This is a genomic window from Neobacillus sedimentimangrovi, from assembly GCF_010614825.1.
Lineage (GTDB): Bacteria > Bacillota > Bacilli > Bacillales > Cytobacillaceae > Neobacillus > Neobacillus thermocopriae.
In genome coordinates this window covers 1-57,671 of sequence record NZ_JAAFZF010000014.1, presented here as the reverse complement: position 1 = coordinate 57,671, position 57,671 = coordinate 1, and the positions used below count along the sequence as shown (strand labels likewise).

Below are 57,671 nucleotides of genomic sequence, written 5' to 3'. Positions count from 1 at the left end.
AATAGTGGTTCCGAAGCGACTGAGACGGCTATGAAAATGGCTATTCAGTATTGGCAGGAAAAAGGAATCCACACAAAAAAGAAAGTGTTATCCCGATGGGTCAGTTATCATGGAATTACAATGGGAGCGCTTTCGATGTCAGGGCACTCGAGTAGAAGAGCAAGGTTTGTTCCTCTTCTTGAGGATTTTCCTGTTATTCATCCTCCATATTGTTATCGTTGCCCTTATAATCTTAAAGCACCATCTTGCAGTTTCCTATGCGCAAAGGAGCTTGAAACGGTTATTCAGCGAATTGGTCCAGAACACATCGCGGCTTTTATCGCTGAACCGATTATTGGAGCAGCTGGAGGAGCAATTTCTCCACCTGAAGGCTATTTTCAAATTATCCGACAAATATGTGATAAATATGAAATACTCTTTATTGCCGATGAAGTCATGACAGGGTCAGGACGAACAGGACGAATGCTTACTTGTGAACATTGGGGAGTAATACCTGACATTGTTACTTTAGGAAAAGGATTGGGGGCAGGATATGCTCCGATTGCGGTTGCTGTTGCCTCGGAAAAGGTAATGGAGCCAATACTCAATGGTTCGAAATCGATTATGAGTGGACATACTCTTAGTGCAAATCCACAGTCTTGTGCCATCTCACTAGCTGTACTTGAATATCTTGAAAAAAATAAGATTATGAGACAAGTAGAAGAGAAGGGAAATTATTTAAAACAACAATTAGAAGAAATGAAAGATTCATTTTCGTTTATTGGTGATGTTCGAGGCAAGGGGTTATTGTTAGGAATTGAATTTGTGGAAGATCAGCATACAAAAAAACCTTTTCCTCGAGAAGCATTTGTTACTCAAAAAATGGTGGAACTGGCTAAGGAAATTGGGCTCATCGTATATCCATCTGGTTCAGGTATTGATGGGGTAAATGGTGACTCAATTATTATTTCACCACCATTAACCATTAATGAGCAGGAATTAATGGAGTTGATCCAATTAATAAAAGATACATTTTCAGCCTTTTCGAAGTCTATGAACCAATCAGGAAAGGCTGGTGACTATGAATGAATAACAAATTTGGCAAAATCACAACATTGGAGAAGGTAATGGAATACTTCCATGATGGCATGACCATCATGTTCGGAGGGTTTGGAGGAGTTGGCTCCCCCCCTACACTCATTGAAGGAATCCTAAAAAAAGGAATTCGGAAATTGACACTCATTGGGAATGACACTGGTTTCCCACATATTGGGATAGGAAAATTGGTTAGCCAAGAACGAGCAGCAAAGGTAATTGCTTCACATATTGGTTCAAATCCGTTTGCGGGTAAGTTTATGCAAGAAGGAAAGCTGGAGGTAGAGTTTTCACCCCAGGGGATATTGATGGAGAGGATCCGGGCTGGTGGGGTTGGAATTCCAGCAATACTTTCAGATATTGGGGTAGATAATGAAATCGTTGCGAAAAACAAACCGGTATATACATTAAATGGAAAGAAATATTTGGTGGAATCGGCCCTGACTGCAGAAGTTTCGATTGTATATGCAAAAAAGGCGGATGAATATGGAAACTTAATTTATGATAAAAGTGCTCGAAATACAAACCCTCTTGTAGCAATGGCAGGAGATATTACCATTGCAGAAGTTGGGGAAATTGTTCCACTTGGAAGATTGAATCCAGAAGAAATTGTTACCCCAGGGGTTTTCGTTGATCACGTAATACTGTCAAAGGGGGTAGACTGGAAATGGGCATGGGAGTAGAAATTCGAAACAAACTCGCACGTAGGGCTGCAGAAGAAATAAGGAATGGCATGGTTGTTAATCTTGGAATTGGTATTCCATCACTTGTCCCCAATTATCTTTCTGATGATATTAATGTCATGTTCCATGCAGAGAACGGTATCACAGGTATGGGACCAAGCCCGCAAAAAGGGGAAGAAGATGAAAATCTTTGTAATGCCGGGGGATTCCCTGTCACATTAAAACCAGGAGGATCCTATTGTGATAGTTCCATAGCTTTTGGAATGATCCGTAGGGGACGGGTGGATATGACGATTTTAGGTTCCCTTCAAGTAAGTGAAAAAGGAGACCTTGCCAACTGGATCGTACCCGGAAAAAGGGTTCCAGGAATGGGTGGTGCAATGGAGCTGGCACAAAAAGCAAAGAAAGTGATTGTCCTCATGAATCATTGCGATAAACAGGGGAACCCAAAGATTGTTAAACAATGTACGTTTCCGTTAACATCATCAGCTTGTGTGGACATGATTGTAACGGAACTTGCTGTTTTTCAAGTTACGGAACAGAACTTGGTTATGACAGAAATATTTCCCCCTTACAATATTGAAATCGTAGTTAAAAACACGGGGTGTGATTTTAAAATAAGCGATAATTTGAGGTACATCTCATATTAATCGATGCATTTATCCAAAAGGAGTGATGCAACGTGAAAAATCATGAAATAAGAATTAGAAAGTGGTTAAAAGAGAATAGGATAAAATGTGCAAGGCTGCTACAAAGATTGGTTCAAGAAAACAGTACGCGTGGAAATGAAAGTAGTGCTCAAGCTGTAATAATAGAAAAGTGCCGTCAATTAGGGATGAAACTGGATATTTGGGAAATTGGTGGAGATGAGTTGAGAAATCACCCTGCTTTTTGCTGTGACCGGAAAGATTTTGAAGGTAATCCCAATCTAGTTGCGGTACTTAAAGGGACCGGGGGAGGTAAGTCGATGATCCTCAATGGTCATATTGATGTAGTACCGGTAGGGGATAGGAATAGATGGGAACACGATCCATTTAGTGGACATATTGAATCCGGAAGACTCTACGGCAGAGGTGCGACAGATATGAAGGGTGGTACGGTTGCGCTCCTTATGGCTATTGAGTCCATTATTGAAACTGGGACAAAATTAAAGGGGGATGTCATATTTCAAAGCGTAATTGAAGAAGAAAGTGGAGGAGCCGGTACATTGGCTGCAGTACTTAGAGGTTATCGAGCTGATGGAGCAATCATCCCAGAACCAACAAATATGAAAATTTTCCCAAAACAACAAGGCTCTATGTGGTTTAGAATTACTGTAAGAGGTAAGGCAGCTCATGGAGGAACAAGGTACGAAGGAGTCAATGCCATCGAAAAATTAGTAAATGTTATACAGAGATTACAACAGTTAGAGAAAGATAGAAATGCCAAAATAACAGATTCCCTATATGAAAATGTCCCTATTCCTATTCCGATTAATATTGGAAAAATTACGAGTGGAGAGTGGCCTTCCTCAGTACCTGATACCGCAGTGATTGAAGGGAGAATGGGGGTTGCACCGCAGGAAACCATTCAAGAGGCTCAACGTCAAATGCACGCATGTCTGGAAGAATTGAATGAACAAGATGAGTGGTTTAAACAACACCCGATAAAAATTGAATGGTTTGGCGCCATGTGGCTACCGGGCAATTTAGAAAGTGATCACCCTTTAATTGAAGAACTTTCCAGAAGCTTTAAAACAGTGAAAGGAAATGAACCTATTATTGAAGCGAGTCCATGGGGAACAGATGGGGGGATTCTTTCTAATATTGGTGGGACGCCAGTCGTTGTGTTTGGACCAGGAATTACGGAATTAGCCCACGATGCGAATGAACATATTATTTTAGAAGAAATGTTTGCTGCCAGTGAAATCATTGCATTAACACTATTAAAGTGGTGCGGGGTTAACGAATAGTCCTTTTCATGATAGACTAAGAGGTAAATTGGAAATAAATTGATGTCCGGCTGTTTGATGGCCGGACATTATACTAATTGGGTTCAAAGGATGTTTCAACAAAGAAGGGGGAAAGTATGAATCAATTAGCTGATACATTAAGAATTAAAGAAGATAATTATTATTTGGAGGTTTATATTGATCCATTTAATAAAAGAATTCGAGTTGATGATTACCGAGGGAATCTCAAACAAATTCTTTACAAAGCAGAGGATCTTGTCAAACAATACCAAGCGGAAAAATTGATCATTAAAGGAAGAAAAGAAGATACTATTGGGCTTTTTGAATGGGGGCTTCAGCCGGAGGCAATGGTTGACCATTATTTTCTCGGATCTGATGCCTATTTTTATTCGAAATTTTATACGGCAGATCGCAAGAAAAATGATCATTGGATTACGGAAGACGGAATTATAAAGAGCATCTATCAGTTAAATAAAACAGAAACAAAGACGTTACCACCTAAAGAATACGAATTAATTAGATTGGATGAATCTCATGCCCCAATGCTTTCTGGCCTTTATCGCCAGGTATTTCAAATTTATCCGACTCCATTGAATGATCCGGATTATATTATTAAGACGATGCAGGATGGGACAATCTATTATGCCTATTTTCATCAAGGGGAAATTGTAAGCGCTGCTTCGGCAGAAATCAATGATTTTTACAAAAATGCGGAATTGACAGACTGTGCGACACTACCAGAGCATAGAAAATACGGCCTTATGAAAATGATTCTACAAGAACTTGAAGTTGAGTTGAAGAGAAGAGGGGTATTCTGTGTCTATTCTATTGCTAGATCACTTTCCTTTGGAATGAATGCTGTTCTTTATCAGCTTGGCTATGCGTATCGGGGCAGATTGATGAATAATGTCTATATTTATGACAAGCTTGAAAACATGAATATGTGGGTGAAAAATTTATCAAGTTGCTAAAAAGTTGGCAGTTAATGCCAATTTTTTGGCGCTATTGAATAAAAGGCAAGGGCAGGTGAAAATTTGGATCCATTAACCTCGTTGACCCGGGAAGTTCTTGCTGCCATTTTAAAAAGTATTGATGAAGGAATCCATGTGGTTAATACTGAAGGAAAAACGATTTTTTATAATGAAGTGGCAGCGAGGCACGATGGTATGGAAATAAATGAAGTACTCGGCAAACATCTGCTCGAGGCATTTCCTTCACTAACAGAGGAATCAAGTACATTGTTAAGGGTAATAAAAACAGCAAAGCCAATCTATAATCAGACACAAGTTTATGACAATTTGCATGGCAGAAGAATTGATACCATTAATACTACTCTGCCTATTCTCGTGGACGGAGAAATTATTGGCGCTGTTGAAATTGCGAAAGACTACTCTCGTATGAAGCTGTTATCTGAAAGACTGTTGGATTTGCAAAAAGGCTTAAACAAAGGGAGAAAGAAGAAAACAACAAAAAAGGTTAAATATACATTTGATGACTTGAAAACTACAAGTGCCGCCTTTAAAAGAATGAAAGATGAAGCGATCAAACTATCAAAATCCGATTCTCCTATTCTTGTCTATGGAGAAAGTGGTACTGGAAAAGAATTATTTGTTCAAGGTATTCATTATGAATCACTCCGCTCTAACGGACCATTTATTGCACAAAACTGTGCAGCTATTCCTGAAACGCTTCTTGAAAGTATTTTATTTGGTACGGCAAAAGGAAGTTATACTGGTGCGGTAGAACGAAAAGGTTTGTTTGAACTGGCAGATGGGGGAACACTTTTCTTAGATGAGCTTCATACAATGCCAATTGAACTACAGGCTAAACTTTTGAGAGTTTTAGAGGATGGGATGATTAGAAGGGTTGGGAGCTCTGAAAATATTACGGTCGATGTCCGTATCATCGCTGCTGTAAATATCCATCCCAATCAGGCCCTCCAAGAACAGCGTCTTCGATCTGATCTTTATTATCGTTTAAATGTATTCACTTTTTCCCTACCCCCATTAAGGGAAAGAAAAGAGGACATTTTATTTTTGGTGGAATTTTTTATTCATGATTATAACAAAAGGTTAAATAAGAAGATAAAAGGCTTAACCAAAGACTTGGAGGTACTTTTCTTAGAATATCATTGGCCAGGAAATGTCCGTGAATTAAAACATACGATTGAATATATGGTAAATATTTGCGAAGGTGATTTACTAAGTACTGATGATTTGCCAATTATGTTAAAACACCTTTTAGACAATAATCAAAAACAAAGGAATAAGGCTGAAACTCTATCATTAAGGAAAAACTTAGAAGAGCTAGAAAAGAGGTTAATCTCAATAGCGATGGAGAGAAGTCAAGGAAATGTCAAGCAAGCTGCTGAACTATTAGAAATCCCAAGACAGACTTTACAATATAAATTGAAAAAACAGAAAAAAGTGCCGTAATTTCGGCACTTTTTTTATTTTGAAGTTTATTTTCGAATTGGACAAATAACATGCGCAAGTGAATTAGTGGTGTTTGGCCTTTGCCCTTACTTTGCTTTTAGTCAACGTCTAATTTCTTTTGATTTATCAAGTTTTCATGATTTCAGTTGATAGAATCTCGATCGCATAAGCATTGTACGACCAAAGTGGTCGATTTGGAGGGGGTTATAGACTTTGCTGACTATGGCATCTGCGCATTGCTTTTACCAAGTTGATTCATTCTGTTTGGATTAAAAGGCAAGAAGAATCCTTGAAACTGTAATTTAACAGGCAATTGGCATGAATCTTGCATATTATCTTAATAAAGCCAGATAGGGAGGAATGGAATATGAAATCGTTTGTTTATAAACCGAAAAGGCATTGGAAAGATATTGAATTATGGAAAGATGTAACAGAAGAACAGTGGAATGACTGGCTTTGGCAATTAACCAATACCATTCGTACATTGGATGACTTAAAAAAGGTGATTAACCTTACCCCAGATGAAGAAGAAGGGGTAAGAATTTCTACAAAAACCATCCCCTTAAATATAACACCCTATTATGCTTCTTTAATGAATCCTGATGATCCACGATGTCCTATAAGAATGCAATCTGTTCCAATCTCAAAAGAATTGAATAAAACGAAATACGATTTGGAAGACCCTTTATATGAAGATGAAGATTCTCCTGTACTAGGATTAACTCATCGATATCCGGACCGAGTACTTTTTCTTGTCACGAATCAGTGCTCTATGTACTGCCGCTATTGCACACGAAGACGATTTTCCGGACAAATCGGTATGGGTGTACCGAAAAAACAACTCGATGCTGCTATTTCTTATATTAGGCAGACCCCTCAAGTAAGAGATGTATTGATTTCAGGTGGGGATGGCCTTTTAATCAATGACAATATTCTCGAATATATTTTAAAGAACTTGCGTGAAATCGATCATGTGGAAATCATCCGTATAGGTACAAGGGCACCTGTTGTGTTTCCGCAGCGGATTACTGAAAATCTCTGTAATATATTAAAAAAATATCATCCAATATGGTTAAATACTCATTTCAATACATCCATTGAAATTACGGAAGAATCGAAAAGAGCATGTGAAATGCTAGCCAATGCTGGTGTGCCGGTCGGAAACCAGTCTGTTATTCTTGCAGGTATTAATGACAGTGTTCCTATTATGAAAAAACTGATGCATGACCTAGTAAAAATTCGAGTTCGGCCATATTACATTTATCAGTGCGACCTTTCAGAAGGAATCGGCCACTTCAGGGCACCTGTTTCGAAAGGGCTGGAGATTATTGAAGGATTGCGTGGTCATACAAGCGGTTATGCTGTACCAACCTTTGTTGTCGATGCACCAGGCGGGGGTGGAAAAATTGCACTTCAACCAAATTATTTAATTTCCCAAAGTCCAGAGAAGGTTGTTCTTAGAAACTTTGAAGGCGTAATTACTTCTTATCCTGAACCGGAAAATTACATTCCTGGAAAGGCAGAAGAGTATTTTAAAGAAATCTATCCGGATATGGATGAGAAAAAATCATTAAACGGAATTGCCGGCATCATGAACGATCAGCACTTTAATCTTATTCCAGAGGGCTTGTCACGCCTGAATCGACGTGTTGCTTATAGTCAAGATCCAAATCATGCTTCATTAAAGGATAAACGTGTTAAACGGGATGAATTAAAAGAAAAGAAATATCAGGCTTTAATGCAAAAAGAAAAAAAGACAGATGCCAATTCCAACATCGGAATAGAGCCTGAGTCAAAAAATGCTTAAGGAGGGGTCATCTTGCTTTGTGATTGGTGTGGAAATACAAATGCACAAAACCATTCATGTTCCGTTTATTGGGAACTTCCAGATGGCACAAGGGCTATTGAAATAACTGAAACACCATCTATATCATGTCCGGACTGTTCGATGGTTTATCAAAAGGAAGAATTGGTAAAGGAAATTGAGGATCAACTCTTCTTAATTGATTGCAAAAGCATTGAGAAGGTAATCTCTTTTCAAGAATTAATGAACAAACCTAGGTTATTGAAACGAAATTATTTCGATTTTTCCACAGAGTAAGGAGATGAGGAGGAGACACGTACACCCATAATGCTAGACGTCACTTTTACAATTCGCTATAGTAAGATTAAGATTGCAAAAAAGTGATAATGAAGAAAGGCGACACAAGATGAGTAAATCCTTCTATCATTTCCTAATGAAATATCGGCACCCAGCTCCTAAGGATCCAATAAGCAAATTTGCTAATCATGCCTATTTAGATCATGATTTTCCTAAACATTCAACTGATTATCATGAGCTCACTTCATATCTAGAGTTAAATGGATATTACTTAGAGTCTATGTCTGTTTTTGATGATGCTTGGAATCAATACCTACTTGTACAAAAAAATTAACTGATGAAATTTAATCGTCTTCATTTTGGAGGCGATTTTTTCATTTTATGTATGCTATGCGCTTTTAAAAATTTTCTCGCATATACTATTGTAATCAATACTTACGACTATTTTAAAAAGGGGGGGAGGAAATGGCAAAAAGAAAAAAACCAAAGTATCAAATTGGAGATACAGTCGTGATTACTATTTACGGGACAGTAGGCAGAGTTACCGATGTCAAATGGCTGGACGGGGATTATTTATATGAAGTAAATAGGAGCCATGGGCTTTTTATTGAATCAGCACTACAGCTTTTTTCGGAGTATGATGGGAAAATAATGGAACATGAACATATCGACATTGAATATAAATTCTTTATCGGTGATTTGGTTCAAGTAAGCGGTTATGGTGCAGACTTATTTAAGGTGATTGGTTTTCGGACAGAGATTTGGCGTTATAAAGAAGATGCTTGGGAGGATGTAATATATGAATTGTCAAGAATTAGTGATGGACAATGGCTGGAAGTAGGAGAAGAAGAGATGACACTTGTAGCAGATGCGGAGAGTGCTGACACGTTTATACAGAAACTAGGTCTTTTATACTTAGTGGATCAAGAAAAATCTACGAAAACCCCCGCGTTACAAAATAAGGTAAGGAAAGCAGAGTATGAGGAGATTAATCGAAAAAAAGAAAAAAAGGAACTAATCGATCATCTATTAGATATTTATAACGATTACCGAATTCTTTATGAATTATTTTCAGATCAGGAATATTATCATGTAATGCGTGTGGTATTGAAAAAGTTAAAAAGTCTGGTCAGTAACGATGGTAAAAGCAGCCATGTATAGCTACCATCTGAATATTTCTATTAGCAAATAAAGTAGGAAAGGAATTCCAGACCATTTGATAAGGAGAAACATCTTGTCTAAAATTTTCTCAATGATACGGAGAAACTTGCTATTTTCTTGATTGACGTCCATAATAAATTCCTCGAAATCCCATTTTAAAATTTTCATATGATCACCTCAAAATTTTTTATTATATCCTATGCTTGTCCATGGGAAACATAACTAAAAAATTGGGGCAATCCGAAACATATTTTCCATTTCGTTCGTTGGTTTCTAAGAAAGTAGCATGAAACAGCCAATGAACTCATACATTCTGTAAAAAGGGGGCGATAACTTGAAAGAAATTGAAGTATTTATTGATACGGAAGAAATTGCTGAATTTTTCTTTCATGAGCTTGTTAAAAGGGGATACGTTCCTAGCGAAGAAGAATTAGACGAAATCGCTGATATTACGTTTGAATATTTAATTGAAAAAAATATTATAGATGAAGAAATGCAAAATGAATAAGGAAGGAAATCTATCTTTTTTGATAAGAAATGACTAGAAAGTCGAGCAGCACATGCTCGCTTTTTTATTAGATAAAAATTATATATTCAATAATTGAGAAATGCCTTGCGCCAGGGGTCCTAGTAGCGAATCGCCTTTCAATCTTTCGTGTTTCCTGTGTGTAATCGAAGTGATTTGTTGCTTTATAAAGTGTTTGCCCTTTTTAATTTGGTATTTTTAAAAAAATTGAAATATGTAATAGAAAACGAAACTTAATAGTTGATACATTCGTATAAATGATAGGAAAGAAAAATAGGTTTTATTATAGTAAGCCAAACACATTATAAGAAGGTTGCGGCATGTGTATGTGCTTATGCTAATTGCTTCTGAGAAAGAACAGAGTTAGAAAATTTTTATCAAAAAAAATGGAGGAAAAAATATGTCATTTTTTAACAAGGTATTTGCTAGTATAGGGATCGGATCAGCAACAGTTGATACAAAGGTGGAAAAAGATACGTATATGCCTGGTGAGACAGTAAAAGGTGTTGTTGAAATAAAAGGTGGTAAGGTAGAACAGAGGGTAGATGAAATTTATCTCACCTTAAATAGCACCTATTTAAAAGAATCTGATGATAAAAAATATACAGTTACTGCAGCTATCGAACGTATTAAACTCACAACACCATTTACAATAGGTGTAAATGAACGAAAAGAAATTCCGTTTTCGTTCCAACTTCCATATGATACTCCACTTTCAATTGGCAGAACAAAAGTATGGGTTTCTACCGGTCTGGATATTAAAGGAGGAGTGGATCCTAGCGACAAGGACTTCATAAAGATTGTTCCAAATCCATTAATGGCAGCTGTGTTTAATGCAGTAGAAAACCTAGGTTTTAGGATTAGAGAAGCTGATTGTGAAGAAGCACCACGAACATTCCGTGGTCGCCTACCATTTGTACAAGAATTTGAGTTTGTTCCTTTTTCTGGACCATTTCGTGGCCGTTTAGATGAGTTAGAAGTGGTATTTTTCCCATCTGGCAACGGCAGCTTAGACATTATGCTGCAGGTAGACCGACGTGCTAGAGGATTAGCAGGGCTGTTTTCAGAAGCATTAGGTACCGATGAAACATATGTCCGATTTAATGTTTCAAATGCAGATATTCCATCTATTCAAAAGCAAATTCAAAATATAATCGAGCGTTATTCTTAAAAGGGCTGCTATATAAGTATTTATTAAGTTAAGGAAAAACCCGAACTATCATGTAAACTCTAAGTTTGAGTTTCACAATAGTTCGGGTTTTTTATTGAATATTTTGATTTTTCGACAAAACAAGCAAAAATTCCGCGAAGGATTCGACACAACTAATATCTAATATTTGACTTAATCGAAAAATGGGAGGGGTACGATGATCAAATTGTTAACAAGACGAAGTACTATACCATATGATGTGACGATCTTTCAGACTCCAAAATTTCGTGAAAGAAAAGGGCATAAACAAGTATATCGAACAATAATCGAGGCTAATAGCCGAGAGAATTGCTTAGAAGAAATCTTTAGTCAATTTAACGTAACGGATCGAATTCCTGCAGATTATAAAGGCAGATTTTTATCTACATGGGATATTATATTAATTGATGAAGGAAGAGGGGGGCAATATTATTATCAACTTCAACCCGGAGGTTGGTTTTCAATCAATCGAATTTTACTGCTTTAATCGCAAATTAGAAAAAACCTAAGGAAATCCTTAGGTTTTCTAATGCTTTCTACCGCCAGCGGCACTATCTTCCTTGGCATGGGCATTATGTTCTGCAATAATGGCTTCTGGAGGAACATGATTATTTTTTTTCTTACCTTGTATTCGATTGCGATGTTTTTTTCCCATCTCAAATCCCCCTGTTACATACTTCTTTTGACATCAATGGTGTCTACCTATAGTCTCCCACAAATAAACGAAATCATGCCATTTTCATTTTTTGTTTTTCCTTATAAAACGTTTATGATATAGTGTTTTTGGTATAGATTAAAATTGTACTATCAAATATTTTGGAGGATTGAATGATATGAGTATACATATTGGTGCAAAAGAAAATGAGATAGCTGAAACAGTACTCCTTCCTGGGGATCCACTTCGAGCAAAATATATTGCTGAAAACTTTTTAGAGGGAGCCACTTGCTATAACGAAGTACGTAATATGTTTGGTTTTACCGGTACATATAAAGGGAAGAGAATTTCTGTTCAAGGAACGGGTATGGGTGTTCCATCCATTTCTATATATGTGAATGAGTTAATTCAAAGCTACAATGTACAAAATTTAATTCGAGTAGGTACATGTGGTGCCATTCAAAAAGATGTTAAGGTTCGTGATGTAATATTAGCCATGACTAGTTCTACTGATTCCAATATCAATCGTTTAACATTTGGCCATGTGGATTATGCCCCGGCTGCTAACTTTCAGTTGTTAAAAAATGCTTATGATGTAGGTGTTGAAAAAGGACTTAATCTGAAAGTGGGCAGTGTGTTTACGGCTGATTCATTTTATAATGATAATGCTGAATTAGAAAAATGGGCAAAGTATCAAATTTTAGCAATTGAAATGGAAACCACAGCCCTTTATACATTGGCAGCAAAATTTAATCGTAAGGCATTATCTATTCTAACGGTAAGTGATCATATTTTAACTGGGGAAGAAACAACAGCAGAAGAAAGACAATTAACATTTAATGATATGATTGAGGTAGCTTTGGAAGCTGCCATTAAAGAATAAGGGGGGCAAACCTCTTCCAATTGGAAGAGGTTTTAACATTTTTTTTGTTAATTTGATGAAAAAGATGTTATTCTAAAAACTAGGGGCAATATTTTTTTTCTAATATAAAATGAAAATGCTTCAGCTGTTAAGCAAATGTATTTATGGTAAATGAAAGTGGTGAAGGCTTTGGAAGAAGAGAAAATGGAACGAGTAAAGCAAGAACAAGAACAAACTGCTGAAAACAAATCTGGCTATATTCGATTAAAGAAATTTCACTTTATTATGTTGTTATTTTTTATTGTCTTTATATCAGCTGGTATAACAACAGTAGCCCTTTCATTTGGAGAAGAAAAGGTAGTTACAGTAAGTAATGACAGGGAAGAGTTTACTAAATTATATAAGGCATTTGATACGTTAAAGAATGGCTATTATAAAAAAATAAACGAACAAGAACTGATAAATGGTGCTATAAACGGTATGGTTGAATCTCTTGATGACCCTTATTCCGATTATATGACGAAAGATGAGGCGGAAAGTTTTCATAGTACGATTTCCTCTTCATTTGAAGGAATTGGTGCTGAAATTCAAGAGAAAGATGGACATATTATGATCGTTTCTCCAATAAAAAATTCCCCTGCTGAAAAGGCTGGACTTAAACCGAATGATATTATCCTATCTGTGGATGGGAAGAGCCTTCAGGGAGTTACATCTACAAAAGCCGTGACAATGATTCGCGGAAAAAAAGGTACAAAGGTGGAGCTTTCTATACAACGTCCAGGTTCTGATGCTCCTATAACCGTACCTATTATTCGTGATGAAATTCCAATTGAAACGGTTTATGGGGAAATGGTGGACGACCGAATTGCAAAAGTTCAAATTACGAGCTTTTCAACAAATACGACGAAAGAACTTACTGACAAATTAAATGAATTGAAAAGTAAAGGAATGCAAGGGTTAGTATTGGATTTGAGACAAAATCCTGGTGGGTTGTTAGACCAAGCAATTAATATTTCCAGCATGTTTGTTCCAAAAGGTAAAATTATTGTGAAAGAGCAAGATCGAAATGGTAAGGTAAAAGAAATTGCTTCACAAAACGATGGAAATCCTGAATTTCCTTTAGTTGTTTTAATCGATAAAGGTAGTGCCAGTGCCTCTGAAATTCTTGCAGCAGCTGTGAAAGAATCAGCAGCTGTACCGTTAGTAGGGGAAAAATCATTTGGAAAAGGAACGGTACAAACAGCAGCAGATTTCTCTGATGGTTCTAATATTAAGTATACGATTGCTAAATGGTTAACACCAAACGGTAATTGGATTCATAAAAAAGGGATAAAACCTGATGTGGAAGTAGCACTTCCTGAATATGCTAACCTTCCAATTATCAACCCAGAAAAAGAGCTCACATTGTCAACTTCATCTACTGAGGTTCAAACTGCACAAAAAATGTTAAAGGCCCTCGGTTACGATCCTGGAAGGGAAGATGGATTTTTCGATGAAAAAACAAAAAAAGCAGTGATGAGCTTTCAAACAGCTAATCAGCTTACCGCTGACGGCATCTTAAAGGGCGAAACAACATTGAAATTGATGGAGAAAATAAGAGAACTTATCAACACCAATGATACTCAGCTGAATAAGGCAATTGAAATCTTAAAAGAAAAAATGAAATAGTTAAAAAAGCTGTCTCATAAGCAAATTCATAAATGCTTTAGAGACAGCTTTTTTTATTAAGTATGAAAGTATATATATCACTTTGACGATGGTTAAAACCATTTGCTCAAGTGGTGAGTCGCTTTACTTAAGATCGGTTTCTATCGAAATGCCTTTACTTTTATCAATTTGTTTATACTTTTCTAATTCCATATTTTCCATTTATTTTATCTTACAGATCACTTCAATGTTTGAATGATGAATGGTTCTTAAGGCAACTATTTTAAATGTAGTTATTTACATTGGAAGGGGAATTTCATGAAAAGGACAGTCATTCTATTAATACTATATATATTTTTATTTGGCAGTGGTGTTCAGGCATCTTCAAGTTATGAAAAAACAGGGGAAATGCTTGATTGGAAAAAGGTTGACAATCTTTTTCCTAAATATTCAACATTTACAGTTGTAGATATAGAAACAGGGAAAAGGTTTAAAGTACAAAGGAGAGCTGGGAGCCACCATGCAGATGTTCAGCCTATTACTGTAAAAGATACAAAAATAATGAAGCAAATATATGGTGGTAAATGGAGCTGGAGACGCAGGGCTATTATTGTATTAGGTAAGAATAAAAAAATTGCCGCTTCGATGCACGGTATGCCTCATGGTCGAGGATCATTAAAAAATAACTTTCCTGGGCATTTTTGCATACATTTTTCCGGGAGTAAGACTCACCTGACGAATAACATGGATCTATCACATAAATTAATGGTCTTAAAAGCTGCTGGTAAATTAGAGCAATATTTAGATAAGGCCACTCCTAATGATGTGATCGATGCTTATATCGCTGGGGTGAAACAACAAGACCCAGCTATTATTTCAAGGGTATCTCTACAAAAAATTTCTTGGATACCTATTTTTAATAAAGTTGAAAACATCAATATTAGAAAAATGAAATTAATGCCTCCCGAAGACCAAAAAAACGAATTAAGTTTAAAGGTACCGGTAGAAATAGAGTGGTATTTAAAGGATAGTGGAAGGGAACTGTTTAAAGGAGAAATTCATTTAGTACGTTTTACACCATTAGATGCATGGAAAGTTGATTCTCAAGATTTTTTGAAAGAAAATAACCTTTTAAATTAATGTGAAAAACACCTTTATTTAACGGGTGACCGTAATAAAGGTGTTTTTTATTTGAAATCACATTATAATGGCTGTTCACCAAATTTGATAAATGTCCGTTCATCTTCAATTAACCCGCAGGCTGCGCATTGAATGCGATATTCCGGACCAGTATAGGGCTGATGAAAAGGTTCTAATTCATTTTCATTATATTCCTTGATAATTTCCCCTGTTTGAGGATTAAGTTTTACAGAATGGGATACCTGTTGAATTAGATTAAATCGGCTACGATTTGTTTTGCAGTTTGGACATCTGTAAGGGGTAGCCATAACTTTCTCCTTTCATTACAATTTTATTATTATTTTTGCAATATTGTCATGAAATATGTAAACTTGCAGTGAGACTATTAGAAAGGAATGTATGTAGTTTGGAAAATGTGAATTTTGATGAATTGTTACAGGAATACCGATCCATCTGGAATAACCGTAAATTAAATGCTGAGGGTAATACGAGTAAAGAAATACTTATGGATGCAATTAAAAGGGAATTGCTAGATGAAAACACTCATCCAAGAGTTAGAAAAGGAATATATGAAAAATATTTTACAGCGAGTAAAAGAATTATCTATTCGGTCCTTTCGCAAGAGACGAAACTTTTGTTATTAAACCTTCATTTAAAAGTACTTGAGGATATAAATAAGGAGTGATTTGCAGTGAGAAAAATTGGTTTTGTGATTACTGTCCTATTATTAATTCTAACGGCTACTGCATGCAATAAGCAGGCTGAGCATCCTAACACTCCTCCAGAAATGATTGAAGTAGATTTAAGCATTAACCCTGAAAATGCAAAACCGAATGAACCTGTAGTTTTTGAAGCAAAGGTTACACAAGGAAAAGAAGTGGTAACGGATGCTGATGAGGTTGTTTTTGAAATTTGGAGAGCAAAGGACGAAAAACATACGAAAATTGAAGTAAAGCATGCTGAAAATGGTATTTATCGACTGGAAAAAAACTTCCCAAAAGAAGGAACCTATTATATCATTTCCCATGTTACAGCAAGAGATATGCATAATATGCCAAAAAAGGAATTTGTTGTTGGTAAGCCAAGCGAGCCTGAAATCAACAATGAAAAAGAATCAATGGATGAAATGAATATGGAGGAACATGATCCATCAACTGAAGGTCATTAATGAAGTGAAAAAGACAGCAGTAATAGCTGTCTTTTACCATTTTTCCGTAACGTCAATTTCGGTGTATTGCATATCGATATTTTTGGGGATTCTAATCTCAAGGATTCCATCTTTAAGATTGGCTTCGCCTCCTTTTTTTTTGACAATAGCTGGTAGAGTAATGGTATGTTTCTCTCCATATTCGGGAAAATGTTCAATAATCAGTTGATTGGATGTGTGATACAGACGGAGTTTTTTTAACGCGTCGTGGTTATTTATCGGGATCCTTATATAAACATGATCATGAGTTTCATAAGTGGAAGCATTTATTCGATTTGCTGAGGAATGGGAATTGGAATCCGAAGGCTGAAATTGCTGAAAAACATCATTAGGATTCATCATTCCCTGCATATTTGGCATCATTTTTTCAAGGAGATCTTGAACATATTTTTCAATCTCTTCTGGTTTCATTTTTTGCAATGTGTCACGGAGATTTTTATTAAAAGGAAACATATTCCAAGGAAACATCTCTTTTCATCCTTTCAGCATCCTGTAATTCTTATGCCTACTTTCATTAATATCCATTTTATGCTTTCTTTGACCCATTCGTTATCGTTCCATTATTCCAGATATTTAGCTAGCTTAAGGATAAAATGATTTGCAATACTAATTGAAAATTTTTAACATATAATTAAGGTTAAATATATGTTTAGAGAGGGAATTTTTGTGAAGAATAGAACGGCTTTGATTACAGGAGGAGCTTCCGGAATTGGTAAAAAGACGGCAATGGTACTTGCTGAAAAGGGTTGTCAGGTAATTATTAATTATCGTAATAGAGAAGCGGAAGCAATTTCTTTAGCAAAGCATCTAGAACATTGCTATGGAACTAAATGCCTGGCTGTCCAAGGGGATGTAGCTTTAGAAGAGGATTGTAATCGTATAGTAAATAAATCAATGTCTGTATTTAAAACAATCGATATTTTAATACATAATGCAGGTCCATATATACATGAAAGAAAAAAAATGACAGAGTATTCTTCTGAGGAATGGAATTATTTAATTCATGGAAATTTAAGTGCCGCATTCCACTTATCTAAACAAGTTATACCTATTATGAGAAAGCAAAAATGGGGGAGAATTATTACCTTAGGATTTGATCGGGTGGAAACAGCCCCTGGATGGATTTATCGGTCTGCTTTTGCGGCGGCAAAAACGGGACTCGCATCCTTGACAAGGACTATTGCACTTGAAGAGGCTGAAAATGGTATTACAGCAAACATGATCTGCCCCGGTGATATTACAAATGATTGGAAAGAGGAAAGCATTCAAGATGCTTTAGTTGCAGAAAAATGTACAACTAATACGGGTACTGGAAGACCAGGAACCGGTGAAGATATCGCAAGAGTAATCTCATTTTTAGTTGAAGAAAAATCTGATTTCATTACCGGTAGTATTATTCCTGTGACAGGGGGTATTGATGTTTTAGGAAAGGCATTAAAACATCATTGATAAAGGGATTTGAGTATTTTTCATGAATGAATTGACAATTTTTTGAACAATTAGATTTCATGTATAATAATTGCTCCTTTTGAAGATAATAGCAAATAATTATTAATGAAAGGAGCAAAGGTAATGAGTTTTAACCTCAATAGAATTAATCCTAACCAAACCCAAGTATTTTTTCATGATGGTCGTTTTGAAACCCTGACTAACGAAGAACTTGAAGACTTTTTGCTCCAAATGGGCCTTAGTGATGTACAAGAATCTCTCGAACAAGATGCAACGGAATAAATATTGCTAGATGTGTGCAAGTTCCCTAATTAGCAGAGTATGGTTCCAACCAAAAGTGTTCTCTTTTCGGGTGTAAGATGTATACAATGAGATAAAGAAAACATTTAGTGTCGATCGATGTGAACAGCGTAGATCGGAGAACAAAAACTTTGCTACAAGGGAGCCTATGCTCAACCATTCTAGAAAATTGAAAATAGACTTGCTTATAGAGGCTGACCCAAAAGGTTCTAAAAACACCTTTTCAGGGGTCAGCTTTTCTTTTTAAAAGCATTTATTGGTTATCACTGACCATAAAAAATACATTCAAAATCATAATCTCTATTAAATTCAAGGACGAAAAAATTCATAAAGAATAAATTTATATGGGTTTAGGTGGGGGCGTTTGTTTATAGAAAAATATCGAATAGTAATCTTAACCTGGTAAATCCGAATAACTCTGACAGAAACCTAGTTGACAATAGTCTAATTAGACTATTATGTAAAGGAATGAAAATGAAATGATAAAATCATTTTTAATGTTAGGACAATCGAATATGGCTGGTCGTGGATTCTTGCATGAGGTAGAACCTATTTATAATGAAAAAATAAAAATGCTTCGTAATGGTCAGTGGCAAATGATGACAGAGCCGATTAATTATGATCGCCCTGTTGCTGGTGTAAGTCTAGCAGCATCATTTGCAGAGGCATGGTCGAAAGCCCACCCAGATGAAGAAATTGGTTTAATTCCTTGTGCGGAAGGTGGCAGTTCTTTAGATGATTGGCATCCAGAAGGGACTCTATTCCAGCATGCTTGTCCGAAGCTCGCTTTGCTCTTAAAACGAGTGAAATTTGTGGCATACTTTGGCATCAAGGTGAAAGTGACAGCCATAGTTCTTTACATGAAACGTATTATGAGAAGTTATCTCTCATTATTGAAACTTTGCGTAAAGAATTAAATCTTCAAAATGTCCCATTAATTATCGGTGGACTTGGTGATTTTTTAGGAAAAAAAGGTTTCGGAAAGGACTTAACAGAATTTCAAAAAATCAACGAAGAATTACGTCGATTTGCTTATGAACAGGATCATTGTTACTTTGTAACTGCAGAAGGTTTTACAGCCAATCCAGATGGTATTCATTTAAACGCCGTTTCCCAACGAAAATTCGGTTATCGTTACTTCGATGCGTATTCGAAAAAGTGTCATATTTTAGAGCCTCTTCCAAATGAAAATGAATCACTAAAAGTTAACACGAACTATTCGAAAACAGAACTTATTTATATTAATATGATGAATATAGCTTTTGGTAAAATCACATATGATGAATTTGAATCACAAATGTCAAAGGTGATGCAGCTTTGATTCCCTTACTAATCCTTGGCTTACTTATACAAAACCCTGGAGCTCATGGATACGAACTTTTAAATTTGATGGGGAAACGACATTATAAGTATATTGTTAACTTTACTAAAGGTTCATTTTATTACAATTTACAACAACTCGAAAAAAAGGGCTTTATTGAACAAATTCAACAAATGAGTTCAATTAATAATCGCGAAGTTAACACTTATAAAATCACATCTCTAGGACTTGAAGAATTTGATAAATTAATGACCAAATATGGGACTAAGTCTGAGTATGTTAACTTACAATTCTATGGGGCATTACTTTTTGCAGAAGAAATCGATAAAAATAAATTATTAGAATTAATTCAATCACAAATTGAACAAACTGAAGCCAAAATTGCTCTTCTCGATGAGTACCTAGCTAACAGTAAAGAATTACCTGGTAAAATTGAATATTTTCGTCGCATGAACGAAAATTCTCGTTCCCACCATTTAGTGAACTTAAATTGGTTTAAAAAATTGAAGGCAGATATAGAAAAAGCTGTTGAATAAGTAAAAACAAAAATCACCTATCATTTCTTTTTAGAAAAATTGATAGGTGATTATTAATGTAGACCAACATTATGCTTAATTACATACTTCACCATATGGGATCATTGTTGAATAATGAAATTCACCCAAAACGTAACAATATATAAAAATGCTATAAAACAATATGGCCGATTGTGGAATAGTAAAAAACTACTTTCCATTCATCTACAAAAGAAAATCATACTTTTTTGGGTTGATTGAACACGTTGACGAAATAAACCGAAATTGAACGGTTTTCTTTTAATTTGCATATTCATTTTTCTAATCTATTGCTTTGACAGTGAGGTGCGCAGTCTCTCTACAAGGTTCCCCTTTCTTGGCCGCTGAAAGCAAAACTTCTAAAACAGAAATTGATAGACAAGATTTAGAGTAAAAAAGGACTATTCTAGTAAATTGTCCTTATCAGATCCCGCTTTTTTTTCTACGTCGAATGAACCGTACGGGTTATATTACATGTTAAATATAATCCCCTATCATTTTTGTACACCTTTCTAAATAAACTACTATAAGAGGATTTGATAAGGAGTTTTTTTATGAAAATATATGACTATTATCGTGATATAGCTTCGATTCGGTTAAATGAAAGTATTGTAGCACTAGTTCCACCAACGATAATCATTGGTGGAAATCTATCATTTTTTAAAAACCATGAAATCATGCTATTCACTCTCCCATTTTTCTTTTATAGTTTTATCAGTTTTCATCTCTATCTTTTCCGAATGAAGCAGTCGTTTATCATCCGTAGAAAGATGGAAAAGACTGAACTGAATCGGTGTAATACTTCATTATTTCAAAGCTCGTCCCTTTTGGTTATGTTCCTAGATGTAGGAACCTCACAGCTTCAATTTTATTTTCCAAATGGTCATATGGCAGGGATCATACAAAAAAAACGTAGAAGGGGTTTTCCCTTCTTGGGGGTCCCTAATCAATATACGTTTACGAACCAAACAGGAGAGATAATTGGTTCCTTCAAGGTAAAGCGAAATAATAGAATTAAAATTGAAGTATATGATCGTGAAAATAACTTTTTAGGATGTTACGAGAAAAAGAGAAAAAGTTCAGAAATCATAGATGCTGAGGGGAGATTTGTAGGAAAACTCATTAGTTCAAATGCATTTATGGATGAGCGGATTATCAATAGAGATAATGAGCAGTCAGTCCGCTTGAGGAGAGGATGGATGCCTTTACATTGGAGCGAGTTTTTTCCCGAAGCAAATACTCCAGTACTCACGTTTTCAGAAAACCTCTCAAAACAGGAAAAGCTTCTTCAAATGTCATTTTTAATTAATGAGTTCTTTATTGAAAGATAAGCAATTAGTTCCACTTATCCCTATTGTTTGTTATGATAGAATATAATTCAGATACAACATGATGGGGGTTTTTTTGTGGAATTATCATTGATTAAAGGGCATGGATCGGGAAATGATTTTCTGATTATTAATGAAATATTAAATGAAGTCCATTTGACTGAGAGCGATCGGGCTAAGCTTGCACAATTACTTTGTAATAGGGAAACAGAGCTTGGTGCCGATGGAATTCTGTTTGTTATGAGCAGCGAACGAGCAGACGGTAGAATGAGGGTCTTTAATGCAGATGGTTCTGAAGCATCCATGTGTGGCAATGGACTTCGTCTAGTGGCTCGCTCGATTTGTGAGTTATATGGAAAAAACGAAGCCATTATTGAAACGATGAAGAAAGATCTTAAAGTTCGCAAACAAGAGGAACTTTATCCTAACGTCCACACTTACCAGGTGGAGATTTCTCCAGTTTTGTTTGAATTAAAAGCTCTTCCCCTAAATCTAAATAAAACGACATTATATAATGAAACCATTAAAGAATTATCATCCGATTTAAAGTTTACTGCACTTGCCGTGCCAAACCCGCATTTAATTTCAATTGTGGACTCGGGAGTGTTGATGAGTGATGTCCAACAGACTATTAGTGAAAAAGTGAATGGACCTAATCATTTGTTTCCTGATGGTGTAAATGTAAGTTTTGTAAAGCCTATTCAATCAAATACTATTTATGTACGAACCTATGAACGTGGGGTAGGCTTTACCAATGCATGTGGAACAGCCATGTCTGCCTCCTCGCTTGTCACATGCCTCCAGGGAATAAACGAATTTGAAAAAATGATTGATGTTTATAATAATGGTGGAAGAGTCCAATGCATTGTTCATAAAGATGGGGAGAAATATTATATTGATTTAATTGGTAATGCTACTTACCTCTATGAAGCATCAGTAAAAGTGGATTTAGAGCAAATGTCGTTTTCAGTGACATCCAAAAAAGAGTTCACTGAGCAAGATGCCTATGAGAAATTACAAGCAGAGGCTAAGCAATTCTTAAATGAAACCATAAAAGGATAAGGTGACATACCTTATCCTTATTTTTTACCCTTTTTTTAATACATCTAGTACTTGGGAAAAAGGTTGAATCGCTTTAGTGTGAAAATACGTTCTAAAAGGGTCTCCATGATTTTTTATTCGTTGCAAAACATTTTGCATCGTAAAAGTTTTCGGATTCAGTTTTTCGTCTACCTCATCCCAAAACAGTGGTGTGGCAATTCCTCCATATTCATTTCCCCGTAAGGAATAAGGGGCAATAACTGTTTTTCCTTCACCATGCTGCACATAATCGATATACAGTTTGTTTCCCCGATTCTTTTTCATTCTTTCAATGGTAAAGGAATCGGGATCTTGTGAAACTAAGTATTCAGCAATAAAGCTGGTAAACAGTCTTGTATCGTCATATGTAAATTTTCCTTCTGGTAAAGGGAGATAGATTTGCAACCCTTTATTTCCGGATGTTTTAATAAAACCAATTAAATTTAATCGGTCGAAAACATTTTTTATCATTAAAGCTGCCTTAATTGCCAAATGAAACTCATCAATTGATGGTGGGTCTAAATCAAAGACAATTTCACTTGGACCTGTGCTGTTAATGGTATCGAATGGTATGTGGTATTCAATTGCTAATTGATTTCCAAGCCAAATAAGGGTTTTAAGATTATTGCATACAATATAATTTATCCCATTCGATTGCTGTGTATCTACAAAGTCAGGTGCATACGCGGGACAGTTTTTTTGGTAAAAAGCTTCACCGAACATCCCATGTGGGTACCTAATTACTGTAAGGAGACGATTTTTTAAAAATGGCATTAAGTAAGGAGATACTTCCCGCAAGTAGTGAATGAATTCAGACTTTAGTATCTTTGGCTTTTCCCATAACGGTTTTTCTGGATGAGTAATCTCTATGTCTTTAGGTAAGTTCTTTTGTTGAAAAATAAAATTTTCGTAAGTACAGTCAGCAGGGGTTAAATCGAACCGAAATCGGTCAAAATGAGGCTCACGAAGCTGGTTGTCATAAAGTTCTAAATATTTGACTTCCAAACAGATAGCAGGCTCAACGAAAATAAATTGTTCGTCTTCTCTGACCATGTTTTGCTTCATAATGTTTCTAAGCGCTTGTTTTTCATCTTGTTTAAACCCAAAAAGCACATGGCCAATGTTGACTATTTCTTCCTCTTTGAAAACGCAAACTGAGAAATATCCATTGTTTTTATCATATGAAGTCACAAAGCAATGAACGTATTTCCAATTTTTGTATTTTAACCATTGTGGTGAACGTTTCCCTTCCTCCCAAAGACTGTTTTTGTGTTTGGCAACAATCCCTTCTCCATCGTAAAGAACTACCTTTTCCCATAAATCGTGGAAGTCATTGAAAGCGAGAACCGGCTGTAGCAGTTGATTATTATATGGATCAACCTCAAGATCGATGCCTATGGTTTTAAATAATTGCAACAGCTGTTTTTTTCGGCTTAGCAATGGTTGTTGATGCAAAGGGTTACCATTAATTGTAAGTAAATCAAAAACCAATAATCTACATGGTGATTTGGCTGCCATTTCTTTAACCTTTTTCCCAGTTTTTAATCTTCCACGTACTTGAATAGCAGCAAAATTTGCCCTGTACGGATTTATTAGGGAAACAAGCTCTCCATCGAGAACCAAAGGTAAGTATGGTTTGAATTTTTCTTTGTAATCTAATAAAAACTGGTTGATTTCAGGGAATTGCGGTAAAAGTGATTTTTTATTTCGACTCATTAATTTGATACTGTTTTCCGTCCATATGAGAATAGCTCGAAATCCATCATATTTTACTTCATATAACCAATCTGGGTTCACTGGCCGTTTGAATGTAAGTGTCGGGAGCATTGGTTTCATCGTTTTTCTCCTTCATAATGTATGCATTAAGAAATTATCTTCTTCCAATAGTTTTTACGGATTCAATCAAAAGGTATACGCATAATAAAATCAAAAAAGATTGGAGATTTTACGATGCATACAATGTGGAAAGGGAGTATCAGCTTTGGGCTTGTCAACATCCCGATCAAACTCCATTCGGCAACAGAGGATAAGGATATTAAGCTTCGAACACTGCATAAAAAATGTCATGCACCTATACGATATGAAAAAATTTGTTCCGTTTGTGAGGAAGAAGTAAAGCCCGAAGATATTGTGAAGGCGTATGAATATACAAAAGGTAAATTCGTTGTCCTTGACAATGAAGAACTAGAAAAACTTCGGAAAGAAAACGAAGATAAAGCTGTGGAGATTATTGATTTTGTGAAAATAGAAGAAATTGATCCCATTTACTTTGACAGAAGTTATTATATGTCGCCAAATGAAGGTGGGGGAAAGGCTTATTCTTTGTTACGCAAGGCGTTACAGGAATCAGGCAAAGTAGGAATTGCAAAAATTATTATTCGCTCAAAAGAACAGCTGGCTGTTATTCGTGTTTACGAAAACACATTGGTAATGGAAACAATCCATTTTCCAGACGAAGTTCGGAATGCGGAAGATGTGCCTAATATTCCCTCAGATGATAAAGTGACAAAAAAAGAACTTGATACAGCAATTTTATTGATTGATCAATTAACTAGTACATTTAAGCCTGAAAAATATCATGATGAATATCGATCAGCTTTGTTAGAGTTAATTGAATCCAAGCGACAGGGGCAAGAAACAGTCACGGCTGCCACCAAGGAACCTGCTACTAATGTGACCGATTTAATGGCAGCTCTTCAAGCCTCGATTGACAGAACCAAACCAAAAAAAGCGGCATCTCGAACGAAGAAAAAGGCTGCATCCAGAGTAAAAAAAGAAGCTTGAAAAAAAGCAGGGTTCACCCTGCTTTTTACTCTTCTATTGTATTTGCTTTACAATAGTTAAGCACCATGTTCTCTTCTTCTTCCTCTAAAGCGAAGTCAAGAACTTCATCATTTCCTTTTTCGTAAAAGTGATAATTAAAAATTTTTCCTTGATTTTCTTCAATACCAAATAATACTCTTAATCCTACACCATTTTCAGAGTAAAGTTCATCCTCTTCATCTACCTCAAGATCAAGAAAAAATTCGTAACGATCACCAGTTAACAGTCCGAATGGATCTTCCAACTTTTCAACGGTGTGACCAATAATCTTCAAGTCGTATCATCCTTTACCAATGTATCATCGGTTTCTATTATACATCATGTATAAAAAATTTATAAAGTTTGAATGGAGAACTAGCACCAAACCTATCACAACCAATCAAAAACAATCATTTTTTGAATGTTTTTAGAAGAAAATGATTGACTTGCTGCAATCGTTTTCAGTATTATGAAGTGGAGAAATTTTGTTTTAAAGGTGGAATGACATGCTTACACCAGAACGTCATCAAATTATCCTTCAATTGCTGAAGGAAAAAGGAATCGTAAAAATACAGGAAATAATGGAATTGACGAATTCTTCGGAATCTACAATCCGGAGGGATTTATCTCAATTGGAAGAGCAAAAGTTTCTAAAAAGAATCCATGGTGGGGCTTCCAGACTACAGGGAAAACTACAGGAACTAAGCATGATTGAGAAATCCTCCAAAAACCTTCAAGAAAAACGAATGATTGCAAAATATGCTGCAAGTTTAGTGGAGGAGGGAGATTGTATTTATTTGGATGCAGGTTCGACAGTATTTGAAATGATACAGTATTTGCCATTAAAAGATCTTGTGGTAGTAACAAACGGCTTTATGCATTTACCTGGATTGATCAGTAAAGGAATTACTACCTATATCCTTGGAGGATTAGCAAAATCCAAAACAAATGCCATAATTGGTAGAAGCGCACTTGAAAGCCTTGATCTATATCGATTTGATAAATGCTTCATGGGTGTGAACGGTATCCACCCTCAGTTTGGTTACACGACTCCTGATCAAGAAGAAGCAATGGTAAAGCAAAAAGCCATAAGTCTTTCGAGAGAGGCATTTGTATTGGCCGATAACACGAAGTTTTCTGAAATTTCATTCGCGAAAATAGCTGATATTCACGAAGCAACTATTATTACGAATGAATTGCCAGATGAATTAGAAAACCAATATTTGAATAGAACTACGATTAAGGTTGTGACAGCATGATATATACATTAACAATAAATCCATCTGTAGATTATATTGTTCAGCTTGAACACTTTCAACTTGGCAAATTAAATCGAACCAAAAGTGAAGCTAAATTTCCTGGTGGAAAAGGGATAAATGTATCTAGAGTTTTAAAACAGTTGGATATTCCAAGTAAAGCACTTGGGTTTATTGGAGGATTTACCGGTACATATATAAAACAGTTTCTGGAAAATGAAAAAATTTTAACAGACTTTATTAGAGTAAAAGAGGATACACGCATTAATATCAAACTAAAAACGGGTCAAGAAACGGAAATTAATGCCAATGGTCCTAGAATTTCTGAAGAGGATTTTACCGCATTAATAAAACAAATCAAGAATCTTAAATCAGACGACATTTTAGTATTGGCAGGAAGTATCCCAGGATCATTACCTAAAACAACATACTTAGAGCTTGTAGAGATTTGTAAAGAAAATGGGACACCATTCATTGTAGATGCGGAAGGCGAATTACTGAAAAAGGTGCTTCCTTATCAACCTTTTTTAATAAAGCCAAATCATCACGAACTAGGTCAAATATTTGATACTAAAATTTCTATCCCTGAGGAAGTCGTTCCTTATGGAAAAAAACTAATTGAAATGGGCGCTCAAAATGTCATTGTTTCTTTAGCTGACAAGGGAGCTGTGTTTATCAGTGAAGATTTCACATGTTTGGCAAAGGTACCTAAAGGTGAGGTAAAAAATTCTGTTGGTGCTGGTGACTCGATGGTTGCAGGTTTTTTAGCTGCTTTTGAAAAAACAAAAAATAAAGAAACTGCATTTCGTTATAGTGTTGCTTCTGGAAGTGCGACTGCATTTTCTCTTGAACTTTGTACAAAGGAAAAAGTTGAAGAACTTTTTCATCAAGTTGAAATCATAAAAATTCTCTAGGGGAGAGAGACTTATGAAAATTACCGAATTGTTATCAATAAATACGATTCAGCTTCACTTAGAAGGTAATCAAAAAATAGAAGTCGTTGATCAACTGGTGGACTTGCTATATCAGGCGGGGAAAGTCACGAACCGTGATGAATTTAAAGCTGCGATCTTAAAGCGTGAAGAACAAAGTACAACAGGTATTGGTGACGGAATAGCGATTCCACATGCTAAGACAAAAGCTGTTAAAGAAGCTGCCATTGCTTTTGGTAAATCTATATCAGGTGTTGATTATCAATCATTAGACGGTAAACCGGCCCATTTATTTTTTATGATTGCAGCACCTGAGGGGGCGAACAATACACATCTAGAAGCTTTGGCACGGCTTTCAGGGTTGTTAATGAAAGCAGAAGTGCGTTATGAACTTTTGAAAGCTACATCTCCGAATGAAATTATTGATACGATCAAAAGATTTGATAAAGAAGAAACAAAGGAAGCAATAAATACTGTTAAGAAGGACTTGATTGTAGCTGTTACCGGCTGTCCGACAGGTATTGCTCACACATATATGGCTGCTGACTCATTAAAAGCGAAGGCAGAAGAAATGGGTGTTGAAATCAAGGTTGAAACAAACGGTTCTGGCGGTGCTAAGAATATTCTTACCGAAGAAGAAATTGAGAAGGCAACAGCTGTTATTGTCGCAGCAGATATCAATGTAGAAATGGAACGATTTAAAGGCAAACATGTAATTCAGACAGCTGTTGCTGATGGAATTCACCGCCCTCAACAACTCATTGAAAAAGCTTTAAAACGGGATGCACCTGTTTATAACGGAGGTGACAGACCGAATGAAAAATCAACTGAACAAAAAGGGACGAAAAAAGGATTTTATAAGCATTTAATGAACGGTGTTTCAAATATGCTTCCATTTGTAGTAGGTGGAGGTATATTAATCGCTATTAGCTTCTTGTTTGGCTACAATGCGTTCAAGCCGGATGATCCGTCCTATCATCCGATTGCAGAAGCTTTGATGACCATTGGCGGTGGGAATGCGTTTGGGCTCATTGTCCCTGTTCTTTCAGGATTTATCGCACTTAGTATCGCAGACCGTCCAGGCTTTGCACCAGGAATGATAGGTGGATTAATAGCAGCTAATGGCGGAGCTGGGTTTCTTGGAGGGTTAATAGCAGGTTATCTTGCAGGTTATCTTGTCCTACTTATTAAGAAAATGGTTAGTCGTTTGCCAAAATCATTAGAAGGGATTAAAAGCATTCTCATTTATCCGTTATTAGGAATTGCCGCAACAGGATTTATCATGTTATATGTCATCAACAAACCTGTAGCTTGGTTGAATGCTGAAATTACAGAATGGTTAACCGGTTTGGGAACAGGAAATGCAATATTATTAGGAATTATACTTGGATTGATGATGGCTTTTGATATGGGTGGTCCAATTAATAAAGCAGCATATGTTTTTGGAACTGGACTTCTGGCTAGCGGTGTTTATGAGCCAATGGCAGCCATTATGGCAGCAGGCATGGTTCCGCCACTTGGAATTGCTATTGCAACTACGTTATTTAAAAATAAATTTACAGTGGAAGAACGCAATGCGGGTAAAGCATGTTTTGTAATGGGCTTATCGTTTATCACTGAAGGAGCGATTCCATTTGCTGCAGCCGATCCATTTCGAGTCATTCCTGCTTTAATGGCTGGTTCCGCAGTTGCTGGAGCATTATCGATGGCCTTTAATATCGGACTAAGAGCACCACACGGAGGATTTTTTGTTGTGCCATTGGTTGAGAATGGAGCTTTGATGTATACATTGGCTATACTTGTTGGTGCTTTAGTAACTGCATTATTAATTGGGATCTTGAAAAAGCCTGTAAATTCATAAAAAGGATTAAGCCGGTATATGGATTACCATTACCGGCTTTTTTATTAATCTCCATGCTTCGGTTTAATGGCAAATAAAGCAACCAACGCTGCTATGAAACAAAGTCCACTCATGATGATGAAAATCCAGTTATTTGAGATTTTCATGATTAAAGCAATTAACGGAGGGCCTGAAGCAACTCCAATAAATCTCATTGACGAATAAAAGGAAGTAATGGTACCACGCTCCGATTTCTCTATACCATCCATAATAAGAGTATCCAGACATGGAAGACCAATCCCAATCCCTATACCAACGATCAGAAACATGCTAAGCATATACCAAAGTTTCATTGAGAACCAAAGTGCAGCGATGGATAAAGCAGCAATAAGGATCCCGCTAAAAGTTAACCATTTCATTAAAATTTTATTTTTTTTAATTAATTTTCCACTAATAAATGATGATAATGAAAGAGCGACTAAGGGAATGGCCAAAAAGATCCCTTTTTTAAGTGCATTTATTCCAAATTCTTTTTCAAATATCTCTGATAGATAAAACAAGATTCCGAATAGAACTAGCATTAGGATACCACCAATGACAAAAATGGCATAAAGCCATCTTCCTTCATTGGTAAAAGTATTTTTTACTCCATGCAGAAAATCTTTGTAAGGTATTGGTTTTTGTGTCCTTTTTGGAGTTTTAACAAGCAAAAGCATCATAATAACAGAAAGGGCACAAAAGATTGGAAAAGAAAAAAAGGGCAGAAACCAGATAACCCCTGCAAGGAGGGCACCAAAAATAGGGCTTAATACTTTACCGAAAGTATTGGATGTTTCAATTAACCCTAAACAAATACTAATATCGTTTTCATTCTTAAACATGTCGCCGACTAATGGAAGAACAATTGGAAATGCTCCTGCGGCACCTACTCCTTGGAGTGCACGGCCGATTAGAATCAACCAATAAGCTTGATCCAATTTCCATGCAGCCCAACCAGAAATCAAGCCGCCGATTCCGGCAATAATTAAGCTCGGAATAATGATTTTTTTTCTTCCAACATGATCAGATAAATAACCAGCAATTGGTATTAAAAGGATAGCAACAATGGAATATACGGTTATTATTAAACTGGACTGAAAAGATGAGATCGATAATTTTCTTTCCATAATAGGTAGCACGGGTATAAGCATGGAGTTACCTAACGTCATAACTAAAGGGATGGAAGATAGCGAAAGTACAGCCCATTTCTGGCTAGATATATTATTGGACCGACTCTTTTCTTTTGAGTTTTTATTTTTTCCGGTCTTATGTAGATTACCTATTTGTTCAATATGTTCCATTTAACTTCTATCCTACCTTAAATAATTTGTACTGTTAATATGGGCATTTACGATAAAAAAAACTATACATAATTAATTCCTTAATATGGAATTTTAAAACGTTTTCAAAAAATTCTTTTTATTCTATCTTGACATTCCCTTTTTAATTGTAATATTATAGAAAAAAACAAATGAGCTTTAGGCATTGACGAAGAGTAGTAGCTATTACAGATTCTTTAGAGAGCTGATGGTTGGTGCAAATCAGTGAAGATGTATTAGTGAATGGACTTCCGAGCCTCCAAACCGAACTCCTATGGATAGTAGGCTTTGGCGAAAAATCTCATCGTTACAAGAGATAGGTATTAAAGTGTAAAGCTTTGATACTGGTAAAGTGAGCTAATATTTAGCTAATAAAGGTGGCACCACGGGTCTTCCGTCCTTTTTAGGATGGGAGGCTTTTTTATTTTGTGGGTGTATAAACCAAATAACATAAGTTTTCGAGTGACAAGACACATTAGATGCTCATAAGATGTGATTGCATTTTATCGTGTGTAAGGGCCGAAAACATAATGTCTCCGAGTGATATTTACACCTAAGAAAATTAGAAAGACTAATAAAATTTAATGATGTAAATCGTTGAACAAGAGTAGTACACTTATTCGTTTCTTTCCAGAGAGTCGGGGAAGGTGGAATCCGATAAGAAAGGGTAAGTGGAATGGACTTGTGAGAGCCATCCTGAACCATAGTAGGGATGGACGGAATTCCACCGTTAAAAGGATAGGATATCGAGCGATCTAATCGCTTCTGTATCTGAAATGAGGAAGCAGTTCTTCTGCTTCGAATGGAGGTGGCACCACGGTTGGATAAATCGTCCTCTATATGTATAACAAATGTTATGCATATAGAGGACTTTTTTATTGGATACAAATTATTATTTAGGGCTTCGACAGCATGAGCATCGCACGACCGAAAGCGATAGCTTTTGGGAGTAGTCCATACGCCGCTGGGCAGGGCACTTACGCTTTTCTATTTGAAAGGAGATGCATGATGAAAATGAAATCAACCGTATTAATAAAAGAATTAAACGGTGATAGTTTAACACCCATTTTGATTTTGCAGAAAATCAGTGGGAAAAAGAAATTTTTACTCGAAAGTTCACAAAAATACAATCCAAATGGCCGGTATTCATTTATCGGTGCAGATCCATCTTTTGAACTAATTTCATCAGGAGATGTAAATACGATCGTAAGTAAGACAGGCAGGAAGGAAATTAAGGAGAATCCATTAGAGACATTAAAAAAATTATTCCCGTCTCCAATATTGGAAGAAAATCCCTACCCGTTTATTGGCGGTGCGGTTGGATATATTGGTTATGATATTGTCAGACAATTTGAAACAATTGGGGAGGAGTATCCCAATAGTCTAAATATGCCAGATGTTCACTTAATGTTTTATGAAGTAATCATTGCATTCGATCATCTTGAGGATAAAGTATACGTTATTGGTGTTCCGCTATCGGAAGAAAGTGACGAAGAAACCGTCAAACAAATGATGGATCTAAGGATTGAAGAATTAAAACAACCTATCCATTATTTGGAGGAGGAGGCTTTTAGTTTTTCTGAATTTCAATCCGAAATGACAAAAGAAGAATTTGTAGAAAAAGTTGCTATAGCCAAGGAGTATATTCTTTCGGGAGATATCTTTCAAGTCGTCCTTTCACAAAGAATGAAATCAAAATTTAAAGGTTCTCCTGTTTCAATTTATCGAAAACACCGTGCACAAAATCCAACACCATATATGTTTTATATTGACTTTGATGATTACACCGTCATTGGTTCTTCACCTGAAAGTCTAATAAAAACAAGAGGAAAACAAGTGATTGCTAATCCGATTGCTGGAACGAAGCGAAGAGGAAAGAACAGTACTGAGGATCAAATCATTGCGCAAGAGTTATTGAAAGATGAAAAAGAACTGGCAGAGCACAAAATGCTTGTCGACCTTGGAAGAAATGATCTAGGAAAAGTTTGTGAATTTGGATCCGTTCATGTAAAGAGGTATATGGAAATAGAGAAATATCGTCATGTAATGCATATTGTTTCAGAGGTTAGCGGCATACTTCGCCAGGATCAATCACCACTTGATGCGATTGCAGCTAGTCTACCTGCTGGGACCGTTTCCGGCGCACCTAAGGTAAGAGCGATGGAAATAATCAATCAATTGGAAAAATCTAAGCGTGGTCTTTATTCGGGTGCCATTGGCTATTTATCGGTAAACGGTAATATGGATTTTGCCCTTGCGATAAGAACGATGATTTTACAAGAAGATATAGCTTATATACAAGCGGGGGCTGGTATCGTTTATGATTCGAATCCAGAATCGGAATATGAAGAAACTTTAAATAAAATGAAGTCCTTTTTGGAAGGGGGACACCACAATGATTTTACTCATAGATAATTATGATTCTTTTACATTTAATTTATATCAATATTTAGGAGAACTAGGTGAAGAGGTAATCGTTTATCGAAACAATCAAATTCATACAACAGATATTAAACAATTAAAGCCAAAGGCAATCATCCTTTCTCCTGGACCAGGGAGACCTGAAAATGCTGGAATTTGTATGGAAGTAATTCAAACATTTTATAAGGATATTCCAATTTTGGGAATCTGTCTTGGTCATCAAGCAATTGGTGCTGCTTTTGGCGGAAAGATTAAAAGAGCAAGCATTATTAAGCATGGGAAGACATCATTCATTCATCATAACAGAAGCAAAATTTTTCATAACTTATCCGAAAATTTAGAAGTTATGAGGTATCACTCATTAATCATTGAAAAAAACACCATTCCTGAGGAGCTTGAGTGTATAGCATATTCCAAGGATGACCAAGAAATAATGGCCATTAAACATAAACATTATCCGGTATATGGTCTGCAGTTCCATCCAGAATCGATTGGAACACCTACAGGTAAACAAATACTTGAAAATTTTTTATGTGAAATAGAAGGGATGAGGAAAAATGAAGAAATTTCTGCTTCAATTGGCTGAACACCAATCATTTTCAGAGAGTGAAATGAAGGAAGCGGTCGATTATATCCTAGGAGAGGACATTTCCGAATCAGAAATAGCTGCCTTTTTAATGGGATTAAAATCAAAAGGGGAAACCGTTGAAGAAATTGTCGGTATTGTAAAAGCGATGAAAGCAAATACACTTACCTTTAAAAAGAAGATTTCGAATGTTCTGGATAATTGTGGGACTGGGGGAGATGGTTCTTCTAGTTTTAATGTAAGCACAACTTCAGCTTTTGTCATTGCAGGGGCTGGGATTCCAGTAGCCAAACATGGGAATCGAAGTGTCTCAAGCAAAACGGGAAGTGCGGATGTACTGGAGTTTTTAGGGGTGAACCTGAATTTGCCTGCGGAAAGCATAGAAGAAATTCTTCATGAAATTGGTATCGCCTTTTTATTTGCTCCACATGTTCATCCAAAATTAAGGAAAGTGATGATGGTTCGAAGACAGCTAAAAATACCAACAATTTTTAATTTTATCGGGCCTTTGTCTAATCCCATTGACTTGGACTACCAATTGCTGGGGGTTTATCGAAGAGATTTATTACATGTTTTTGCTGAAGTGTTGAATCAATTAGGACGGAAAAGGGCGGTTGTTATAAATGGGGCAGGTTACATGGATGAAGCCTCTCTTCAAGGAGAAAATAGGCTGACCATTTTAGAAAATGGCAGGATTACAGATCAAATTATTTATCCTGAAGATGTCGGATTACCACAGTATGACAATAGCAGAATTAAGGGTGGGGATCCAAAAGAAAATGCGGACATTTTAGTAAACGTCTTAAAAGGTAAAAAAGGAGCCTATTTGGACACAGTCTTGTTTAATGCTGGAATTGGAATTTATACAGCCGGAAAAGCTCCCACCATTCAGGCTGGAATTCAGTTAGCCAGGGATATTATTGATTCAGGAGTAGCATATGAAAAACTTATGGCTTTGATAGAGAAAACTCGTTCGTTACAAAAGGAGGCAATGTAGGTGACAACGATCCTTGATCAAATCATTGAGAAAAAGAAACAGGAAGTCATCCTGCTACGTGAGAAACAGGTTCCATTTCAACGGGGAGCAAACCAAAAAAAATCTTTTATTGAAATATTGCAGAAAGCGGGAGAAATTTCGGTTATAGCAGAATTTAAACGAGCTTCACCATCAAAAGGCATGATAAACAATGCATTTCATCCTGCAAAACAGGCAGTTTTGTACGAAAAAAATGGAGCAGCTGCAATATCTGTATTAACGGATGAAACTTTTTTTAAAGGCTCATTTACTGATTTGAATGCGGTACGGGAAGCTGTTGACCTTCCAATCCTTTGTAAAGATTTTATTATTGACCCGGTTCAAATTCATCACGCTTTCGCCCATGGGGCAGATCTGATTTTATTAATTGCTGCTGCATTGGAAGAATCACAAATCAAAGAGCTTTACGAGTATGCGAAAGATTTAGGACTGGAGGTACTTGTGGAGATTCATAATGAGATAGAATTAGAAGTTGCCCTTAAGGTGGGTGCAAAACTAATTGGTGTGAATAATCGAGATTTAAGGACTTTTCAAGTTTCATTAGATGTAACTGAAATTTTAGCTCCAAAAGTAAAAGAATCAGGTGCATTTCTTATCAGTGAAAGCGGGATTTTTGAACAAGCAGATGTGGCCAGGGTGAGAAACGCTGGGGCAAATGGAATATTAGTGGGTGAAGCCTTCATGAGAAGTGAAAACTTACAGCAAGTTTTCAATGATTTTCGCTTGCCATTATTGGAGGAGAGAAAATAATGAAGGTAAAAATTTGCGGGATAATGGATGTGAAAACAGGGGTAGCCTCTGCCGAATATGGTGCAGACGCCATTGGATTTGTATTTGCTGAGAGCAAGAGGAAAATTTCAGCATATAAGGCCAGGGAGATTATTTCACAATTACCAAAAAGAGTGTTTAAGGTTGGGGTATTTGTAAATGAATCCAAAGAAGAGATGGAGAGAATTGCCGAGATTGCCGGCCTTACTCATTTTCAATTACATGGAGATGAAACAGCATTATTTAGTAAGTCCCTTTCATTGCCAGTGATTAAAGCAATTAGCTTTCAAAACAATCAAAGTTTAATACGTGTTCAACATTTTCCAAGTGAATATATATTGCTGGATGGACCAAAGGGAAAATATCGTGGAGGAAATGGAACTGCATTTTGCTGGAATGAGGCAGATTTAAGTATTTTAAGAGATAAAAAGGTAATTATTGCTGGAGGCCTTCATATTGAAAATGTGGAAGAGGCTATAAAAATATTGAACCCTTACATGGTCGATGTGAGTTCTGGGGTTGAAACAGACGGTGTTAAGGATCTAAAAAAAATTAAAGCATTTATTGAAAAGGTTAAAGGAATGGTGAAGGAGGAAGTAAAATGAGTGTTTATACATTGCCTAACGAACAGGGGCATTTTGGGAAATTTGGGGGAAGATTTGTACCTGAAACATTAATGAAGGCTGTCATTGAGTTAGAACAAGCATACGAAGAGGCAAGGAAGGATCCGGGATTTTATTTAGAGCTAACGGGTTTATTAAAACAGTATGTAGGTAGAGAAACTCCATTATATTTTGCTAGTAATCTTACAAAACATGCAGGTGGTGCTTCAATCTATTTAAAAAGAGAGGATTTAAATCATACGGGTGCTCATAAAATAAACAATGCTCTCGGGCAGGCATTGCTTGCTGTCCGTATGGGAAAAAGAAAAATCGTGGCGGAAACAGGAGCAGGACAACATGGAGTGGCGACAGCAACTGCCTGTGCGCTCTTAAATCTCGATTGTATCATTTTTATGGGAGAAGAGGATATAAAACGTCAATCGTTGAATGTTTTCCGAATGGAATTATTAGGGGCTAAGGTTGTCAGTGTGAATTCAGGCAGTGCAACTTTAAAAGATGCAGTCAATGAAGCCCTTAGGTATTGGGTGGCCAATGTAGATGATACACATTATTTACTCGGTTCTGTAATGGGGCCACACCCATTTCCAATGATAGTAAGGGATTTCCAAAGTGTAATCGGTAAAGAAACAAAGGAACAATTTTTCTCAGTAAATGGCAGGCTTCCTGATGCAGTTGTAGCCTGTATCGGGGGCGGCAGTAATGCCATGGGGATGTTCTATCCTTTTATCGATAACAAAGAAGTCCGATTATATGGGGTAGAGGCTGCCGGGAAGGGAGTAAATACTTCCTATCATGCTGCAACTTTAACAAAGGGCAAGCCGGGTGTCTTGCATGGATCTTTAATGTATTTATTGCAAAACGAAGATGGTCAAATCCAAGAAGCACATTCTATCTCAGCAGGACTCGATTATCCGGGTGTCGGACCGGAACACAGCTATTTAAAGGACATCGGTCGAGCGCAATATTATTCGATCACTGACCAGGAAGCACTAGATGCTTTTCAATTACTATCGAAACTAGAAGGAATTATCCCGGCACTTGAGAGTGCACATGCGATCGCTTTTGCAATCAAGCTGGCATCAAAAATGCCTTCTACTCAAAATATCGTTGTTTGCCTATCAGGACGGGGAGATAAAGATGTAGAAACAGTGAAGACTTTGCTGAAAGGGGAAGTGCGCAATGAATCGAATTAAAATGGCCTTTGAATTATTAAATAAAACGAATAGTAAGGCCTTTGTTCCTTATATGATGGCAGGAGATGGAGGTTTAGATTGTCTTGTTGATCGGCTTATCTTTCTTGAAAAGTTTGGTGCCACTGCTATTGAAGTTGGAGTTCCTTTCTCAGACCCGGTAGCAGATGGACCAACGATTCAAAGAGCTGGAATGAGAGCACTTCAAAATGGAACGACACTTAGAGGGATTATCGAAGAACTAGCGAAAGCAAGAGAGCATGTTTCGATTCCAATCATCCTCATGACGTACTTAAATCCCATCTATGCCTTCGGAATCGACAGCTTTGTTGAAGCTACAAATAATGCTGGGATTGATGGATGTATTATACCTGATCTGCCTCTTGAAGAAGAAGATATGATTGCACCAAAACTTTCGGAGGTAGGGGTCGAACTTATTCGTCTTGTCACCCCAACAACACCTGTAGAGCGCATTAAACAAATTTCTTCCAAAGGTAGAGGATTTTTATATGCAGTAACAATTAAGGGAATAACGGGTACAAGAATTGATATGGATAAAGAATTATATTCATTTTTAAATGTAGTAAAATCATTTAGCCCACTGCCGGTTTTAGCCGGTTTTGGAATAGATAATCATGACCAAATAATGGAATTATCTAATTACTGTGATGGAGTTGTTGTAGGAAGTAAGATTGTAGAATTGTTTAATGAGAATAAAATGGATGAACTAAAACATTTACTTTCTATAAATAAAAAAATGTCACAAATGACATGACGAAACAACTAGATTATAGATATGAAAAGGGGCTGTCTAAAAAGTCCATTTAAGAGAAAAATGAACCCAAATTAAAAACCCAAGAATGTTGATTTAACAGCATTCTTGGGTTTTGCTTTTATAAAGATTTCGGCTGAAATACCACTTTCCGTACAGCCCCTTTTAAAATATGATAATATTATTTTTTAATTGCCTTTAATCCTCGCCGTTCTATTTCATCCTTCAAAATTCTGATCCATTCTTTTTCCTTCCCAGACTTTAATGCATCTCGATACGAAACAACCAGCTGCTCGTTACTCATAATTTTCAACTTGAGAATGCCCTCCTTGGAAAGTAGATTGAATATTTAGTTTTTATTATTGTAATAGTTAATAACGAATTTGAGAACCCTTTCATGTAATTATTTCATAAAATTTCAAACATTATTTTAATGTTATTTCTGATTATATATTCGAAAAATATTGAATATTCATTAAAATGTGTTAACATATTTTTGAAAACGTTTTATATTTTTTTATCGTTTATAGGGGGTAGATGGATGTCGTCTTTATTAAATCTAACAGTAGGCAAATTGCTGGAGCAAAAAGCAAATTTGCATCCTGAACAGGAAGCGGTAGTATATTCCGATCGAAATCTTAGATGGACCTATCGAGAATTTGACCAAATTTGTCGTAGAGCCGCAAAAGGGTTTATGAAACTTGGTATAGAAAAAGGGGAACATCTTGCTGCTTGGTCGTCAAATACTCCTGAATGGCTGATTACTCAGTTTGCTACAGGGAAGATGGGGGCAGTATTAGTAACTGTTAATACAAACTACCGGACTGCAGAATTGGAATACTTGTTAAAGCAATCTGATTCTACCACTATACTGTTAATGAATACATGGAAAGATTCTTCCTATATTGATATGTTATATGAAATTGTGCCAGAGCTAAAAAATTCCGAACCAGGAAGATTAAAGAGCGAACGGCTACCATATTTAAGGAATGTCATTGTTCTAGGAGAGAAACGATACCCTGGTACATTTTCCTGGGAGGATATTATGGAACTGGGGGAATTGGTCTCGGACGAGGAACTTGATCAACGAATGAACTCACTGGAAGTAGATGATGTAATTAATATGCAATATACTTCTGGGACAACTGGCTTTCCAAAAGGGGTAATGCTTACTCATTCCAATATTGTGAATAATGCCTTCAATATTGCTGGCTGCATGAAGTTGACAAATAAAGACCGTCTTTGTATCCCAGTTCCATTTTTTCATTGCTTTGGTTGTGTACTTGGAACACTGGCCTGTGTTTCAGTAGGCGCAACAATAGTTCCGGTTCAAGATTTTAGTCCTAAGAGAGTACTGCAAACTGTACAGGATGAAAAATGTACAGGCCTTCATGGTGTCCCAACAATGTTTATCGCAGAATTGAATGATCCTGATTTCGAAAAGTATGACCTTTCCTCCCTTAGAACGGGTATTATGGCAGGATCAAATTGCCCAATCGAAGTGATGAAGGCAGTCATCGAAAAAATGGGGATTACGGAAATTACTATTGCCTATGGACAAACTGAATCTTCCCCAGTCATTACACAAACTAGAACGAATGACCCAATTGAATTAAGAGTCGAAACAGTCGGTAAACCTCTTCCAAACGTGGAGGTGAAAATCGTGGAACCAGGAACAGATAAGGAAGTTCCACGGGGTGTACAAGGAGAATTATGTACAAGAGGATACCATGTTATGAAGGGGTATTACAAAAATGATGCTGCCACGAGGGAGGCTATCGATCAAAATGGTTGGCTCCATACAGGTGATTTGGCTGTAATGGACGAAGCAGGTTATTGTAAAATCACCGGACGTCTTAAAGATATGATTATTAGAGGTGGGGAGAATATTTATCCTCGAGAAATTGAGGAATTTCTTTATCAACATCCTAAGATCCTCGATGTCCAAGTGGTTGGAGTCCCAGATGCAGTATACGGGGAAGAAGTAATGGCTTGGGTCATTTTAAAGGATGGAGAAACCGCTACAGCAGAAGAAATTAAAAACTTCTGTACTGGAAAAATTTCTAAACATAAAATCCCCCGTTATATTGAATTTACAGATTCTTATCCTATGACCGCCTCCGGAAAAATACAAAAATATCGGCTACGTGAAAAAGCAAAGGAAATGCTAAATATAAAATTCACTTAATTTTAAAGAAATAATTATAATATTGCGCGCCCATCAAATGTATGTTTATACTTAAGATTAGACAATCTTCTTAAAAGGGGCGATATCAGCAATGATTCATTTAACTTGGCGTAATCGTGAAACGATTAAAAAAGTGCTATGTACACATACGAATGCACAAAAATATATAGTAAACAATGTTTTGACAGCCGGTAAAGTTTATGAAGTAAAAAATGAAACAGATGAATTTTATTATATCATCGACAATACTGGTAAAGTCGGCGGATATTACAAAGAGTATTTTCAGGATGCATAAAAATGCCCAGCTATAAGCTGGGTATTTTTAGTTTAGAAAAGGCCTTAATTTTCATTCGTAGAAATGTTTGCTTGTTTGCTTTTATATATCTTTTGGCTGATCATTGTTTGAATGGTCAAAAACAATCCGCCAACTACCCAATAGAGTGGTAGAGCGGCTGGGGCATTGAAAGAAAATATAACAATCATCAGTGGAGATAAGAGGCCCATAAATTTCATTTGCTCCCTCTGTTGTTCTGGGATATTCACTTGTGAAACTTTAAATTGAAAATAATAAATAACCCCGGCTAGGATTGTAATAATAATATCAGGCTGTCCAAGGCTGAACCATAGAAATTGATGGGTAGCAATTTCATGGGAATTTCTAATCGCAAAATATAGCCCCGATAAAATTGGCATTTGAATGAGGATTGGTAAACACCCCATATTTAAGGGATTAATTCCATATTTTTTATAAAGCCCCATCATTTCCATTTGAATCTCTTGTTTTTTCTTAGGGTCCTCTTCGGTTTTTAATCGTTGTTGAATTGCCTCCATTTCAGGTTTTAATACTTCCATTTTTTCTTTCATGGTCATTTGAGTTTTATATTGTTTTAACATAAGAGGCATTAGGGCAAGACGAATGAGAAGTGTAACAAGAATGATCGCTAGCCCATAGTTATCATTAAAAAGCTCGGCAAAAAAATGAATGATGACAGTAAAAGGATCCACAAAATATTGCTGGAACAAAAAAATTCACCTCGCAAAATAAACCAATAATATGAGTATAATGAAGTTAATCTTTTTTCGCAATTAATTGGAATAGCAAAAACAAAAGGCGGAAAGCTCCGCCTTTTTAAGATTATTAAATTTAGAGCTTGGAATGCTGTCTCCAGTGAGCCTTCAACATTTGATAGGCAATTTCTACATTTTCGTCACTTGGTGGCTCAATATGCTTTAATGGATATTCAAGACCTAATGCTTCCCATTTGTAAATTCCTAATTTATGATAGGGAAGAATTTCAATTTTTTGGACGTTATTTAGCATACCAATAAATTCACCCAGCTTCTGGAGATCATCCGGATCATCGGTAATCGTTGGTACGAGAACATGACGAATCCAAATGGGAATTTCACTATCAGATAGAAACTTGGCAAATTCAAGAATATGATCATTTGCCATTCCAGTTAGTTGGATATGCTTTCTCCGATTTATGTGTTTTAAATCTAATAAGATCAAATCGGTATATTGTAAGAGCTCCTCAAGCTGTTCAATAAAAAGTTTTGAATGAGAAAAACACCCTCCGGAGGAATCGATGGTCGTATGAATCCCTTTCTTTTTACATACTTTAAATAATTCGATTAGAAATGGGATTTGAAGCAGTGGCTCCCCACCACTGACCGTAATGCCACCTCCGGAAGCTTGAATGAAAGGTAGATAAGAATCTAAATCACCCATGATTTCGGAAACAGTCATCGATTTCCCGGTGCCAATTTCCCATGTATCAGCATTATGACAAAACTGGCAGCGCAAAAGGCACCCTTGTGTAAAAATTACATAGCGGATACCAGGTCCATCAACCGTTCCAAATGTTTCAATTGAATGAATATTTCCGATCATGATGATTGTTCTCCTTTCGTTTATCAGCTAGAGCTTTAATGAAAATGTTTATAATGACTCGTGGAATGTACGATTTATAACATCCAGTTGCTGTTCTCTTGTTAGTTTAATAAAGTTGACTGCATATCCAGAGACACGAATAGTCAATTGCGGGTATAACTCCGGATGTTCCATTGCGTCTAAAAGGGTTTCCCTATTAAAGACATTAACATTTAAGTGATGTCCAGATTTTATGGCATACCCATCTAAAATCGATACTAAATTTCTAATCCGGCTTTCTTCATCCTTACCTAAAGCTTTAGGGACGATAGAAAAAGTATTGGAAATACCGTCCATTGCATAGGAGTATGGAAGCTTGGCAACGGAAGAAAGGGAAGCCAATGTTCCTTTTGAGTCACGTCCGTGCATTGGATTGGCACCAGGGGCAAATGGTTCGCCAGCGCGACGTCCATCTGGGGTATTCCCTGTTTTCTTACCATAAACAACATTAGAAGTGATGGTGAGAATTGATAATGTATGCACGGAATTGCGATAGGTTTGATGTTTGCGAAGTTTCTTCATAAAACTTTCTACGATTTCGACCGCAATTTGATCAACGCGATCATCATTGTTCCCGTATTTAGGGAAGTCTCCAGTAGTCACAAAATCTACAGCCAAGCCGTGTTCATCACGAATGACTTTGACATTACCATACTTGATGGCGCTTAGGGAGTCAGCCACGACACTTAATCCGGCAATCCCCGTCGCCATTGTTCGGAGAATATGTGTATCATGCAGAGCCATTTCAATTCTTTCATAACTGTATTTATCATGCATGTAATGAATGATATTTAAGGTATTGATATAAAGTTCGGCCAGCCATTCCATGATTTGGTCAAATTTTTCCATTACTTCATCGTACTCTAATACATCAGAGGTAATTGGCCGGAATTTTGGTCCAATTTGTATTTTTAATTTTTCATCGACACCACCATTGATTGAATATAGTAATGCTTTTGCAAGGTTAGCGCGGGCTCCAAAGAACTGCATTTGTTTCCCAATTTCCATGGCAGAAACACAGCAGGCTATGCCATAATCATCACCATATTCAAGGCGCATAATGTCGTCATTTTCGTATTGAATCGAACTTGTCTTAATCGACATTTTTGCGCAATACTTTTTAAAGTTTTCAGGTAGTTTAGTAGACCATAGGACGGTTAAATTTGGCTCTGGGGCTGGGCCTAAGTTTTCAAGTGTATGAAGGAAGCGGAATGAGTTTTTAGTGACAAGCGGACGTCCGTCCATTCCCATTCCTGCAATGGATTCTGTCACCCAAGTCGGATCACCGCTGAAAAGTTCGTTATACTCAGGCGTGCGTGCAAACTTTACGAGACGTAGTTTCATGACAAAATGGTCAACTAATTCTTGTGCTTCCTCCTCGGTTAATGTACCGTTTCTTAAATCTCTTTCAATGTAGATATCTAGGAATGTCGATACCCGGCCAAGGCTCATAGCTGCGCCGTTTTGCTCTTTAATAGCTGCAAGATAAGCAAAATATAGCCATTGAAATGCTTCTTTTGCATTCTTTGCAGGGCCAGAAATATCGAAGCCATAGCTTTCAGCAAGTTCCTTTAATTCTTTTAGAGCTCGGTATTGTTCTGAGAGTTCCTCTCTTAACCGTATTGTTTCTTCTGTCATGACTTTGCTTGTATTTCGGAAGTCTTTTAGTTTTTCTTTCATTAAGAAATCAACACCATACAAGGCAACTCGGCGGTAGTCACCGATAATACGGCCGCGGCCGTAAGCATCTGGAAGACCGGTAATAATCCCTGCTTTTCGGGCAAGTAGCATTTCTTCTGTATAAGCATCAAATACTCCTTGGTTATGCGTTTTACGATATTCAGTAAAAATTCGTTCAATCTCCGGATTTAATTGATATCCATAAGCTTCACATGACTGTTTCGCCATGCGGATACCACCAAATGGTTGGAGTGCGCGCTTAAATGGTTTATCTGTTTGCACGCCAACTACTTTTTCTAAATCTTTATTTAAATAGCCGGGTCCATGAGAAGTGATGGTAGATACAGTTTCCGTATCCATTTCAAGAACGCCGCCTTTTTCACGTTCTTGTTTGGTTAGATCCATTACTTGACTCCAAAGAATTTTGGTTGCTTCTGTAGCACCTGCTAAAAATGTTTCATCACCTTCGTATGGAGTATAATTTCTCTGGATAAAGTCCCGAATGTTCACTTCCTTAGTCCAAACACCTTTTGTAAAACCTTTCCATTGTTCCATATAGGTTCACCTCTTGTTTGAAATAAAAAATATATAACAGCATGAAGTTATATTTTACGTTTTGAGTATAACAGGCAAGGGGGTGAAAGGAGTGGGAGGTTTGTTAAGATATTGTGAAATGTTGATTTTTAGGGAGAGTTTATGAAGTTTCCTTGAACAAATTAAGAACGAAAAGTGAACCTGTTCTATAAAAATTTTTTTGATCTGTTACTTCTGTTGTATAAGAAGTAGTGATAATTACACGTAAAAAGTAGAAAGTCAAAAAAAAAAAAAACAGGAATTTACTCCTGTTTCTTTAGTTAACGATTATATCAGCAATCATTGGACCGTTATGTTCGCGATTGGAATGAGCCTCACAGATTAATCGGTAAGTGCCTTTTTTATTAATTTGTAGAGGAACAACAGTTTCTTCTCCCTTTTTAACGGTTCCTTTTATATCTGTTCCTTCAATGAAAAATGGATGCTCTTCACCATTAATGCCTGAAATATATAATCTTACTTTTTCTCCTTTATGAATGTTAATGGTTCCAGGGTCCCATCGATAAACTTCGATTTCCTCACCATTTTTTTTCTTTGATTTGTATTCTACTGTCACCATATGGATTTCGCGAATATTTTCGCTGGACTCTTGATTAAAAACAGCTGCATCACCTGCCTTTAACATAAACCAGGCAGAAACAGAGGCTAGCATAATTCCAGCTGCCAAGAAAAATAAAAAAGTTTCTTTCTTAAATACTAAAAACCTCACTTAATAACCTCCTCAGAAATTTGTCCTATTCAAACATATGCAGGAAAGGAGGTAAAACTTGTCTAATTTTTAAAATAAAAGTTAAGTTTAAAAGAATGGATGAATGTTAATAATTTATTGTTAAGAACAAAAGTATTACTTTGTTTTTTCATTGGAAAAGTTTATAGTAAACTCAGGAATGAAAAAATAGGTGGTAATTTTGTTGGCGATTAATAAGAAAAAAATCCTAAAAACAGTTAAATTTCTCTTCCCATTATTTTTGTTATTCTTAGCAACTTATGAAATCAAAAAATTTATTAGTCAAGTGGACTTACAGCTCCTTGAGAAAGAATTGGAAAAGCTGGATTTATGGATGTTGCTATTCGTTCTAGTAGTAACCTTTGCTGCTTTCTTGCCGATACTAAACTATGATGTTGCCTTAATTAAAATTCTGAAGGCTAGGGTTTCAAAAAAAGAATTATTAGAAAAGTCACTGATTGCAAATTCATTTTCGAATTTTATAGGGTTTGGCGGTTTGGTCGGTGCCATGTTCCGTACATATTTTTTTCATGAGCATGAACAGGATAAGCGAAAACTTATTACTGTGATTGCTTCTATTTCACTTTTTTATTTGACAGGAATGTCTGTCCTATCATGGATTGTTGCTATTGAATTCCCACAATTTCCTCTATTTACTGATTCAAGATGGATATATTTTGCTGTAATCGCCATTTGTTTGTACTTACCGCTTATTTTATTTATACAAAGAATGAATGCCAAAAAGGGACAATTTGCATTCATTCATGCTGTGGAAAGCTTAAAATTAATCATCATCTCATTCATTGAGTGGAGTGCCATCTTTTTTTCTATTTTCTTTTTAACAAAAATTTTGGATTTTGATGTGATGCTGTCGGATTTATTTCCTGTATATGTTGCGGCTGCTTGTGTAGGTATTATCAGTATGATACCCGGTGGGCTAGGCTCTTTTGATTTGGTTTTTATATGGGGGATGCAAGACTTACAAATATCTGATGAAAAAGTATTGATCCTTTTATTGTTTTATCGAATTGGTTACTATTTTGTTCCTTTTATAATTGGTTTCATTCTATTAATCAAGTATTATTGGAAAAGATGGAATAGTCATGGAATGATTTATCGATAGCCGTTATTCAAGGATTATGCCATGCCCTATTAACAGTACTTGTCTTCATATCAAGTATCATCCTAATCCTATCAGCTAGTATTCCAGGGATTATCTCTAGACTTAGGATGGCTCTCAAGAATGATTGTCATTGCCAATTATAAATATGTCTCATCAGCTATCCGTTACGGCAGGATTTTTATTATTGGGTTTATCTAGAGGGATTGAATACCGTGTGAAAAAGGCTTATGAGCTAACGATGATCGTTTTGATTTTGGCCGCAGTTTTTTCAATTTTTAAAGGACTTCAAAGTGGAGTAAAGGATAAGAATCTAGAAATGTTTAAAGAAAACGTTTTTTTTGGAAAAAATTCTTTGAAATGTCTGGAAATCTGTTAAAATAAAAAAGCATATTCTTATTAAGTTAGGGTGTTTTATTTGAAGAAAATTTTCATTATTTTAATAAGTTATTTATTGATTTTTATGGTTCAACCCAAAGTATCTGCTGAGGAAATACAACAGTTAAATATAAAAAGTGAAGCTGCAGCTCTCTTGGACACTGATACAAATGCCGTTCTATATACGAAAAATGCCGATGCAAAAATGTACCCAGCGAGTCTTACAAAAATTGCTACTGCTATTTATGCGATAGAGAAAGGTGATTTAAACAGTATTGCTGTTGTTAGTGCAAATGCAGTTCGACAAGATGGGACAAGAGTTTATTTAGTCGAAGGAGAACAGGTTCCTCTAAAAAAACTCATACAAGGGATGTTAATTAACTCAGGTAATGATGCGGCAGTAGCTATTGCAGAACATTTAGATGGCAGTGTGGAGAAATTTTCTGAGAATATAAATGAATATTTAAAAAAGAAAATCGGTGTCAACCATACTCATTTTACAAACCCTAGTGGTTTGTTTGATGAGAATCATTATACGACTGCGATGGATTTAGCTTTGATAACCAATTATGCGGTCAAAAATCCTGTATTTGCTGAAATATTTGGTGCAAAAGAACTTGTATGGACAGGTCAAGCATGGAATACGACCATAAAGTCTCATCATCTCATGGTAACAGGGGATTTTCCATATCCTGAAGTTACTGGTGGAAAAACAGGTTATACTTCATTGTCAAAACAAACTTTGGCAACTACCGCAGATAATGGGGAATTGAAATTAACGGCCGTCGTGTTAAAATCCGACCATAAACGGGATAAATATGACGATACTTCTGTTTTATTTGATTTTGGGTTTAAGGATTTCCAGCATACAACCTTGCCTAAAGGGCAGATATTTAAGAATGGCACAAAGGAATTTTATCCGGAAAAGGACGTCCTTATTACTGAAGGGATAAGTGGATCCACTAAAAAGGTAAACAGTGATGGAGTGCTTTCCGTTGTAGGAAACAATGGTCAAGTTATTCAGACTGTCCAATTAAAATTAAACGAACCTGAAACGGAAAATGTTGCAAAAATGGAAATGAAGTCAACCAAACAAAAACAAGATGTAAGTTTAAAGGATAAGTATTTGTTTATTGGCATCTTAATCTTTTTTATAGCAGCATTAGGTGTGGTTGTGGGACGGAAATGGACGAGAAAATTATAGCTTCCTAATAAGCCATGGAAGGGTTCACCTTTTCATGGCTTACTTTGTGCTATAGTTGTTGTGAATAGCATGAGAAATGAAATGAACACCATCGCACCAACTAATAACCAGGCTAATTTTAAGTTTCCTGTTTCCATCGCAATATATATAGCGGTAGGCGCTGTTTGTGTTTTTCCGGGGATGTTGCCAGCAAACATAAGAGTTGCACCAAATTCCCCCAGTGCTCTGGCAAAGCTGAGGATTAAACCAGTAATTATAGATTTGAATGAGAGTGGTAATGTAACGTGTAAAAACACATTAAGCTCTGTTGCTCCATCCACTCTGGCCGCTTCTTCAATATCTTTGTTAACTGATTGAAATCCTGTTTTGACCGTTTGGTACATAAGTGGAAAAGCTACAACTGTTGAAGCGATCACTGCTGCTAGTGGGGTGAATATAATCGAAGTCTCGAAAAAATTCTCAACAAAAGATCCAATTGGACTATTTCTCCCAAAAAAGAAAATGAGTAAAAACCCTATAACTGTTGGCGGCAGTACAATGGGCATTAATAATAAAGTTTCAAGTAACATTTTACCTTTGAAATTTTTATTTGCCATAATTCTTCCCAATATAACCCCAAATAACAATGAAATACCTGATGAGATGGAAGCAACTTTTAATGATAAAATTATGGGCGGCCAGAATTCATTATTCATTCATTTCAATCCTTTAATCCTAATATCCTTATCCATTATATCTAATGACTTCTCCTCATTAAATAGGAAAAAAGAAAAAAGACTAAAGAGTAGCCTTTAGTCTTTGAAGTGAGGAAGAGATTATTGTAGTTTGTTCTCTACTTGCTGACAAACTTCTTCGGCAGACAATCCGTTTGCATCAATGACCGAAGCTTTAGTAACAGAATCTTGCATACCCATAACATTTGAATCAAGGCCAGTTACAACACAGCAATCACAGTTTTGTGCGTCTGACTCTTGTTTTAATTCCACAACTTCATATCCTTTTTCACGTAGAGCTTGTTGAATATTTGTAAGTGACTGTTCTACTCCAATTCTTGCCATACAAACACCTCCTCATCTATTATCTTCCCAAAGTATGGCGTAAATATTCCGCATAAGATAGGATCCGCTTTCAAAAGCTATAGATGGAGGTGGCTTATATGGGTAAGAAAAATAAAAAGAAAGCAGACCCGTCTACTATAGGTCTTAATTCCCCACAAGTGGAAGGTCAAGGAACCACAACAATGGAAACGGGATCAAGAGTGGAACCTTCATCAAGAAGAAAAACGAAACGATGAAAGAAATATTAATAGTAGGAAGCAAAGGGTTTCGCCCTTTGGTTTGTATGTTAGACTTTATAAGTTAAAAAAATATGGGGCCATCAATGGTCATTAGTCGACCTATTGAATGGCCCCTTAAAGCACTGGTGTTTTCCTATTTTTCAGTTCAGGAGTATAAATTATTTATACATTTCTTCAACTTGTTTTTGAAGCTCTTCATTTTCTAGGTATTCATCATATGTCATTTGCTTATCAATCAATCCTTTAGGAGTGATTTCAAAAATACGATTAGCAATGGTTTGTATGAATTGATGATCATGAGATGAAAAAATCATTGACCCTTTAAAATTAATTAATCCGTTATTGAGAGCGGTAATTGATTCTAAATCTAAATGGTTTGTTGGTTCATCTAGTAGGAGGACATTGGCACCACTTAGCATCATTTTTGAAAGCATGCAACGAACTTTTTCTCCACCAGAAAGTACACTTGCTTTCTTTAGAACTTCTTCACCAGAAAATAACATTCTGCCTAAAAATCCTCGTAAAAAGCTTTCGCTGTCATCTTTTGGTGAAAACTGGCGGAGCCAATCAACGAGATTTAAATCGCAATTTTCAAAGTACTTAGAGTTATCTTTCGGGAAGTAGGCTTGGGAGGTGGTAATCCCCCACTTATACGTTCCACTGTCAGGCTCCATTTCGCCCATTAAAATTTTAAACAATGTAGTTTTAGCTAATTCATTTGTTCCGACAAGGGCAATTTTGTCCCCTTTATTCATAATAAAGCTCAAATTATCAAGAACTTTTACACCGTCGATTGTTTTTGTTAGTCCTTCGACCCTTAACAAATCGTTTCCAATTTCGCGATCGGGAGTAAAGTTTACATATGGATAGCGGCGGGAAGAAGGTTTAATATCCTCAAGCGTAATTTTCTCCAATAATTTTTTTCGTGAGGTTGCTTGCCTAGATTTGGACGCGTTTGCGCTAAATCGAGCAATAAAACTTTGTAATTCTTTGATTTTTTCTTCTTTCTTTTTATTAGCTTCTTGAGCCATTTTCAATGCCAATTGACTGGATTCGTACCAGAAATCATAGTTACCAACATAGATTTGAATTTTGCCAAAATCCAAATCGGCAATATGTGTACATACTTTATTAAGAAAATGACGGTCATGGGAAACAACGATAACTGTATTCTCAAAGTTGATTAAAAATTCTTCTAGCCATTGAATGGCTTTAATGTCTAAATGGTTGGTCGGCTCGTCCAATAATAAAACATCAGGTTGGCCAAATAATGCTTGAGCCAGTAAAACCTTCACTTTTTCAGCACCAGATAATTCTGCCATTTTCTTGTGGTGAAGTTCTTCACCAATTCCCAGACCTTTTAACAGGATGGCAGCTTCTGATTCTGCTTCCCAACCATTTAACTCAGCGAATTCAGCTTCAAGTTCTGCTGCTCTCATCCCATCTTCATCGGTGAAATTTTCCTTCATATAAATAGCATCTTTTTCTTGCATTACTTCATAAAGCCTTGTATGGCCCATAATAACTGTTTTTAATACTTCATGTTCTTCGTATTCAAAGTGATTTTGTTTTAATACAGCCAAACGTTCATTAGGTCCAAGCTGTACTGAACCTGTTTGAGGTTCAATTTCTCCTGCTAAAATTTTTAAAAAGGTAGATTTACCGGCACCATTTGCACCAATTAATCCATAGCAATTGCCTGGGGTAAATTTAATATTTACATCTTCAAATAATTTTCGGTCCCCATACCTTAGACTAACATTACTTACTGTGATCATATGAAAGGCATCCTCCAAAAAAACAAATTACTTTTAATTATAACATGAATCATTGAAAGAACGAACAGGACAAAAGAAAAAACAAATAAAAAAAATTTTGAAAAAGATTTTCCGTTTTCACACTTTATTCACATTTTTGATGTAAAATTAATTTAAGAAGGTGATAGATGTGGCGAAAAAACAACTTATTGAACTCGTAAATAAATTAAAAAAGGCAGGAATTAAAGTGAGTTTAACAAAACCGAAGTCCAATTACCATTTATCTTTGAAGCAAATCAATCAATATCCCAAATCCTGTACTAGATAGAGAAAGTAGTAATAAAAAAGCGATTAATCTCATGGACTAACCGCTTTTTCTTTTATTTAGTTCATTTTATCCTTTATTTTATTATAAACCTCTGTTTTATTAAAATCTTTTCCCATTGGAAATTTTGTGATAAAGTTATTGTTTTCATCCACCAAATAAGTGAATGTTGTATGAATAAATTGTCCATTTCCAGGGTCTTTATATTGAAACTGTAAAGATTCTGCAACCCTTCTAATTTTTTCATGATCCTTTTTAATATTTTCCTTTTCTCCGGTTAGGAATATCCAAGAATCACTGTTTTCTACCCCAAAAGCTTTCATATAATTTAATAATTTATCGGGTGTATCATTATAGGGATCAATTGTAATCGTAATAAATTTAATTTTATTGCCGAAATCACCAGATTTTATTAACTCATTTTTTAATTCGGCCATTTTAACTGTAGTGGTTGGGCAAACATCAGGACAGTTAGTGTAGATAAATTCAATTAATTTTAGTTTCGTCCGGTCATTTCCAAATGTATATGACTCTCCGTTCTGGTTAATTAATGTAACATCTCCCGGTATGGCCATGTTGGCATCTCGAATAAGAAAAAAAGTAATTCCAGCGGCTATTCCAAGAACCACAATAAGGCTACATATAATGTATATTTTTTTCATCTATTTCCCTCCTACCATTAATTTAAAGAAGTTTATTAAAAAAAGGTATGGATAATTTGTGAACATAAAGAAAACGAGGGTAGTTATACTAGTTTTTAAGGTTTTGGATGATCAGTACATATGTATCGTTCTAAAATGATTATTTATTTATGGATAAACCGCATTTTTCTTCACTACATATTTTCCAGACAGATTTATAAACAATTACAATTTATCCGTTAGTGAGGAAATTTTGGAAATGAATAACATCATTTTGGACATACTACCATTAAAAGGAGGCGGTTCCCATATTTTTTGGTAAACGAGGTAAAGATGAAGAACTGGAAACAATCCTAGTAGAAACAGAGGTATTCTCTTGCATGGATGAATCATGTATCGGCTGGATGAGGAAAGAGTTTGTTTCGGATGATTTACTATGCCCAATGTGTGGCAATGAAATGATTCAGGAAATACGAGAGCTTCCCAAAATATAGGAATTAAATATGAAGGAAAAAAAGGGGCTGTCCGGAAAGTGGTATTTCAGCCGAAATCTTTATAAAAGCAAAACCCAAGAATGCTGTTAAATCAACATTCTTGGGTTTTTAATTCGGGTTCATTTTTCTCTTAAATGGACTTTTTAGACAGCCCCTTTTTGCGTTATTCTGCCTTTTTTGAAAGACACCGGTCACATTCCATTAAATATGATTCAGCTTGTTCTTCTATATATTGACCACATTCTGGACATTGTTTTTTTGGTAATTGACGGAAAAATTCAACAGGACTCATTAACATTGTTTGTTCCTCCTTTATAATAATACAGATGAATAAATTTCAATTTGTTGTATAACAGGAGAAATAAAAAAATAATTTATTCATCCCTTTTTGATAGACAACGATCACATTCCATTAGGTAAGACTCAGCTTGTTCCTCCATATGCTGACCACATTCAGGGCAAACCTTTTTTGGTAATTGACGGAAAAATTCAACAGGACTCATTAACATAGTAATCGCTCCTCCTTTATTAGTACAGAATAATTATGGACTAATTGTTATAGTACAGTATAAACGAAAACAAGAAATTTGTGTAGTTTATTTTTAATAATATTTTTATTTTTTTTGAAATTGAGTCTTTTGACCTAAAATTCTTAAGACTGTACTTCTAGTAAAAGACATAATTATGATAAAGTATTAAGTACTTCACTATTGTATGATTTATTACAATCAGACTTGAAAATAGACCGATCTGGGGGAATGCTTGTTAATGAATGAAGTTTCGGTTGGTTATTATCCCTTAATTATCATAGTTTCAACAGGGTTAACTATGATTTTTCTATATTTTTTATTAAATATGTTCACATTCACAAAATAATTTGCTGAGAATAAACGACTTCTTTTCCTTGGTAGTAAACGACCAGCCACATCTAATATGAATCTAAAGGATATTAAAAAGGCGCTTGATGCTTCGACAATTGTGGCAGTTATTGATTCGACTGGAACCATTACTTATGTAAATGAAAATTTTGAGGAAATTTCCCAGTACTCAAAAGAAGAAATTGTTGGTAGGAATCATCACTTATTGGATTCTAGGTATCATTCGAAAGAGTACTTTCAAAATATATGGAGTACAATTCAATCTGGAGAGATATGGAGAGGGGAAATCTGCAACAAAGGATGGTTCTTTTTATTGGGTAGATACAACCATCGTTCCATTTTTAGATAAACAAAAGAAACCTGTTAAATTTATTGCCATTCTCTCGGATATTACGAAGAGAAAAATAGCGGAACAAAGTTTGCGGGAATCGATCAAGGAAGTTCAAGATATCACTTTTGCCCTTAATCAATCATCAATCGTTGCCATAACGGATGAAAAAGGAATAATAACCTTTGTGAACGAGAAGTTTTGTGAAATCTCAAAATACGAAAAAGAAGAGTTAATGGGCCAAGATCACAGGTTGTTAAACTCTGGGTACCATCCGAAAGAGTTTTTTAAAGAATTATGGAAAACGATTGGTGGAGGTAAAGTGTGGAAAGGGGAGATCTGAAACAAGGCAAAAGACGGAACTTATTATTGGGTAGATACAACCATTGTTCCATTCTTAAATGATAAAGGAATACCATACCAGTATCTTTCGATTCGTAATGATATAACAGAACGAAAAAAACAAGAGGAACTGCTCCATCGTCAAGATAAATTGGCTGCCGTTGGTCAGCTGGCAGCAGGGGTGGCTCATGAAATTAGAAATCCGTTAACTTCCATGAAAGGGTACGCAGAATTTTTACAATTAGATGAAAAAGAACCTGAACGAATGGAATTTTTAAATATCATACTTGATGAAATTGAGAGGGTTAACACCATTGTGGAAGACTTTATGGTATTGGCAAAACCAAAGGATGTGGAATTGGAAGAAAAGAACATAGTCTCTATCATCAAAAATGTGGTGTCTTTACTTGAATTTGAAGCAAGGAAAAACCATATTTGTATTCATTTAGACTATGATCAAGATATCATTCAAATACTATGTGATGAAAATCGCTTAAAACAAGTATTTTTGAATATAATGAAAAACGGAATTGAAGCAATGCCAAGTGGTGGAGATCTCCATGTTAGAATGAGAATCCATGAAAACAATGTCCACATTTCGATCGAAGATAAAGGTGTTGGAATACCAAAGGACAAACTGAAAAAATTAGGAGAGCCTTTCTTTACTACTAAAAAAAATGGTAATGGGCTTGGATTAATGATTAGCTTTTAAATTATTGAAAATCATAATGGTAAAGTTTTTGTTGAGAGTGAACCGAATAAAGGAACAACTTTTAGTATATTTTTGCCCACAGGATCAACTTAAAGTTTGGGGGTTAGCTTTTTTGAGTAATTAAAAAAATAAAGTAAACGCATATTAGTAAAGTCGTTGATTTTAAAAATATGTAGTATGATGGGAAAATGGTGAAGACTTATTTAGAAATGTGTTAGGGGTTTCATCATATTAAATAGCCGTCCTACTCAGAGGATGGCTTTTCCTTTCTTTGGTTTACTATAAAGTCAACATGAATAAATTTTCCGCACTTTAGTTAATAACACTCAATGGGAAATATTTTTAATCCTAGCGGAATAGATTGTTAGACTATAAGATTTCCATTGATTGATAGTATACTATGGACCAGCGACGAATTTACATATATTAATTGAATTATATTAGTTATTTTCTTAAATCAATATTCCCCATTAAAAAAAACTTTATAATTGAGAGAGAGATGAAAAGCAGGTATTTCTTGTTTTTATTTGTTATATCCGGCTTCTATCAAAAGAAAAATAGCAGTAATGATATGTAAAATCATACCTACAATTGGGATTACTCCGACGACAGAAGTAACTATACCTAATATAGGACCAGTTTTTACCTTTCCTTCTTTATTGGAGTAAATTAAGGTAATGATGTGTAAGACTAACATAATAACCAATGGAACCCATTGCCATAATGTGATAAAAAGGCCTCCGATTATAGGAATACCTAAAAAGGCTTCTAAACCCCCTGTTACCCATTTCAAATTACGACTCACCATAATAAAACATCCCCCCTAACAGAATATGGTAAAATCATAATAGATAATTTTAATTAGGTCAATTTATCTGAGAAAAAATTATTATTATTTATCAAAAAGATTATTACCTTTACTAGATATTAAAATAACTAGATAGTAAGAAAATATTCTCTAGTTTGTATTTTTATGGTTAATTTGAAGGTGGAAAGGGAGAAAATGTTTTAAAATAAACCTCCTAAAATATTTTATTTACGGAAATCCGTAAATTAATGTTAATCCCCTTGCCAATTGAAATAAAAGTATTGAAATAAATGGCATATAATGAAACAAGCCGGAATTTTATCCGGCTTGTTTGACGATTACTTTTGCAGTAGTTGCTTTTCTTTGGTAATAATACCAGTTTAATCCAATGGAGATTACATAAAAGGCAATGAAGAAATAGAATGCAGTTACATAGGAACCAGTTGTATTGACAGACCATCCAAATAATTTTGGTATTAAGAAAGAACCATATGCAGCAAATGCAGCCGTGAAACCAATAACTGGTGCAGCCTCTTTTGGAATAAAGATGCTTGGTATCATTTGAAATGTTGATCCAGAACCAATTCCACTGGCTATAAATAAAACTAAGAATAAAACTAAGAAACCAGCAAACTGTTTTGCATTTAAGAAGTAAATGACACCAAATACGCCAATTGCCATAGTGACTAATACATAGGCAGTTACTTTTGCACCGCCAAATTTATCAGATATCCATCCACCAATAGGTCTGGCTGCAGCTCCAACTAAGGCACCAAGAAAGGCAAGTGAAACGTATTCTGGAAATTGAGATCTTAATAATAAAGGGAATGCTGCAGAATAGCCAATAAAAGAACCAAAAGTTGCTATATATAGAATTGTCATAATCCAAGTATGTTTGCGTTTCACGATGACAAATTGATCTTTTACGGATTGCTTTGCTCCGGGAACATTATCCATTTTAAACATTGCAAGTAATGTCATAATTACGATCGGGATAACCCAAATAAAGGCAGCATTTTGTAACCAAACCTCTTGCCCATTTGCTAATACTTGTTTATCACCAATCAACGCAAATGCACCAGATGAGATAACTAATGGTGTAACGAATTGTACAACAGAAACCCCCATATTTCCTAAACCGCCATTAATACCAAGTGCCGTTCCTTTTTCTTTTTTCGGAAATAAAAAGCTAATATTGGCACTGGAAGAAGAGAAATTACCTCCACCTAAGCCACATAAGGCAGCGAGTAACAGCATGACAGAATAGGGGGTGTTAGGGTTTTGAACGGCTATTCCGATCCCAACTGCTGGAATGGCTAATATTGCTGTAGAGATTACAGTCCAGTTTTTACCTCCAATTGAACCTACAGCAAAAGTATAAACAAATCGAAGGGTTGCACCCACTAAACCAGGTACTGCCGCAAGGGTCAATAATTGTGCCTCTGTAAAATTGAACCCAATATCATTTAGTCGAACAGCAACAACAGACCAAATTTGCCAAACAATAAAAGCAAGCATTAATGATGGAACAGAGATCCAAAGATTACGTCTTGCATGTTTTTTACCTTCCGTATTCCAGAATTTTTCGTCCTCTGGGTTCCAATATGTTATTCGCGGCATATTGTTTCCTCCTAATATACATCTTTGAATAATGAATTGTTCGTTGTTGATTACACTGATAATATAAATGAGATGGTTGGGATTTTTTTGTGATAAACGTCACAAAAAAGGTGAAGGATTTGTGAACTCATGGAGTTTGACAAAAAGTTGTAATAATTTGTTATAACATCGAGTAGGAGGGGGTGATTAACCCCCGTCCTCTCACACCACCGTACGTACGGTTCCGTATACGGCGGTTCAATCAAGATAAATGACGCAAGAATTCATAACGTTTCTGTAGACTTTTAAGCCCTTGGTTACTCCAATAGGAGTTTCCAAGGGTTCTGTGTAATATGGGACTTTTTGAGATTCGCCAATAACCTTTACGACTGTTCCCCCATTCATAAGCTTTCCATTCA

General features: G+C 35.9%; 63 protein-coding genes, 3 pseudogenes and 2 other annotated features (1 of these 68 running past the window's edge). Of the genes and pseudogenes, 46 read left to right on the top strand and 20 right to left on the bottom strand.

From position 1 onward, the window contains the following. The 13 genes from GZA11_RS07095 to GZA11_RS07035 all read left to right on the top strand — a co-directional run. A protein-coding gene (locus GZA11_RS07095) for an aspartate aminotransferase family protein (protein ID WP_163183299.1) crosses the window boundary here: on the top strand, positions 1-1,068 show its 3' portion. Its footprint begins 294 nt before the window's first position; only the last 1,068 of its 1,362 coding nucleotides appear in the window; the start codon falls outside the window, past its left edge; it ends in the stop codon at positions 1,066-1,068. Beyond that, on the top strand, positions 1,065-1,757 hold the full coding sequence (locus GZA11_RS07090) for a CoA transferase subunit A (protein ID WP_038535680.1): 693 nt from the start codon (positions 1,065-1,067) through the stop codon (positions 1,755-1,757). The genes GZA11_RS07095 and GZA11_RS07090 overlap by 4 nt, the downstream gene beginning before the upstream one ends. Then, entirely contained in the window at positions 1,742-2,407 is a 666-nt protein-coding gene (locus GZA11_RS07085) for a 3-oxoacid CoA-transferase subunit B (protein ID WP_038535677.1), read from the top strand. The genes GZA11_RS07090 and GZA11_RS07085 overlap by 16 nt, the downstream gene beginning before the upstream one ends. A gap of 32 nt (positions 2,408-2,439) precedes the next feature. Further along, positions 2,440-3,708 (top strand): peptidase, encoded by a 1,269-nt coding sequence (locus tag GZA11_RS07080; RefSeq protein WP_163183298.1) that lies wholly within the window; start codon positions 2,440-2,442, stop codon positions 3,706-3,708. Between the two features lie 116 nt (positions 3,709-3,824). Next, positions 3,825-4,679, top strand: a complete 855-nt coding sequence (gene ablB, locus GZA11_RS07075) for a putative beta-lysine N-acetyltransferase (RefSeq protein WP_163183297.1) — start codon at positions 3,825-3,827, stop codon at positions 4,677-4,679. 63 nt (positions 4,680-4,742) lie between these two features. Beyond that, positions 4,743-6,143 (top strand): sigma-54 interaction domain-containing protein, encoded by a 1,401-nt coding sequence (locus tag GZA11_RS07070; RefSeq protein WP_038535671.1) that lies wholly within the window; start codon positions 4,743-4,745, stop codon positions 6,141-6,143. Positions 6,144-6,510: 367 nt separating this feature from the next. Further along, on the top strand, positions 6,511-7,950 hold the full coding sequence (gene kamA, locus GZA11_RS07065) for a lysine 2,3-aminomutase (RefSeq protein WP_163183296.1): 1,440 nt from the start codon (positions 6,511-6,513) through the stop codon (positions 7,948-7,950). Between the two features lie 9 nt (positions 7,951-7,959). Beyond that, positions 7,960-8,244 carry a YokU family protein gene (locus GZA11_RS07060; protein WP_407938543.1) on the top strand — a complete coding sequence of 95 codons (285 nt, stop codon included), beginning with the start codon at positions 7,960-7,962 and terminating at the stop codon, positions 8,242-8,244. A 109-nt stretch (positions 8,245-8,353) separates the two neighbouring features. Beyond that, positions 8,354-8,578: a YozE family protein gene (locus GZA11_RS07055; RefSeq protein WP_163183294.1), complete on the top strand. Its 225-nt coding sequence runs from the start codon at positions 8,354-8,356 to the stop codon at positions 8,576-8,578. A 131-nt stretch (positions 8,579-8,709) separates the two neighbouring features. Next, positions 8,710-9,405 carry a hypothetical protein gene (locus GZA11_RS07050; protein ID WP_163183293.1) on the top strand — a complete coding sequence of 232 codons (696 nt, stop codon included), beginning with the start codon at positions 8,710-8,712 and terminating at the stop codon, positions 9,403-9,405. Between the two features lie 334 nt (positions 9,406-9,739). Continuing rightward, the gene (locus GZA11_RS07045; RefSeq protein ID WP_081905038.1) at positions 9,740-9,913 is read left to right on the top strand and encodes a YozD family protein; all 174 of its coding nucleotides are present in this window, start codon (positions 9,740-9,742) and stop codon (positions 9,911-9,913) included. Between the two features lie 418 nt (positions 9,914-10,331). Next, positions 10,332-11,102, top strand: a complete 771-nt coding sequence (locus GZA11_RS07040) for a sporulation protein (protein WP_038535663.1) — start codon at positions 10,332-10,334, stop codon at positions 11,100-11,102. A gap of 196 nt (positions 11,103-11,298) precedes the next feature. Further along, the gene (locus GZA11_RS07035; RefSeq protein ID WP_038535660.1) at positions 11,299-11,607 is read left to right on the top strand and encodes a YodL domain-containing protein; all 309 of its coding nucleotides are present in this window, start codon (positions 11,299-11,301) and stop codon (positions 11,605-11,607) included. Between the two features lie 39 nt (positions 11,608-11,646). On the opposite strand, the gene GZA11_RS16895 is transcribed toward GZA11_RS07035, so the two are convergent. After that, positions 11,647-11,775, bottom strand: coding sequence for a hypothetical protein (locus GZA11_RS16895; protein ID WP_268926760.1), 129 nt, complete (start codon positions 11,773-11,775; stop codon positions 11,647-11,649). 178 nt (positions 11,776-11,953) lie between these two features. Here GZA11_RS16895 and deoD point away from each other — a divergent pair, with 178 nt between their 5' ends. The 3 genes from deoD to GZA11_RS07020 all read left to right on the top strand — a co-directional run bounded on the left by deoD (position 11,954) and on the right by GZA11_RS07020 (position 15,424). Beyond that, positions 11,954-12,658, top strand: a complete 705-nt coding sequence (deoD, locus tag GZA11_RS07030) for a purine-nucleoside phosphorylase (protein ID WP_038535658.1) — start codon at positions 11,954-11,956, stop codon at positions 12,656-12,658. A 183-nt stretch (positions 12,659-12,841) separates the two neighbouring features. Continuing rightward, positions 12,842-14,305, top strand: coding sequence for a lmo1851 family serine protease (locus GZA11_RS07025; RefSeq protein ID WP_269153297.1), 1,464 nt, complete (start codon positions 12,842-12,844; stop codon positions 14,303-14,305). 387 nt (positions 14,306-14,692) lie between these two features. Then, a complete protein-coding gene (locus tag GZA11_RS07020; RefSeq protein WP_231314727.1) occupies positions 14,693-15,424 on the top strand; it encodes a hypothetical protein in 732 nt (243 codons plus the stop codon). A gap of 62 nt (positions 15,425-15,486) precedes the next feature. Here GZA11_RS07020 and GZA11_RS07015 read toward each other — a convergent pair whose 3' ends face one another. Next, positions 15,487-15,732: a hypothetical protein gene (locus GZA11_RS07015; protein ID WP_038535651.1), complete on the bottom strand. Its 246-nt coding sequence runs from the start codon at positions 15,730-15,732 to the stop codon at positions 15,487-15,489. Between the two features lie 107 nt (positions 15,733-15,839). Here GZA11_RS07015 and GZA11_RS07010 point away from each other — a divergent pair, with 107 nt between their 5' ends. Further along, positions 15,840-16,109: a hypothetical protein gene (locus GZA11_RS07010; RefSeq protein ID WP_200878233.1), complete on the top strand. Its 270-nt coding sequence runs from the start codon at positions 15,840-15,842 to the stop codon at positions 16,107-16,109. 6 nt (positions 16,110-16,115) lie between these two features. Beyond that, entirely contained in the window at positions 16,116-16,592 is a 477-nt protein-coding gene (locus GZA11_RS07005) for a FixH family protein (protein WP_038535647.1), read from the top strand. Between the two features lie 33 nt (positions 16,593-16,625). Here GZA11_RS07005 and GZA11_RS07000 read toward each other — a convergent pair whose 3' ends face one another. Further along, positions 16,626-17,099, bottom strand: a complete 474-nt coding sequence (locus tag GZA11_RS07000; protein ID WP_038535646.1) for an Hsp20/alpha crystallin family protein — start codon at positions 17,097-17,099, stop codon at positions 16,626-16,628. Between the two features lie 198 nt (positions 17,100-17,297). Between GZA11_RS07000 and GZA11_RS06995 the strand changes: the two genes are divergently transcribed. The 6 genes and pseudogenes from GZA11_RS06995 (at position 17,298) to dapF (ending at position 22,645) form a co-directional block, all read left to right on the top strand. Further along, positions 17,298-18,080 (top strand): SDR family oxidoreductase, encoded by a 783-nt coding sequence (locus tag GZA11_RS06995; RefSeq protein WP_038535644.1) that lies wholly within the window; start codon positions 17,298-17,300, stop codon positions 18,078-18,080. Between the two features lie 123 nt (positions 18,081-18,203). After that, complete coding sequence (locus GZA11_RS16460) at positions 18,204-18,362, top strand: hypothetical protein (protein WP_204317748.1); 159 nt, start codon at positions 18,204-18,206, stop codon at positions 18,360-18,362. A gap of 497 nt (positions 18,363-18,859) precedes the next feature. Beyond that, positions 18,860-19,701 (top strand): annotated as a pseudogene (locus GZA11_RS06990) (sialate O-acetylesterase). Further along, positions 19,698-20,237 (top strand): PadR family transcriptional regulator, encoded by a 540-nt coding sequence (locus GZA11_RS06985; RefSeq protein WP_163183291.1) that lies wholly within the window; start codon positions 19,698-19,700, stop codon positions 20,235-20,237. Before GZA11_RS06990 ends, GZA11_RS06985 begins: the two are co-directional and overlap by 4 nt. Positions 20,238-20,809: 572 nt before the next feature. Continuing rightward, positions 20,810-21,586: a hypothetical protein gene (locus GZA11_RS06980; RefSeq protein WP_038535641.1), complete on the top strand. Its 777-nt coding sequence runs from the start codon at positions 20,810-20,812 to the stop codon at positions 21,584-21,586. Positions 21,587-21,661: 75 nt separating this feature from the next. Next, positions 21,662-22,645 carry a diaminopimelate epimerase gene (dapF, locus tag GZA11_RS06975; protein WP_163183290.1) on the top strand — a complete coding sequence of 328 codons (984 nt, stop codon included), beginning with the start codon at positions 21,662-21,664 and terminating at the stop codon, positions 22,643-22,645. 24 nt (positions 22,646-22,669) lie between these two features. Here the strand turns inward: dapF and GZA11_RS06970 are convergent, their stop codons facing one another. Beyond that, positions 22,670-24,499, bottom strand: a complete 1,830-nt coding sequence (locus tag GZA11_RS06970) for a DNA ligase D (RefSeq protein ID WP_163183289.1) — start codon at positions 24,497-24,499, stop codon at positions 22,670-22,672. Between the two features lie 114 nt (positions 24,500-24,613). Between GZA11_RS06970 and ku the strand changes: the two genes are divergently transcribed. Beyond that, the gene (gene ku, locus GZA11_RS06965; protein ID WP_163183288.1) at positions 24,614-25,447 is read left to right on the top strand and encodes a non-homologous end joining protein Ku; all 834 of its coding nucleotides are present in this window, start codon (positions 24,614-24,616) and stop codon (positions 25,445-25,447) included. 25 nt (positions 25,448-25,472) lie between these two features. Here the strand turns inward: ku and GZA11_RS06960 are convergent, their stop codons facing one another. Next, positions 25,473-25,760, bottom strand: a complete 288-nt coding sequence (locus GZA11_RS06960; RefSeq protein ID WP_038535635.1) for a DUF6509 family protein — start codon at positions 25,758-25,760, stop codon at positions 25,473-25,475. A gap of 211 nt (positions 25,761-25,971) precedes the next feature. On the opposite strand from GZA11_RS06960, the gene GZA11_RS06955 reads away from it, so the two are divergent. Genes GZA11_RS06955 through GZA11_RS06945 form a run of 3 tightly spaced genes read left to right on the top strand, consistent with a single transcriptional unit; the run spans position 25,972 to position 29,514 of the window. Further along, the gene (locus GZA11_RS06955; protein WP_038535632.1) at positions 25,972-26,724 is read left to right on the top strand and encodes a DeoR/GlpR family DNA-binding transcription regulator; all 753 of its coding nucleotides are present in this window, start codon (positions 25,972-25,974) and stop codon (positions 26,722-26,724) included. Then, on the top strand, positions 26,721-27,635 hold the full coding sequence (gene pfkB / locus GZA11_RS06950) for a 1-phosphofructokinase (RefSeq protein ID WP_038535631.1): 915 nt from the start codon (positions 26,721-26,723) through the stop codon (positions 27,633-27,635). Before GZA11_RS06955 ends, pfkB begins: the two co-directional genes overlap by 4 nt. A 13-nt stretch (positions 27,636-27,648) precedes the next feature. Further along, entirely contained in the window at positions 27,649-29,514 is a 1,866-nt protein-coding gene (locus GZA11_RS06945) for a PTS fructose transporter subunit IIABC (protein WP_163183287.1), read from the top strand. 44 nt (positions 29,515-29,558) lie between these two features. Here the strand turns inward: GZA11_RS06945 and GZA11_RS06940 are convergent, their stop codons facing one another. Continuing rightward, positions 29,559-30,833, bottom strand: coding sequence for an MFS transporter (locus tag GZA11_RS06940; protein ID WP_163183286.1), 1,275 nt, complete (start codon positions 30,831-30,833; stop codon positions 29,559-29,561). Between the two features lie 175 nt (positions 30,834-31,008). Further along, positions 31,009-31,256: a binding site (T-box leader), on the top strand. 183 nt (positions 31,257-31,439) lie between these two features. After that, positions 31,440-31,691 (top strand) — a binding site (T-box leader). Positions 31,692-31,859: 168 nt separating this feature from the next. Here GZA11_RS06940 and trpE point away from each other — a divergent pair. From trpE to trpA, 7 genes are read left to right on the top strand one after another with little or no spacing between them, the layout of a single operon-like run. Then, complete coding sequence (trpE, locus tag GZA11_RS06935; protein ID WP_038535623.1) at positions 31,860-33,266, top strand: anthranilate synthase component I; 1,407 nt, start codon at positions 31,860-31,862, stop codon at positions 33,264-33,266. After that, positions 33,247-33,858 carry an anthranilate synthase component II gene (locus GZA11_RS06930; RefSeq protein ID WP_038535622.1) on the top strand — a complete coding sequence of 204 codons (612 nt, stop codon included), beginning with the start codon at positions 33,247-33,249 and terminating at the stop codon, positions 33,856-33,858. The genes trpE and GZA11_RS06930 overlap by 20 nt, the downstream gene beginning before the upstream one ends. Then, positions 33,830-34,855: an anthranilate phosphoribosyltransferase gene (gene trpD / locus GZA11_RS06925; RefSeq protein ID WP_038535621.1), complete on the top strand. Its 1,026-nt coding sequence runs from the start codon at positions 33,830-33,832 to the stop codon at positions 34,853-34,855. Before GZA11_RS06930 ends, trpD begins: the two co-directional genes overlap by 29 nt. Next, positions 34,856-35,644, top strand: coding sequence for an indole-3-glycerol phosphate synthase TrpC (gene trpC / locus GZA11_RS06920; RefSeq protein ID WP_163183285.1), 789 nt, complete (start codon positions 34,856-34,858; stop codon positions 35,642-35,644). It begins immediately after the preceding gene. Further along, positions 35,644-36,267 carry a phosphoribosylanthranilate isomerase gene (locus GZA11_RS06915; protein WP_163183284.1) on the top strand — a complete coding sequence of 208 codons (624 nt, stop codon included), beginning with the start codon at positions 35,644-35,646 and terminating at the stop codon, positions 36,265-36,267. Before trpC ends, GZA11_RS06915 begins: the two co-directional genes overlap by 1 nt. Then, positions 36,264-37,478: a tryptophan synthase subunit beta gene (trpB, locus tag GZA11_RS06910; protein ID WP_038535614.1), complete on the top strand. Its 1,215-nt coding sequence runs from the start codon at positions 36,264-36,266 to the stop codon at positions 37,476-37,478. The genes GZA11_RS06915 and trpB overlap by 4 nt, the downstream gene beginning before the upstream one ends. Then, entirely contained in the window at positions 37,465-38,250 is a 786-nt protein-coding gene (gene trpA / locus GZA11_RS06905; protein WP_163183283.1) for a tryptophan synthase subunit alpha, read from the top strand. The genes trpB and trpA overlap by 14 nt, the downstream gene beginning before the upstream one ends. A 178-nt stretch (positions 38,251-38,428) precedes the next feature. Here trpA and sda read toward each other — a convergent pair whose 3' ends face one another. After that, positions 38,429-38,551 (bottom strand): sporulation histidine kinase inhibitor Sda, encoded by a 123-nt coding sequence (sda, locus tag GZA11_RS06900; RefSeq protein WP_374717586.1) that lies wholly within the window; start codon positions 38,549-38,551, stop codon positions 38,429-38,431. 129 nt (positions 38,552-38,680) lie between these two features. Between sda and GZA11_RS06895 the strand changes: the two genes are divergently transcribed. Together GZA11_RS06895 and GZA11_RS06890 are read left to right on the top strand one after the other, a co-directional pair. Next, entirely contained in the window at positions 38,681-40,435 is a 1,755-nt protein-coding gene (locus GZA11_RS06895; RefSeq protein WP_163183282.1) for an AMP-binding protein, read from the top strand. Between the two features lie 91 nt (positions 40,436-40,526). Then, positions 40,527-40,730, top strand: a complete 204-nt coding sequence (locus GZA11_RS06890; protein WP_038535604.1) for a DUF6501 family protein — start codon at positions 40,527-40,529, stop codon at positions 40,728-40,730. A 44-nt stretch (positions 40,731-40,774) separates the two neighbouring features. Here the strand turns inward: GZA11_RS06890 and yidC are convergent, their stop codons facing one another. The 4 genes from yidC to GZA11_RS06870 all read right to left on the bottom strand — a co-directional run bounded on the left by yidC (position 40,775) and on the right by GZA11_RS06870 (position 45,351). Beyond that, entirely contained in the window at positions 40,775-41,458 is a 684-nt protein-coding gene (yidC, locus tag GZA11_RS06885) for a membrane protein insertase YidC (protein ID WP_328822038.1), read from the bottom strand. Between the two features lie 121 nt (positions 41,459-41,579). Beyond that, positions 41,580-42,329, bottom strand: coding sequence for a pyruvate formate-lyase-activating protein (gene pflA / locus GZA11_RS06880; protein WP_038535600.1), 750 nt, complete (start codon positions 42,327-42,329; stop codon positions 41,580-41,582). Between the two features lie 48 nt (positions 42,330-42,377). Next, positions 42,378-44,603, bottom strand: coding sequence for a formate C-acetyltransferase (gene pflB, locus GZA11_RS06875; protein ID WP_163183281.1), 2,226 nt, complete (start codon positions 44,601-44,603; stop codon positions 42,378-42,380). Positions 44,604-44,898: 295 nt separating this feature from the next. Beyond that, positions 44,899-45,351 carry a cupredoxin domain-containing protein gene (locus GZA11_RS06870; RefSeq protein ID WP_038535595.1) on the bottom strand — a complete coding sequence of 151 codons (453 nt, stop codon included), beginning with the start codon at positions 45,349-45,351 and terminating at the stop codon, positions 44,899-44,901. Between the two features lie 202 nt (positions 45,352-45,553). Between GZA11_RS06870 and GZA11_RS06865 the strand changes: the two genes are divergently transcribed. The 3 genes from GZA11_RS06865 to GZA11_RS06855 all read left to right on the top strand — a co-directional run bounded on the left by GZA11_RS06865 (position 45,554) and on the right by GZA11_RS06855 (position 48,071). Continuing rightward, positions 45,554-46,492: a lysylphosphatidylglycerol synthase domain-containing protein gene (locus GZA11_RS06865; protein WP_163183280.1), complete on the top strand. Its 939-nt coding sequence runs from the start codon at positions 45,554-45,556 to the stop codon at positions 46,490-46,492. Positions 46,493-46,622: 130 nt separating this feature from the next. Then, positions 46,623-46,868, top strand: coding sequence for a hypothetical protein (locus tag GZA11_RS06860; protein ID WP_163183279.1), 246 nt, complete (start codon positions 46,623-46,625; stop codon positions 46,866-46,868). Positions 46,869-46,907: 39 nt separating this feature from the next. Beyond that, the gene (locus tag GZA11_RS06855; RefSeq protein ID WP_038535594.1) at positions 46,908-48,071 is read left to right on the top strand and encodes a D-alanyl-D-alanine carboxypeptidase family protein; all 1,164 of its coding nucleotides are present in this window, start codon (positions 46,908-46,910) and stop codon (positions 48,069-48,071) included. Positions 48,072-48,103: 32 nt separating this feature from the next. Here the strand turns inward: GZA11_RS06855 and modB are convergent, their stop codons facing one another. Together modB and GZA11_RS06845 are read right to left on the bottom strand one after the other, a co-directional pair. Further along, entirely contained in the window at positions 48,104-48,766 is a 663-nt protein-coding gene (gene modB, locus GZA11_RS06850) for a molybdate ABC transporter permease subunit (protein ID WP_163183278.1), read from the bottom strand. A 120-nt stretch (positions 48,767-48,886) separates the two neighbouring features. Beyond that, positions 48,887-49,129, bottom strand: a complete 243-nt coding sequence (locus GZA11_RS06845) for a YkuS family protein (protein ID WP_038535590.1) — start codon at positions 49,127-49,129, stop codon at positions 48,887-48,889. Between the two features lie 98 nt (positions 49,130-49,227). Between GZA11_RS06845 and GZA11_RS06840 the strand changes: the two genes are divergently transcribed. Continuing rightward, on the top strand, positions 49,228-49,365 hold the full coding sequence (locus GZA11_RS06840) for a YuzL family protein (protein WP_144242953.1): 138 nt from the start codon (positions 49,228-49,230) through the stop codon (positions 49,363-49,365). Positions 49,366-49,526: 161 nt separating this feature from the next. On the opposite strand, the gene GZA11_RS06835 is transcribed toward GZA11_RS06840, so the two are convergent. After that, positions 49,527-51,146, bottom strand: a complete 1,620-nt coding sequence (locus tag GZA11_RS06835; RefSeq protein WP_038535588.1) for an ABC-F family ATP-binding cassette domain-containing protein — start codon at positions 51,144-51,146, stop codon at positions 49,527-49,529. A gap of 169 nt (positions 51,147-51,315) precedes the next feature. Between GZA11_RS06835 and GZA11_RS16455 the strand changes: the two genes are divergently transcribed. After that, positions 51,316-51,453 carry a hypothetical protein gene (locus GZA11_RS16455; RefSeq protein ID WP_163252542.1) on the top strand — a complete coding sequence of 46 codons (138 nt, stop codon included), beginning with the start codon at positions 51,316-51,318 and terminating at the stop codon, positions 51,451-51,453. 56 nt (positions 51,454-51,509) lie between these two features. Here GZA11_RS16455 and GZA11_RS06830 read toward each other — a convergent pair whose 3' ends face one another. Next, positions 51,510-52,112 (bottom strand): SCO family protein, encoded by a 603-nt coding sequence (locus tag GZA11_RS06830; RefSeq protein WP_163183277.1) that lies wholly within the window; start codon positions 52,110-52,112, stop codon positions 51,510-51,512. Between the two features lie 287 nt (positions 52,113-52,399). Between GZA11_RS06830 and GZA11_RS16690 the strand changes: the two genes are divergently transcribed. Next, on the top strand, positions 52,400-52,585 hold the full coding sequence (locus GZA11_RS16690; protein WP_163183301.1) for a cold-inducible protein YdjO-related protein: 186 nt from the start codon (positions 52,400-52,402) through the stop codon (positions 52,583-52,585). A 163-nt stretch (positions 52,586-52,748) separates the two neighbouring features. On the opposite strand, the gene yhfH (GZA11_RS06820) is transcribed toward GZA11_RS16690, so the two are convergent. After that, positions 52,749-52,883, bottom strand: a complete 135-nt coding sequence (gene yhfH / locus GZA11_RS06820) for a protein YhfH (RefSeq protein ID WP_081905034.1) — start codon at positions 52,881-52,883, stop codon at positions 52,749-52,751. A 76-nt stretch (positions 52,884-52,959) separates the two neighbouring features. Next, positions 52,960-53,094, bottom strand: coding sequence for a protein YhfH (yhfH, locus tag GZA11_RS06815; protein WP_163183276.1), 135 nt, complete (start codon positions 53,092-53,094; stop codon positions 52,960-52,962). 424 nt (positions 53,095-53,518) lie between these two features. Here yhfH (GZA11_RS06815) and GZA11_RS16685 point away from each other — a divergent pair. The 3 genes and pseudogenes from GZA11_RS16685 to GZA11_RS16675 form a co-directional block, all read left to right on the top strand. Then, positions 53,519-53,825 (top strand): annotated as a pseudogene (locus tag GZA11_RS16685) (PAS domain-containing protein); the annotation flags it as partial. Between the two features lie 153 nt (positions 53,826-53,978). Further along, positions 53,979-54,134 carry a hypothetical protein gene (locus GZA11_RS16680; RefSeq protein WP_231314731.1) on the top strand — a complete coding sequence of 52 codons (156 nt, stop codon included), beginning with the start codon at positions 53,979-53,981 and terminating at the stop codon, positions 54,132-54,134. A gap of 150 nt (positions 54,135-54,284) precedes the next feature. Then, on the top strand, positions 54,285-54,845 hold the full coding sequence (locus GZA11_RS16675) for an ATP-binding protein (protein WP_231314720.1): 561 nt from the start codon (positions 54,285-54,287) through the stop codon (positions 54,843-54,845). A 523-nt stretch (positions 54,846-55,368) separates the two neighbouring features. Here the strand turns inward: GZA11_RS16675 and GZA11_RS06805 are convergent. The 3 genes and pseudogenes from GZA11_RS06805 to GZA11_RS16670 all read right to left on the bottom strand — a co-directional run. Further along, entirely contained in the window at positions 55,369-55,653 is a 285-nt protein-coding gene (locus GZA11_RS06805; protein WP_163183275.1) for a hypothetical protein, read from the bottom strand. A gap of 318 nt (positions 55,654-55,971) precedes the next feature. After that, positions 55,972-57,273, bottom strand: coding sequence for a NarK family nitrate/nitrite MFS transporter (locus tag GZA11_RS06800; protein WP_038535579.1), 1,302 nt, complete (start codon positions 57,271-57,273; stop codon positions 55,972-55,974). Positions 57,274-57,514: 241 nt separating this feature from the next. Further along, positions 57,515-57,671 (bottom strand): annotated as a pseudogene (locus tag GZA11_RS16670) (group II intron reverse transcriptase/maturase); the annotation flags it as partial.

Bases quoted from the DNA above. Each gene is read 5' to 3' on its own strand.
- GZA11_RS07090 (WP_038535680.1), top strand. From the start codon at position 1,065: ATGAATAACAAATTTGGCAAAATCACAACATTGGAGAAGGTAATGGAA.
- GZA11_RS07085 (WP_038535677.1), top strand. From the start codon at position 1,742: ATGGGCATGGGAGTAGAAATTCGAAACAAACTCGCACGTAGGGCTGCA.
- ablB (WP_163183297.1), top strand. From the start codon at position 3,825: ATGAATCAATTAGCTGATACATTAAGAATTAAAGAAGATAATTATTAT.
- kamA (WP_163183296.1), top strand. From the start codon at position 6,511: ATGAAATCGTTTGTTTATAAACCGAAAAGGCATTGGAAAGATATTGAA.
- GZA11_RS07055 (WP_163183294.1), top strand. From the start codon at position 8,354: ATGAGTAAATCCTTCTATCATTTCCTAATGAAATATCGGCACCCAGCT.
- GZA11_RS07050 (WP_163183293.1), top strand. From the start codon at position 8,710: ATGGCAAAAAGAAAAAAACCAAAGTATCAAATTGGAGATACAGTCGTG.
- GZA11_RS07040 (WP_038535663.1), top strand. From the start codon at position 10,332: ATGTCATTTTTTAACAAGGTATTTGCTAGTATAGGGATCGGATCAGCA.
- GZA11_RS07035 (WP_038535660.1), top strand. From the start codon at position 11,299: ATGATCAAATTGTTAACAAGACGAAGTACTATACCATATGATGTGACG.
- GZA11_RS16895 (WP_268926760.1), bottom strand. From the start codon at position 11,775: ATGGGAAAAAAACATCGCAATCGAATACAAGGTAAGAAAAAAAATAAT.
- deoD (WP_038535658.1), top strand. From the start codon at position 11,954: ATGAGTATACATATTGGTGCAAAAGAAAATGAGATAGCTGAAACAGTA.
- GZA11_RS07025 (WP_269153297.1), top strand. From the start codon at position 12,842: ATGGAACGAGTAAAGCAAGAACAAGAACAAACTGCTGAAAACAAATCT.
- GZA11_RS07020 (WP_231314727.1), top strand. From the start codon at position 14,693: ATGCTTGATTGGAAAAAGGTTGACAATCTTTTTCCTAAATATTCAACA.
- GZA11_RS07015 (WP_038535651.1), bottom strand. From the start codon at position 15,732: ATGGCTACCCCTTACAGATGTCCAAACTGCAAAACAAATCGTAGCCGA.
- GZA11_RS07000 (WP_038535646.1), bottom strand. From the start codon at position 17,099: ATGTTTCCTTGGAATATGTTTCCTTTTAATAAAAATCTCCGTGACACA.
- GZA11_RS16460 (WP_204317748.1), top strand. From the start codon at position 18,204: ATGAGTTTTAACCTCAATAGAATTAATCCTAACCAAACCCAAGTATTT.
- GZA11_RS06980 (WP_038535641.1), top strand. From the start codon at position 20,810: ATGAAAATATATGACTATTATCGTGATATAGCTTCGATTCGGTTAAAT.
- GZA11_RS06970 (WP_163183289.1), bottom strand. From the start codon at position 24,499: ATGAAACCAATGCTCCCGACACTTACATTCAAACGGCCAGTGAACCCA.
- ku (WP_163183288.1), top strand. From the start codon at position 24,614: ATGCATACAATGTGGAAAGGGAGTATCAGCTTTGGGCTTGTCAACATC.
- GZA11_RS06955 (WP_038535632.1), top strand. From the start codon at position 25,972: ATGCTTACACCAGAACGTCATCAAATTATCCTTCAATTGCTGAAGGAA.
- pfkB (WP_038535631.1), top strand. From the start codon at position 26,721: ATGATATATACATTAACAATAAATCCATCTGTAGATTATATTGTTCAG.
- GZA11_RS06945 (WP_163183287.1), top strand. From the start codon at position 27,649: ATGAAAATTACCGAATTGTTATCAATAAATACGATTCAGCTTCACTTA.
- GZA11_RS06940 (WP_163183286.1), bottom strand. From the start codon at position 30,833: ATGGAACATATTGAACAAATAGGTAATCTACATAAGACCGGAAAAAAT.
- trpE (WP_038535623.1), top strand. From the start codon at position 31,860: ATGAAAATGAAATCAACCGTATTAATAAAAGAATTAAACGGTGATAGT.
- GZA11_RS06930 (WP_038535622.1), top strand. From the start codon at position 33,247: ATGATTTTACTCATAGATAATTATGATTCTTTTACATTTAATTTATAT.
- trpD (WP_038535621.1), top strand. From the start codon at position 33,830: ATGAAGAAATTTCTGCTTCAATTGGCTGAACACCAATCATTTTCAGAG.
- GZA11_RS06915 (WP_163183284.1), top strand. From the start codon at position 35,644: ATGAAGGTAAAAATTTGCGGGATAATGGATGTGAAAACAGGGGTAGCC.
- trpB (WP_038535614.1), top strand. From the start codon at position 36,264: ATGAGTGTTTATACATTGCCTAACGAACAGGGGCATTTTGGGAAATTT.
- trpA (WP_163183283.1), top strand. From the start codon at position 37,465: ATGAATCGAATTAAAATGGCCTTTGAATTATTAAATAAAACGAATAGT.
- sda (WP_374717586.1), bottom strand. From the start codon at position 38,551: ATGAGTAACGAGCAGCTGGTTGTTTCGTATCGAGATGCATTAAAGTCT.
- GZA11_RS06895 (WP_163183282.1), top strand. From the start codon at position 38,681: ATGTTATTTCTGATTATATATTCGAAAAATATTGAATATTCATTAAAA.
- GZA11_RS06890 (WP_038535604.1), top strand. From the start codon at position 40,527: ATGATTCATTTAACTTGGCGTAATCGTGAAACGATTAAAAAAGTGCTA.
- pflA (WP_038535600.1), bottom strand. From the start codon at position 42,329: ATGATCGGAAATATTCATTCAATTGAAACATTTGGAACGGTTGATGGA.
- pflB (WP_163183281.1), bottom strand. From the start codon at position 44,603: ATGGAACAATGGAAAGGTTTTACAAAAGGTGTTTGGACTAAGGAAGTG.
- modB (WP_163183278.1), bottom strand. From the start codon at position 48,766: ATGAATAATGAATTCTGGCCGCCCATAATTTTATCATTAAAAGTTGCT.
- GZA11_RS06845 (WP_038535590.1), bottom strand. From the start codon at position 49,129: ATGGCAAGAATTGGAGTAGAACAGTCACTTACAAATATTCAACAAGCT.
- GZA11_RS06840 (WP_144242953.1), top strand. From the start codon at position 49,228: ATGGGTAAGAAAAATAAAAAGAAAGCAGACCCGTCTACTATAGGTCTT.
- GZA11_RS06835 (WP_038535588.1), bottom strand. From the start codon at position 51,146: ATGATCACAGTAAGTAATGTTAGTCTAAGGTATGGGGACCGAAAATTA.
- GZA11_RS06830 (WP_163183277.1), bottom strand. From the start codon at position 52,112: ATGAAAAAAATATACATTATATGTAGCCTTATTGTGGTTCTTGGAATA.
- yhfH (WP_081905034.1), bottom strand. From the start codon at position 52,883: ATGTTAATGAGTCCTGTTGAATTTTTCCGTCAATTACCAAAAAAACAA.
- yhfH (WP_163183276.1), bottom strand. From the start codon at position 53,094: ATGTTAATGAGTCCTGTTGAATTTTTCCGTCAATTACCAAAAAAGGTT.
- GZA11_RS06805 (WP_163183275.1), bottom strand. From the start codon at position 55,653: ATGGTGAGTCGTAATTTGAAATGGGTAACAGGGGGTTTAGAAGCCTTT.
- GZA11_RS06800 (WP_038535579.1), bottom strand. From the start codon at position 57,273: ATGCCGCGAATAACATATTGGAACCCAGAGGACGAAAAATTCTGGAAT.